Source organism: Micromonospora sp. TSRI0369 (assembly GCF_001905625.1).
Classification (GTDB): domain Bacteria; phylum Actinomycetota; class Actinomycetes; order Mycobacteriales; family Micromonosporaceae; genus Micromonospora; species Micromonospora echinospora_A.
In genome coordinates this window covers 859,163-908,496 of sequence record NZ_LIVU01000004.1, presented here as the reverse complement: position 1 = coordinate 908,496, position 49,334 = coordinate 859,163, and the positions used below count along the sequence as shown (strand labels likewise).

The following is a 49,334-nucleotide window of genomic DNA, read 5'->3' as shown; positions in this document are numbered from 1 at the left end:
AAGCTGGTCTGCAACGAGGAGTCCTCGACACCGGTCCACTTCAGCGTGACCGTCTGCCCCGCGTACGCGGCCAGGTTGAAGGTGATTCGATTTCAGGGCCACCCCGCATGCGGGGTGGCCCTGAAACGCATTCCCCCACAGCCGACCCGGCCGGCAACACACCGGCGAGATCCGGCCGCTACCCCGTCCTAGCGGGGGTGGAGGCACTGCAGTCCTAGCCACTTCCCCGAACTGGCGGCAACAGACTGCTCCGGACCCCGCCACCTCCCCGAACTGGCGAGCCGGTCACCACTTCCCCGAAGTAGCGGCAACAGAGCGCCCCGGACCCACCCACCTCCCCGAGTTGGTGGGCCGGTCGCCAGGTCCCCGAAGTGGCGGGCCGAACTGGCGAACCGGGCGGCCACCACTACGACGATGTGGCGGCAATGGAGTGCCCGGGATCCAGCCATCTCCCCGAACTGGCGGACGGGCCACCACTTCCCCGAGGTGGCAGCATGAAGTGCCCCGGACTCAGCCACCTCCCCGGACCGGCGGACGGGTCACCAGATCCCCGACTCCCCGCAACGAGTGCTGCCGACCCAGCCCTTTCGGCGAGTGGCGGCCAAGTCCCCCAAGCGGCGGTAACGGAGCGCCCTCGCCCCCACCACCTCACCGAGCCGGCGAACCGGGCGACGACCACTCCGGCGAAGTGGCGGCAACGGAGTGCCCGGAATACACCCACCTCCCCGAACTGGCGAATCGGCCACCAGTTCCCCGAAGTGGCGGCAACAGACTGCCCCGGACCCAGCCACCTCCCCGAACTGGCGGACGGGTCACCAGGCCCCCGAAGTGGTGGCAACAGAGCGCCCCGGACCCACCCACCTCCCCGAGATGGTGGGCCGGTCGCCAGGTCCCCGAAGTGGCGGGCCGAACTGGTGGACCGGGCGGCCACCACTACGGCGAAGTGGCGGCAACGGAGTGCCCGGAATGCAGCCACCTCCCCGAACTGGCGGGCACGGGCCGCCGCCCAACCACCCGCACCGCCCCGGATATCGGGCTGGCCGACGGGAATCACCACGACGGCCGCGTCAGTCTCGTACCGTCGAGCCGGGACCGCCGACGCAGGCCGACTCAGCGGCTCGAAACGTGACATGGCGTACGCCCGGGCCGTGGTCGGGGCGGTGCGCACGGGGTACAGGAGTGGACATGGAGATCGGAATCATCGGGTCGGGGCACATCGGGGGCACCCTCACCCGTCGTCTGCGTTCACTCGGCCACGACGTCGCGGTGGCCAACTCCCGCGGGCCGCAGAGCCTCGCCGACCTGGCTGCCGAGACCGGCGCCCGGGCGGTGTCTGTGGAGGACGCCGTGCAGGGCGCCGAGCTGGTGGTCATCGCGATCCCGCTGAAGGCGGTGCCGGAGCTTCCGGCGAGCCTCTTCGACGGCAAGCTGGTGGTCGACGCCAACAACTACTACCCCCAGCGGGACGGCGACATCGCCGAGCTGCTGGATCGGAGCCTCAGCTCCAGCCGCTGGACCGCTGACCACCTCAAGGGTGCCCGGGTGGTGAAGGTCTTCAACAACATCCAGGCGGCGCACCTGATGGACGAGGGCAAGCCGGCGGGTACGGCGGGCCGGATCGCGCTGCCGGTGGCCGGCGACGACGCGGACGCCAAGCGGATCGTGATGGGCCTCGTGGACGACCTGGGCTTCGACCCGGTCGACGCGGGCACCCTGGACGAGAGCTGGCGTCAGCAGCCCGACACGCCCGTCTACGGCACCGACCGGGACGCCGACGGCGTACGCGAAGGGTTGGCCGCGGCGCGGCCGTGAGAAGCATGGGAAAGGCCCCGCCGGACGCATCCGGCGGGGCCTTTTCGCGTTTCGTGGGTCAGTTGCCGCCCGGTTTCGGGGCGCAGATGAAGCGCGGCTCGGCGTCGTAGCGCCAGCTGAACTTCTCCCGCTTGAGGACCTTGCCGTCCTTCTTGATGACCCGGTACGCGTCCTGGGCGAACCCGATGGCGCCGGCGGCGGGAATGCAGGACGGTCCCGGCGTCAGGTAGACGGTCTTCGGCTGGGTGATGTTGCGGCGGGGGCCGTACTCCGTCTTGACGCTGTCGTAGATCTTGGTGCTCCAGATCGAGACGGTGATCGAGCTGGACGTGTACGAGGTGTCGATGAGCACGCCGTGGGGCGTGTTGTTGCGGAACTTGAAGTCGAGCTGCGGCCAGTAGATGGTCGACTCGATCACGGCCGGGTAGCGGCTGAAGTAGAACGAGTGCGGCTTGTGCTCCACGTCCTCCAGCCCGGCGTAGTAGGTGGCGTTGAACAGCGTGGTGGTGAACTGTGAGACGCCGCCACCGACGCCCGGCACCAGCTTGCCGTTCACGATCGTCGGCGCGTCCTTGTATCCCTGGTCGTAGCCGCGTTCGCCGGTGTGCCCGTTGAGTGAGAACGTCTCGCCCGGCTTCACGAGCGCGCCGTCCACGTCCTTCGCCGCGCGGACGATGTTCTGGCTGCGCGGGGAGGAGAGGCCGCCGGTGAAGTGGGTGGTGAAGCTCGACACCCGCTCCTTGATGCCCAGCTTCGCCAGCTCGGCCTCGGTCAGCTCGGGCGCGGCCGGCTTGAGTTCGGCGGTCACCGTACGGCCCTCGGACTTGGGCAGCACCGCGAGCAGGGCCGGGCCGAGCGCGGCGGCGTCGACCTGGCGGCCGGCCTTGCTGGGCACCACCTTCGGCTTGCCGCCGCTGATGGTCAGCCCGGCGTCCTGCGGCGCGACCTCCAGCTTCGTCAGCCGGTCGCCGAGCGCGGCGCGGAGCCGTTTGACGTCGACCTTCGGGGTGAGCGTGCCGGCGTCGTCGGCGGAGAAGCGCAGCGACCGGGCGATGGCGGCGGGCGGGATGGTGACCGAACCGCCGTCGGTGGTGAGTGTCACCGGCGCGGCGACCGCGGGCCGGGCCAGCTCGGCGACGAGGCGGTCCACCTCCTCCCGGGTGGTGGCGGGCCACTTCTCGACGAGCGGCACGGTGACCGGCTCGGCGGCCAGCCAGCCGGCCTTCACCACAGCGGTGGCGCCGTCGGTGTCGACAGTCAGCGCCGGCTTCGGGTAGACCGGCTTCGGGGTTGTGCCGGTCCAGATGATCGCCGGCATGGTCATCTCGCGTCCCTGCGAGCCCATCACCTTGCGCAGGGCGGCCTCCAGCTTGGGCTGGTCGACGGTGACCACCGGCTCGACCGTACGGGAGCCGACGAGCCGGCTCACCGCGTGCGCGTCAGCCTCGGCGGCCGCCGCCACAGTGGCGTCCACGTCGATGGCGAGCCCCACGTCGGACGGCTTCAGCTCGGCCTTCTTCTCACCGACGGTGACCGCCAGCGGTGAGTTCAACGTGTCGGCGCGGCGCTCCAGCTCGGCGCGGAGCGCCTGGGCCGCCTCCGCGCGGCTCCGCCCGCCCAGCTCGGTGCCGAGCACAGTGGTGCCGCGGGGCACGTCACCGGCGTACGCGTAGGCGCCCAGGCCGACGCCGCCGGCGAGCACGGCCGCGACGATCCCCCCGGCCAGCAGCAGCCGGGCCCGTCGCGACCGCCCCGGCCTGCCCGACTCGCCTCCGGGCGGTGTGGCGACCGGCTCCATCTCGACGCCGGGCCAGCTCACCGCCGCCACCTTGATGGTGGGCCGGTCGTCGGCAGCCGGCACCTTCTCGCCGTACATCGTCACTGCAACCTCGATCGGAAGTACACGCGGGGACCGCTTCCCCCGCGGGAGACACCTACGGTAACCAACGCTCGGGCGCGCCGGGAGTCTCCGGCCCGGCGGTCGTGTCGGGCGTTCGGCGGTGTCGTGCCGATCACCCGATTCGGGGCCGCACCCGGGTGTGGATCGTGGCACGGTGAGCGGGTGCTGGCGTACGGCGGTGGATGGCTCGACCGGGCGGCGGCGCTGCGCGGTGACGCGGAGTGGCTGGCCGGGCGGCTGGCCGATCCGGTGAGCGTGGTGCTGCCGCTGTGGCGGGACCGCTGCCTGGTCGACGCGGCCGGTCCGGTCCGGCTCACCGGCGAGTACGCTTCCCGCGTCCGGTCGGCCGCCGAGGAGACCGTGTTCCTGGGGCTCGACGGCGACGTCGCGGTGTTCGCGGCCGACCTCTCCGCGCTCGGCGAGCGGGCCGCAGTCGAGCTGGCCGCCGCGACGCGGGCTGTCGATGTCAGGGCGCTCGTGGGCCGGCTCGACCCGGCCGGGGCGGCGGTGCAGGCGTACGCCCGGGGGTTGCTGCTCTGGCACCGGCAGCAGCGGTACTGCGGCGCGTGCGGCGCGCGGGCCGTGGCCGGCGGTGGTGGGCACATGCGGACCTGTAGCGGTGGCGAGTGCGGGCGGCTGTGGTTCCCCCGGATCGAGCCGGCCGTGATCGTGCTGGTCGAGGCGCCCGGTCGGTCGGGGCGCTGCCTGCTGGCCCGGCACGCGGGCGCGGCCGAGGGGGCCTTCTCGACGTTGGCCGGTTTCGTCGAGGTCGGCGAGAGCCTGGAGGACGCGGTCCGGCGGGAGTTGGCCGAGGAGGCGGGCGTCACCGTCACCGACGTGGTCTACCAGGGGTCGCAGGCGTGGCCGTTTCCCGCCGGGCTGATGGCGGGTTTCCGGGCCGTCGCCGTGTCCGAGGAGGTCCGGGTCGACGGGGTGGAGCTGCTGGAGGCGCGCTGGTTCAGCCGGGCGGAGCTGCGGGCGCGGGTCGCGGCAGGGCGGCCGCTGGCCCGGGCGGACTCGATCGATCACCGGCTGCTGGGCGACTGGCTCGCGGAGGCCTGAACACCATCACCAGCGCGGTTCCCGCGGCGGTGGCGAGCGCGCACCACATGATGCCCTGGAACGTCCGTGGCGCGACGGTGGTGGTCAGCACGGCCAGGACAGCCGCGGCGACCCATAGCGGCGCGGAGGGCCAGCGGGCGCCCGCCGCGATCTTCGCGTTGACGGCCGCGAAGATCAGCGCGTAGAGCGCGCCGGTGGCGGCGAAGAACGGGGCGTACCGCCCGAGGGACGTGTAGTCCTCGCCGCCCACCAGCCGGAACGCGAACCCGCCGGCCAGGGCCGAGGCGGCGACGAGCACGACGCCGCAGGCGGCGACGATGGCGAGCACGACGGTACGGACCCGGTTGTCTCCCACGGCGAGCCGGGGCAGCGCCAGCACCACGATCACCTGGGGGGCCCAGAGCGCGCCCTTGGTGAGCACGGTTCCGACCGCGTACGCCCCGGAGTCGGCGGGCGAGAGCAGCTGGCGGGCGAAGATCAGGTCGGCGTACGACACCGCGAGCATCGCCAGCGCGGCGGTGCCGGCGCTTGCCACCTGCCGGATCCGCATGGAGGCGACGGCGTCGTCCCCGGCGGGCCGGTCGGGCCGGGCGATCCAGGCCAGCACGGGCAGCACCAGCCAGGCGGTCAGCATGCCGGCGAGCAGGGTGACCACGACGTCGGCGCCGAGGACCAGCGCGACGATCATGCCGCCGTACCGCCCGAGCGCCACCACCCCCATCGCCCAGGCGAGGCGGACGAAGCGCTGCTCGCCCTGCAACTCGCCGAGCCACCGGGCGGCCAGGACGACAGCCACAGTGGTGCCGGCGACCAGCGCCACGACGGACAAGGACAGTCGCAGACCGGTGATCATCACCGGCGCGGTCACGACGACGGCGCCACCGGCGACCGCCGTGGTGACGAGGCTGACCCGGTGCGTCGGCGCGCCGGCGTGGCGGGCCCGGTGCACAGCGACCGCCATCTGCAGTCCCACGCCGGCGACCCCGGCGATCGCGACGAGGGCCAGCGTCGTGGCGAGGACGCTCAGCTCCTCGACCGGCAGGTAGCGGGCACCGAGCATGGGCAGCAGGTAGGCGAGCCCGTTCGTCACCATCGCGGCGCCCGCGACGGCCGCGCCGGCTGTCCCCATGCGGCTCGCGCCGGGCCCCGCCGTGGTCTCTGTCATCGCGCCTCATGTCGGTGTCGCCGGTGGGAACGGTTCGCCCCGGACCTCGCGTCGTCGCGACTCGTTCGTCGACGTCGTGAGGCAAGCTACCGTCCGTACTTCCCCTGTGCCTAGAGTGCTGTCCGGAGCCCCGGGTGCGACGTCGGGCCCGCTTCCGTCCAGGTTCATGGGGGTCCGTGTGCGTCGAGCGTCACCGAGCTTCGGTCCGGCGCTGTCGCGGGCCGCCGTCGCGCTGCGCCGCTGGTGGCCGGAGACGGCGCTCGGTGTCGGCGTGGTCGTCGCGATCCTCGGCCCGGTGCTGCGCCGTGGCTTCGTCCTCCGGTACGACCTGGTGTTCGTGCCGGACCCGCCGTTCGGCGCGGTGGTCTGGGGCAGCGGCTCCGAACTGCCGCGTGCGGTACCGAGCGAGCTGCTCGCGGTCGGGCTGTCGCAGATCGTCCCGGCCGACGTGGCCCAGAAGGCGCTCCTGGCCGGCTGTCTCGCCCTGGCCGCGGTGGGCGCGGCGCGGCTGGCGCCCGTCGGTCACCCGCTGGCGAGGGTCGCCGCCGGGCTCGCGTACGTCTGGAACCCCTGGGTGTACGGGCGGCTGCACCTCGGGCAGTGGGCGGTGCTGGCGGGGTTCGCCGCGTTGCCCTGGGCGTTCGCCTGGGTGCTGGGGGTGCTCCGGCCGCCGCCCGAGGGCACCGGTCCGGGGCGGCGTGCCGCAGTGGCCGGAGGGCTCGCGGTGGTGCTGGGTGGCCCGGCGATGGTGCTGGCGGCGGTGTCCGCCTGTGCCCCGGCGCTGGCTCTGGCGCGCCGGTGGCGCGCGCTGGTGGCGGGGGCGGCCACGTTGGCCGGCCTGACCGCGCCGTGGTGGCTCGCGCTGGTGAGCCGTGGCGGCGCTGTCGACCTCGACGAGCGGGGTGTTGCCGCCTTCGCGGTTCGCGCGGACACGCCGCTCGGCGTGCTCGGCAGCGTCGCCACTCTCGGCGGCGTCTGGAGCCGGCATGCCGTGCCGGTCGGCCGGGACCAGTGGGCGGTCGCCCTGCTGGCGCTGGCGCTGGCCGGCGCGGCGCTGTGGGGGTACGTGCTTACCCGTCGCCGCTGGCCGTCGGCGGCCTGGTGGGGTCTGCTCGCCGGCGCGGTGCTGGGCACGGTGGTCGCGGTGGCGCCGGCGTGGTCGCTGGGCGCGCAGGGGATGGTCGGGCTGGTCGAGCACGTTCCGCTGGCCGGCGCGGTCCGGGACGGCACCCGGCTGCTCGCCCCGCTGGCACTGGTGCAGGCGGTGGGTCTCGGGATGCTCGTGGAGTCGCTCGTGACGACCGGCGCCCGGGCGCTGGCCCCGCTGCTGGTGGTCGCTCCGGTGCTGCTCATGCCCGGTCTGGCGTGGGGTCTCGGTGGTCAGTTCGACACGGTGCGGTACCCGGCGGAGTGGGCGGCGGTGCGCGCCGAGGTGAACCGGGATCCGGCCGGGGGCAGCCTGGTGTCGCTGCCCTGGTCCTCGTTCCGGGCCTATCCGTGGGCGGGGAACGTGCCGGTGCTCGATCCGGCCTCGCGGGCGTTCCGCCGGCCGGTGGTCGGGGACCAGGACGTGCTTGTCGGCCGGGACCGGATCCGTGGGGAGAGCCGGGAGGCGGACCGGGTGGCGGCGGCGTTGGCGGCGCCGGGTGATCCGGGGCCGGCCCTGCGCCGGCTCGGGGTGCGGTACGTGCTCGTGCAGACGGACCAGCCGGACGCCGCGCAGGTGGAGGGCCGGTTCGTGAGCGCCGAGCTGGTCCGGCGGGACGGGGCATTGACGCTGTTGCGTCTACCGGATTCCGATTTCTCCGGCTCGTCCGGTCGCATCGGCATAATTCCCCTGATGGGTTATTCGGTACTGGGGGCCACCCTGATGATCGCCCTTTCGCACCGGGTCAAGCGGCAGTGACGCATGTTACTCTTCGGTACCTTTTTCCGAAGGGATCATCGATGAAGGCATCCTTCAATCCCCTCCTCACCGCGGTAGTCGCCGCGGCGGTGGGTGCCGTGCTGGGAATTCTGGCCGTCTCCATCGGGGCGTCCACCCTCGGCAACAGCAACAGCAAGCCAGCGAGCGTGGAGCAGCCCATCATCGTGTACGGCGAGCGCTGACGGTGCGGCATGGAGGTCCCCCCTCCTGACGTCTCGTCAGATCTGGTCGTACTCGACGTCGTGGTGCCCGCGTACAACGAGGCACTCCGGCTGCCCGACACACTGGTCCTGCTCCGGGCTGCGTTGGCCGAACTCGATGTGCCCTGCCGGGTCACCGTGGTGGACAACGCCAGCGACGACGGGACCAGTGCCGTGGTGGTGAACGCGCCGCCCGGCCCGGTTCCGGTCCGCCTGCTGTGGTGCGGCGAACCGGGCAAGGGTTTCGCGGTGCGTCGGGGTGTGCTGGCCAGCGACGCCCGTTACGTCGGGTTCTGCGACGCCGACCTGGCCACCGCGCCGGCCGCCCTCGCCCAGGTGCTCAATCTCCTGTACGACGGCGCGGACGCGGTGGTCGGGTCGCGGGCCCACCCCGAGTCGGTCGTCGAGGAGCGGCACAGCGTGCTGCGACGCTGGGGCGCGGTGGCGTTCCGAGGCGCCGTCCGGCAGGTGGTGCGGGGCGTCAGCGAGACGCAGTGCGGGTTCAAGTTCTTCCGCAACGACGTCGCCCGACGGGTCTTCGCGCCGCTGCGGTGCGGTGGGTTCGCGTTCGACGTCGAGGTGCTGGGCCGCGCCGAGCGGGCCGGCGCCCGCCTGGTGGAGATTCCGGTCAGCTGGGTGGACGTGCCCGGCTCGCGTTTCTCACCGGTGCGGCACGGCTGGCAGAGCTTCGTGGACGTCGCGAAGATCAACTGGCGGCTCCGCAGTGCGGACGCCACCCCGGTGATACCGCTCGTCACCCTTCCGGTCACGCCGGACGTCACCGGCGGCACGGCCGCCGTTGGAATGCGGCCGTGAGTGTCGGAACACCCTCCACCGACGCGGCACCCACCGACACCACGGTGGTGGGCCGCCGGGTCGTGGTGCTCAACTGGAAGGACCCCTGGCATCCCGATGCCGGGGGCGCCGAGGTCTACGCCTGGCAGGTCGCCCGCGACCTGGTGACCGCCGGCGCGGAGGTCACCTTCGTCACCGCGCGCCCGAAGGGGCAGCCCGGTGACGAGGTCCGCGAGGGCATCCGGATCGTCCGGGTCGGCGGCCGGTGGACCATCTACCCCCGGGTGCTGGGCTGGCTGGCGCGCCACCGCCGGCAGTTCGACGCGGTGGTGGACTGCCAGAACGGCATCCCGTTCTTCAGTCCCGCGGTCCTGCCGGCGGCCGTGCCGGTGATCTGCGTGATCCACCACGTGCACGACCGGCAGTTCCGGCTGTACTTCGGCCCGGTCGTCGGTCGCTTCGGCGCGTGGCTGGAGGGACCGGTCGCGCGGCGGGTCTACCGCCGGGCGGTGACGCTCGCGGTCTCCCCCTCGACGGCCGTGGCGATCCGGGAGCGGCTGCGCTGGACCGGCCCCGTGGTGGTGGTGCCCAACGGCGCGGACGCGTCCCCGCCGGCCGTCGCGGGCGTGGCCCGTGCCGACCGGCCACGTGTCGTCTGCGTCGGCCGGGTCACCCGGCACAAGCGGGTGGACCTGGTGATCGACGCCGTGGCCCGGCTCCGGGCGGAACGGCCCGACCTGCGTCTGGACATCGTCGGTGGTGGGCCGGACGTGGAGAGCGTCCGCCGGCTGGTCGACGAGCGTGGACTGAACGACATGGTCACCGTCCACGGGCACCTGCCCGCCGCCGAGCGGGACGCGCTGCTGGCCGCGGCCTGGCTGCACGTCTCCGCCTCGTGGGGTGAGGGCTGGGGTCTCGTGGTGGTGGAGGCGGCCGCCGCCGGGCTGCCCACTGTCGCCTTCGACGTGGACGGGCTGCGCGACGCGGTCCGGCCGGGCCGCACCGGATGGCTGGTCGACGAGGGCGAGGATCCGGCACAGAACCTGGCCGCCGGCCTCGACCGCGCGCTGGACTGTCTGGCGACGCCCGGCGAGCGGGACCGGACGGCCGCGGAGTGCCGGCGGTGGAGCGGCTCGTTCCGCTGGACCGACACCGGCCGGCGGGTGCGCGCGGTCCTCGGGGATCTGCTGACGCCGCGTCCGGTGCCCTGGGCCGCCGGCAACACGTCGGTGGTGGTCCGGTCCGACCAGCCGGAGTGCCTCCTGGCCCGGGTGGCGCCGCTTCTGCCGCGTACCCGGCACGTCGCTATCGACGGACAGGATCTGCTGATCGTGGTGCCGGCCGCGGAGCCGGCCGCCGTACGGCAGGCGCTGCTCCGAGCGGGGGCCGGAGCCGACGACATCGACGAGCGGAACGCGGGAGCGGACGAACTGCTCACCGGCGTTCCGGTACGGCAGTGCTGACCGCCTGGTCGACCGCTCGCCGTACCCCCGGAATTCCGAGCGCCACGGTGTCCCTGGCGGTGTGGCGCCTGCGCGAGCTGCTGGTCTGTCTCGCGCTGATCGGTCTCTGCGTCACCCAGGAGCCCGGGCTCATCGTGCCCGAGACGAAGCTGGACATGGCCCTGGACCCGGGCGGCTTCCTCGCCCGCGCGGCCCACCTGTGGACCGGGGACTGGCAGTTCGGCACGCTCCAGAACCAGGCGGTCGGCTACTTCTTCCCGATGGGCCCGTTCTTCCTGCTCGGTGACGCGGTGGGCCTGCCGGCCTGGCTGGTGCAGCGGCTCTGGATGGCGACGCTGCTCTGCGTCGCGCTCACCGGCATGGTGCGGCTGGCCCGCGCCCTCGACCTGGGTGGTCCGGGCTCGCGTCTGGTGGCCGGCGCGATCTTCGCGCTCTCCCCCCGGGCGCTGTCCCTGGTCGGCACGGTCTCGCTGGAACTGCTGCCGTACTGCGTCGCCCCGTGGGTCCTGCTGCCCCTGGTCAAGGGGGCCGCCGGCGGCTCGTTGCGGCGGGCCGCGGCGCTCAGCGGGCTCGCGGTGGTCTGCATGGGCGGCGCGAACGGCGCCGCGGTCGCGTGCGCCGTGCTGCCGGCGTTCCTCTACGTGGTGACCCGGGCGGCCGGCCGGCGGCGGATCCGCCTGCTGGCCTGGTGGACGGCGGCGATGGTGGCGGCCACCTTCTGGTGGCTGGTGCCGCTGCTGTTGCTGCAACGCTACGGTTTCCCGTTCCTCCCGTACACCGAGAGCGCGGCGGTCACGACCAGCGTGACGTCGCTCCCGTCGGCGGTACGCGGCAGCACCCACTGGGTGGGTTACCTGGCCGTCGACGGCGTGCCGTGGTGGCGCTCGGGATGGGCGCTGGTCACGACGCCGTGGATGGTCGTGCTCACCGGCCTGATCGCCTGCGTCGGCCTGGCCGGGCTGGCCCGCCGGGACCTGCCGGAACGGCGGTTCCTGCTCGTCGGCTCCCTGGTCGGCCTGCTGGCGCTGACCGCGGGAAACCTGTCGACAGGGGGCGCCGCGTTCGCGTCGCCGGTGCGTGAGCTCCTCGACGGTCCGCTCGCCGCCCTCCGCAACCTGCACAAGTTCGACGTCGTGCTCCGCCTGCCGCTGGCGCTGGCCGCCGCGCACATGCTGGACACCGTCGGCCGGATCGCCCTCATCCGGCGCTTCACGCGCCCCACGAACATGGCGCCCCGACGGGTGGCGCTGGGCGCGACCGCCGCCGCCCTCGTGGCGGTGACCAGCGGCGCGGGAATGGCGGGACTCGCGCCGGGCGGCGGCTTCCACGCGCTGCCCGAGCACTGGCGGCAGGCGACCGGGTGGCTCGACCGGCACGCCGGCACGGGCACGACCCTGCTGGTCCCCGGCTCCAACTTCGCCGAGTACAACTGGGGGCGTCCGCTGGACGAGCCGGTGCAGCCCCTGCTGGACTCGCCGTGGGCGGTGCGGGCGCTGGTGCCGGGCGGATCCGCGGGCAACTCCCGGTTGCTCTCCGCGATCGACGAGCGGCTCGCCTCGGGCACCGCCTCACCCGGGCTGGCCGACGTGCTCAGCCGGCTCGGCGTGCGCTACCTGCTCGTCCGCAACGATCTCCGCCAGCCGGTCGGCGGCATCGCCCGGCCGGTCCTCGTGCACCGCACGCTGGACAGCGCTCCGGGCCTGTTCCGGGTCGCCGCGTTCGGTCCAGATGTCGGGGTGAAGCCCGACCTGGCCGGGGCGTGGGACTACGGACTGCACGAGCCGTACCCGGCGGTGGAGATCTACGAGGTGGATCGGCCGACGCCCCGGGCCACGCTGACCGACGCCGCGCTGCCGCTCAACCTGGTCGGCGCGCCGGAGACGTTGCTGGACCTCAGCGACGCCGGGGTGCTGGGCAACCGGCCGGTGATCCTCGACGGCGATCCCCCGCTGGTCAGTGACGGGGGCACGGTGCTCGCCGACAGCCTCCGGGACCGGGAGGTCGACTTCGGTCTCGTCCGGGGCAACACCTCGCGGACCCTGACCGAGCAGGACCCGACCCAGTTGGAGCGCCTGGAGCACGACATCCTCGACCCGGCGTGGCGGTCGTCGATCACCTCGTCGGCGTACGCCGGGGTGGCCGACGTCCGGGCGTCCTCCAGCGCGGCGGACGTCACCGGCCCGGCCGGGCTGCGCGACCCGTCGGCCACGCCCTTCGCCGCGGTGGACGGTGACACCGGCACCTCATGGTTGTCCGACGGCGCGCGCAAACCGGTGGGCCAGTGGGTCGAGCTCCGGTTCGCCGACGCGATCGAGGCCGGCTCGGTGGAGGTGCAGGTGATGGGCGACGAGGTGATCGGCGCGCCGGTCACCTCCGTACGGGTCAGCACCGAGGGCGGTTCCCAGGTGCACCCGGTGTCCGACGCGAGCCGGTCGACGACGCGGCTGCCGCTGCCCGCCGGCCGGAGCAGCTGGCTGCGCGTGACCGTCGAGGGTGTCGCGGACGCCGACGTTCCGGGCCGCCGGGCGGGTATCCGGGAACTGCGTGTCGCCGGGGTGAAGCCCGAGCGTTACCTGCGCCTGCCGAAGGTGCCCGCCGACGCCGTCGCGCCCGAGGTCGTCGCGCTGGCCCGCAAGGCCACCGATCGGTCCGCCTGCGTGGTCTCCGGTGACCACTACCTGTGCGCTCCCGACCTGATCCGGCAGGGCGAGGAGACCGGGCTGGTGCCCCGGCGCTTCGACCTGCCGGCCGCGATCACCACCCAGCTCACCGGCCTGGCCCGGGCCACGCCCGCCACCGCGCTCGCGACGTACGACGAGATGACGGGCGGCGAGACGTTCACGACGTCGAGTTCGTGGTTCACCGACCCGGTCGCCTCGTCGCGGTCGCTGGGGGACGGGGACGACGGCACGGCGTGGTGGGCGGACCCGAGCGATCCGCAGCCCACTGTGAAGATGCGCTGGGCCACCGCGCGCAAGGTGAGCTGGGTGCGGCTGCGGTTCCCCGAGAGCCTCGTCGCGGCGCCGCCCAGGACGGTCCGGATCACCGGTGACGACGGCATCCGGGAGGTGGCTGTCGACCTGGACGGTGTCGCCCGCTTCCCGGCTCTGCGTACCCGTGGGCTCACCGTTGCCGTGACCTCGACGGTGCCGAGGGTCAGCCGGTCGACGGCGCTGTTCGAGCCGCAGTCGCTGCCGGTCGGTCTCAGCGGTGTGGACGTGCAGGGCGTGCCGGAACTGAACCAGCCGCGCGGCCTCGACCGTGAGGTGACGCTACCGTGCGGTGCGGGGCCCACCATCGTGGTCAACGGGGTGAAGGTGCCGACGACGGCCACCGGGACGCTGCGCGACCTGCGCGACCTGCGGCCCCTGCGCTACCGCGCCTGCGCTCCCGCCACGTCGTCCGGCCGGGCCGCGAAGGCGGGCGCGGAGCAGGTCACGCTGCGGGCGGGCGGCAACGAGGTCTCCGCCCCGGCGGACCGGTTCGTCGTGGACAGCGTGATCCTCAGTGGTGAGCCGGCGGAACGTCCTGCCGTCGCCGCGTCACCGCGCCGGGCGGTGAGCGTGGTCGACTGGGACGACCAGCGCCGGTCGCTCGATCTCGGCGCGGGTGGCGGCAGCTACCTGATGGTTCCGGAGAACGCCAACTCCGGTTGGCGGGCGACACTCGACGGGCAGGAGTTGATCGCGGCCCGTCTGGACGGGTGGAAACAGGGATGGTTCGTGCCGGCCGGTCCGGCCGCCCGCGTCGAACTCGTCTTCACGCCCGGCGAGCACTACAGGATCGTCCTGTTCGTCGCCGGGGGCCTGTTGGTGCTGCTGATGGTCGGGGCGCTGATTCCCGCGCGTCGCCATCGGCCCGCGTACCCCGTGGTGCCGACGTCGATGCCGACCGCGCCGCTGCTCGCGGTGGCGGTGCCGGCACTGCTCGGGGGTCCGCTCGGGCTCGGCTGCGCCGCCGTGGTCGTGGCGTTGCACCGGCGCCGCACGCCCGGCCCGGCATGGATCTGGGTGCCGGCCGCGCTGGGTCTCATGGTCTACGGCACCGAGCGTCTGTGGCTGCCCCGGGTCGGGGCGGAACGGGTGGCGGAGCTACTGGTCCTGCTGCCGAGCGGACTGCTCCTCGTCGCGGTCGCCGCTCTCGTGCTTCGTTTCCGCCGGGTCCGCGGCCGGTACGAGGCCCCCTCCGAGGCCGACCGGGCCGGCGCCCTGCAGCGCTGGCGCCGGCGTCGCGACCAGGACCGGGAGGTCGGGCTCGACGGCCACGGGCCGGCGGCGGCCACCGAGCCGCCGCAGCCGTCGAGCGGGCCGTTCGATGAGGTAGTAGCTGGCCGTCGCGACCGGGACGGTGAGGGCCAGGGTGACCGCGAGGAGCACCCAGAACGAGCTGTTCATCCGGGTGAATCCGAGCAGGCGGAAGCAGGCCTCGAGCGCGAGGAGGTGCCAGAGGAAGATGCCGTAGGAGATCCGGCCGAGGAACATGACCGCCCGGTGGCCGAGGAGAGCGCGGGGCACCCCGCCCGACCCCGGCCCGACGAGGGGGGCGATCAGGCACCAGGCGACGAGCAGGAACAGCACGTGCTCGGTGATCGACTCGACCGGCTTGGCGGGCTCGACCCCGCGCGGGCCGGCGATGGGCGTGCTCGCGATCCAGAGCAGCGCGCCGGCGATGAGCCAGGACGTTCCCGGGGCGAAGGTGAACACGCGCAGGCCGCGCGGCGTGGCGGACCACAGGTCCTCGTCGCCCCGCCCAGATCCGTCACCGGTCAGTCCGGTGAGGAACGGGGTCGAGGTCGTGCCGGCGGGCCACGAGGCGAGCACGGCCAGCATGATGCCGATGCCGAACCAGTCGAGAAAGGCGGGCAGCCAGAGCACCGCGAGTCCCGGTAGAGGCGAGTCGGGACCGTGTGCGTACGCATTCCAGATGAGGCCGGCAAGGACGAGTACGGCTCCGAGCGCAAGTTGGCGCCGGGCTCGCCCGAGCGGGGTACGACCGCCCATTCGGCGGCCGAGCACCGCTATCAGTGGCAGCGCAAGGTAGAAAGTCGCCTCCGTAGCCAGGCTCCAGGTCTGCTCCATGCCGACCGGAAGTCGCAATGGCTCATAAATCTGTGCCAGAAGAAGGGGGATGGCCCAGTCCCAGACGGACTTCAGGTATTCGATGTTGAGCCATGCCAGTGCGACGATCGCCATTACCCAGTACCCGGGCAGAATGCGCAGCGCGCGGTGCCAGAGGTATCGCCGAACGGACGGACCTGATCGTCCGTTAATGGCAGCGACTGCGAATGGCCGATAGAGGAGGAAACCGGACAGCGCAAAGAAGATCGCCACCCCCACATCCAGCCTGGCCAGCACACTTGCTAGGTGAGCGAAGGAGTTGGTCAGTCCGCTGAGAAAGGCGACATGGTGGACGACCACGCCGATCACCGCCACGGCCCGCAGTCCTTCCAAAGCGGGCAGCCAGCCATCCGAACGGCCGGTATTAGGTGCGGACAGGCCAACCTGCCCGTTGCTCGAGTCCGGTCTGTCGGGTCGGCTCACAGTTCCCTCAACATCCATTTGATCTCGCAGCCCGGTGGGCTGCGTACCCCCGGAGTCAGTACGTCTCGGGAGGCCGCATCGGACCATATCCGAAATCGGCCTCGTCATGTACTGTCAGCCGACTAGTCGAGTCTTTACAAGGGGAGGAGTTTCATGCGACCCACGTCGGGTGCCATCTTGGTGGCGGCAGGCGCGTTCCTGATCGTCGGGGCCGTGGCGACGCCGCTGGCCGTCGCGCCCGCTCTCGTCAAGGTGCCCCTTGACCAGAGTTCGGTAACGGTTTCAGAGGCGAAGAACGCGACCGTTCTTGACTTCAGCACGCTGGCCGAGCGCAGCGGCGTCAACCTGACCGCCCACCGCGCTGTGCGGGGCGACGTCGACGCCGGCAACGCCGACCGGACGGTCTTCAACGTCGGTGTCCGGGTGATCGACGAAGCCGGCAAGGAGATCACGGTCAGTACGGACCGGGTCGCCCTGGACCGGCGTACCGCGGAGTCGGTCGCCTGCTGTGCCGAGGCGGTCAACGGCGCGCCCTTCAAGCACGAGGGGCTCACCTACACCTTCCCGTTCGGTACGGAGAAGAAGACGTACCAGTACTTCGACAACACCGCTCGGAAGACGTACCCCGCCGAGTACGTGGGCACCGAGAAGCTGCAGGGGCTGACCGTCTACAAGTTCGAGATGACGGCCGAACCGATCAAGATCAGCGAGATCGACGTGCCGGGCAACCTGGTCGGATCGGCCCAGCCCACCGTGACCGCCGGCCGCTTCTACGCCAACACCCGCACCCTCTGGGTGGAGCCGGACAGCGGCGTCATCGTCAAGGGGCAGGAGAAGCAGCTCCAGACCCTGCGTGACGAGACCGGCGCGGACAAGATCAAGATCATCGACGCCACGCTCGTCTTCACCGAGGACACCCAGAAGCAGCAGGCCAAGGCGGCCAAGGACGCGCGTGGGCAGATCAACCTGCTGACCACCGTGCTGCCGATCGTCCTCGGCGTCGTGGGTCTGCTCCTGCTCCTGCTCGGCCTGTTCATCATCGTCCGCGCTGCTCGCCGCCGGCCCGACGCGACGCCGGTGGACGCCGGCGACGGACCGGTGGACGACGTGCCGTCGCAGCGGTCGGGGGAGCCGGTCGACGACCCGACCGTGCCCGCCGGCGGACGTCACGCCGCGGACCGCGCGGAGTCCTGACCACCGACCCTCGCACCACCACACGAGCAGGCCGGCCGACCCACCAGGGTCGGCCGGCCTGCTCGTGTCCGCGGCAGGTGGTGGGTCAGAGGCGCCGCACCGCGTACCGGGTGCAGACCCAGTCCTCGGTGTACGGCAGGTCGGGCCGCTGCCCGACGATCTCCCCGCCGTTCGCGGCCACCAGCCGCGCCATGTCGGCGTCCGGCACCGCTGTCATCTTCATCGGCGCCGGGTAGTTGAGCAGCCGACGCTGCGCCCAGCTGATCAGGCGGAACGGCGCGAGCTTCCAGATGACGCCCTTGGCCGTACGGGCCGGCTCGGTCGGCAGGCCCACGACGGCGACCCCGCCGGGCCGCAGGACGCGCAGGAACTCGGCGAGGTAGCTGTCGATCGCCGGGCGCGGCAGGTGCTGCAACACGAGCGCGCTGTAGACCAGGTCGAAGTGGCCGTCGGGGAACTGGCTCAGATCCGGCGCGTCGTTGAGGACGAAGCGGATGTTCCCGGCGCTGCGGTCCAGGCGCCGGGCGGTCTCCAGCATCGACGGGGCGATGTCGACGGCGACGACCTCGTCGGCGTGCGGCGCGAGCGCCTGCGACAGCCGACCGGCCCCGCATCCGAAGTCCAGCGCGCGTTCCCATCGGGTGGGCAGGCCGAGCCGGCTCAGCCATCCGGTCGTCTCCTCGACGTCGGCGCGGCCGGTGGCCAGGAACTCCTCGACGTCCCACTGTCCGCCGCGCTTACCGGGCTGGACGAGGACGGCCCACAGCGGATCTTCGGCGCCCAGCTTGGTCCAGTCGCGCCGTACGTCGTCGAGATTCACGCCGAAACCCTAGGACATCCGGGGGTCCGGCTGGATCGACCCGGTCAGTCTCGGGCTCGGATGTTCGGCCGACGACACTGCCCCGAACGGCCCACCGCGCTCGACGCACTGTACATTTGTTACTCGATTGTAATCCCTCGATATTTCATCACTGTGGGTTGATCGGGTGCTCGACGGCGGTGCTTTTGCCCATTTTCACGGCCTTTCCTTACTCCGGACGGGCGACTCCTGGTGATGGTGAGCCGCCTTCGTGGCCCACTCGTGTTACCGCCGGGTACACGAGGGGGTTGTGAGCTGCGCCGCATCGGGTGCACGATCAGGCTCGATCGTTACCCGTCGGTAACAGAGGGCGGGGCCCGGCGCGGGCCGCCGGTCCGACAAACCGGCCGCCGCGCACATTCGCTCGAGGAGGAACCCGTGCAGAATCGGCTCGACAACCAGGGTCGGACCCGGTGGCGGCGGTTCGCCGCCATGATCGTGCCCACCACGGCCGCCGCCGGTGCCATCCTGTTCGGCATGTCGACCGGCGCCATCGCCTCCGACATCACCGTGTCCGGGCAGACCTTCAAGATCGGCGCGGACCGCCTGGAGGGCGAGGGCTTCAAGCAGTACGGCGGCATCGTCCGCGAGAAGGGCGAGAACGGCAAGGCCGGCGCGACCCGCCCGGTCGCGATGGCCGAGATCAGCAGCGCCGATCTGTACAACCTCTGCCAGTCCGTCCGCGCCGACCTGCCCGGCCTGCCGGTGGTGCTCACCATCAACGCCGGCGAGGGCAAGGACCCGGCCCGCGCCAAGGACCTGGTGATCGCGATGGACTCGCTCGAAGGCAACGCGACGTTCACAAACATCCAGATCGGCCGCGACGCCAGCGACCTGAACCCGACGGCCCAGCAGGGCTCGTTCGGCCAGAACTCCGACCGGGTCACCATCCGCGACCTGAAGCAGGTGTCCCGCTACACCACGTCCTCGACGTTCAACCTGGTCGGGCTGCGGCTCAAGGTCAACGTGGGCGACGACGCCAAGGGCAAGGAGTGCTTCTGAGCTGAGCACGGCCCGCGGTGGTCGACCACCGCGGGCCCGCCCCACCGTCCCCGCCCCCGCTCCGCCAGGAGGAGTACGTGACAACCGTCGAACCGTCCCACGCCCGGCTCGGCACCGCGGCCCGGACGTGGCGGACCTTCCGCCGCTGGCAGCGGCGCCGGCCGTTCTGGGGTGGCCTGTTCATCATCCTGGCCGGGGTGGAGATGCTCGCCTCCACCCGGCTGACCCTCAACGGCCTGAGCTTCAGCAGCGGTGCCACCGGCCTGCTCTCGCTGCTGATCCCGGCCATCCTCGTGACCTGCGGCGTGCTGCTCTGGCTCAGTCCGGCGCAGCGGTTGTTCTACTCGATCGTCGCGGCGGTCACGACCGTCTACTCGCTGATCGGGCTCAACCTCGGCGGCTTCTTCCTCGGCCTGCTGCTGGGCATCGTCGGCAGCGCGCTCGCCTTCGCCTGGGTGCCGACCGGTCCGGCCGGTCCCGCCGCCGACGAGCGCGACACCGAGGCGGACGACGAGCGCGACACCACGGTGGACACGCGGGACGCCGACCAGCGCGACGGCGACGGCCCGGTCGGCGGCGAGCAGGTCGGCGTCGACCAGTTGCTCACCGAGCGGCCGGACGGCACGGAGCCCGCCGACGAGCAGCCGGCCGGGGAACGGCCGACAGTCGAGGTACCGGCCGCCGTACGGCCGGCCGTCGAGCAGCCGACTGCCGAGCGGCCGGGCGGGGAGCGGCCGGTCCCTCGGCAGTCGGTGAACGGGCAGCCGGCCGGATCCGACGGCGGCCCGCCGGAGTGGGCGGGCCGTTCGGCGGATCCGCGCGCCTTCGGCATCGTCCTGGTGGTGCTCGGCCTGGCGACCGCCGGCCTCGCCGTAGCGCCGCGGGCGGTGCAGGCCGCCCCGAGTAAGCCCGCCGCGAGCGCGTGCCCGTCGAAGCCCGCCACGCCGTCGAGCGCACCCTCCGCGAAGCCCACCCCGTCGCCGAGCGCGAGCCCGACGCGGGAGGGGAACATCATCACCGACTTCTTCGACGGGATCGGCGACCTGTTCCGAGGCGGCAGCGGCAAGAGCGCGACGCCCTCGCCCACACCGACCGCAGACGGGTCGGCCGCCCCGACGAGCAAGCCGACCACCCGTCCCGGATCGACCGACTGCCCGGCGCCGGGCAAGCCGGGCAAGGAGGAACCGGCGAAGCCCGGAAAGGTGGAACCGGGCAAGCCGCTGCCGCGTATCGCCGCCGACCCGAGCCTGCCGAAGGTGGCCCAGCAGCCGTCGAAGCTCACCGGCTCCAAGGTGACGATGACCGGGCTGCGGTTCGAGGGGATCACCGACCTGCGGACCGAGCAGGGCGTGCTCAAGGTGCTGAAGTTCAGCATGAAGGAAGCCGTGACCGACGACTTCCTGCTGGTCGCCGACGGCCCGCGCGGCCGCACCCAGCGGTACGCGACCGACCGTCTCACCGTCCGCGACGACGTCGCGTTCTACTGCACCCGGTTCGTCGGCAAGCTCGCCGGCATCAAGCTGACGCTGACCCCGGACCTTCCCTTCCCGGACGGCCTGCCGGTCACGCTGCCCATCCCGGTGACGTTCACCGACCCGGTCATCGACCTGGCATACGTCACCAGCAACACGCTCACCGGCCGGCCGACGCTGCGGCTGACGCTCGGCGCCTGACGCGACGGGTGCCGGCGGAGCCACCGCCGGCACCCGGAAATCGGCTCAGAGCCGGGCCAGCGCCTTGCGCAGCGGGTCCAGCCCCAGCGAGCCCAGGTCGAGCGCCTGGCGGTGGAACTCCTTGAGGTCGAAGTCGGCGCCCTTGCGGGCCTTCGCCTCCTCCCGGGCCTGCAACCAGATCCGCTCGCCCACCTTGTACGACGGGGCCTGCCCGGGCCAGCCCAGGTAGCGGTTCAGCTCGAAGCGCAGGTTCTCGTCCGGCACCCGGCAGTGCGCCCGCATGAACTCCCAGCCCAGCTCCGGCGTCCACCGCTCGCCCGGGTGGAAGCCGAACGGGTTGTCCTTCGGGATCTCCAGCTCCAGGTGCATGCCGATGTCCACGACGACCCGCGCCGCGCGCAGCGCCTGCCCGTCGAGCATGCCGAGCCGGTCACCGGGGTCGGCGAGGTAGCCCAGCTCGTCCATCAGCCGCTCGGAGTAGAGCGCCCAGCCCTCGCCGTGCCCGGAGACCCAGCACAGCAGCCGCTGCCAGCGGTTGAGCAGGTCGGCCCGGACGGCCGTCTGGGCGACCTGGAGGTGGTGACCCGGCACGCCCTCGTGGTAGACGGTGGTCACCTCCCGCCAGGTGGAGAAGTCGGTGATGCCCTGCGGCACCGCCCACCACATCCGCCCCGGCCGGGAGAAGTCCTCGCTCGGGCCGGTGTAGTAGATGGCGCCGTCGCTCGTCGGCGCGAGGCAGCACTCGATCCGGCGTGCCTGCTCCGGAATGTCGAAGTGGGTGCCGTCCAGGTCGCTGACCGCCTGGTCGGCGAGCGCCTGCATCCAGTCCCGGAACGCCTCCTTGCCGCGTACCGTCCGCGCCGGGTCGGCGTCGAGCGCGCGTACCGCGTCGTCGATCGAGGCGCCGGGACCGGCGATGCGCGCGGACACCGTCCGCATCTCGGCCTCCAGCCGGGCCAGCTCCGCGAAACCCCAGGCGTACGTCTCGTCCAGATCGACAGTCGCGCCGAGGAAGTACTGCGAGGCCAGTTCGTAGCGCTCCCGCCCGGCGGCCTGCTTCTCCCGCCCGGCGGGCGCCAGTTCGGTGCGCAGGAACTGCCCGAACTCGGCGGTGGCGGCGGTCGCGGCGGCCGCGCCCTTGCGCAGCTCCGCGCCGAGCGTGCCGTCGGCGTCGAGCCGCTCGACCATGCCGTGGAAGAAGTTGTCGCCCTCCGGGTCGACCCAGACGTCGCACTGCTTGGCGACCTCGACGAGCTGCACCTGCGAGCTGACCCGTCCCGCGGCGGCGGCCTCGCGCAGCGTGCGCTTGTAGCCGTCGAGCGCCGACGCGAAGCGGTTGAGCCGGGCGGCCACGTTGGCCTTCGCCTCCTCGCCGTCGGTCGGCATGAGGTCGAAGACCATCCGGATCTCGTGCAGACCGCTGGAGATGACGTTGACCTCGCTGCCGGTCTCGCCGGCCTCGTACCGGGCCAGCTCCAGGCCGAGGCGCTCCTGCATGGCCTCCTTGGCGGTCCGCTCCGCCTCGGTCGCCGGCTCGGTCACGTCGAGTTCGCCGAGCGTGCGCCGGGCCAGTTCGGCGCGGGCCGCGTAGCCGTCGGGCGACAGGTCGTCGAGCTGGTCGTCGTAGCCGGCGATGCCGACGTAGGTGGCCCCGGTCGGGCTCAGCGGAGCCCACTCGGCCACGTACCGGTTGGCGAGGTCATCGATTCGTCCCACGAGGGGACCCTACGTGACCGCGCAGCCGAATTCCGCACGACATCGTCGTACCCCTGGGGCAGAGTGTCAGGGGTGACAGTCGATTTCACTCCTGACCGTGCGCCGCTGCGGAGCTGGCTGCCGGGGTTTGTCGCGCTTGCCGCCATCTGGGGTTCGAGCTTCCTGTTCATCAAGGTCGGCGTGGCCGAGCTGCACCCCGTGCACCTCACTCTCTACCGGGTGGCCACCGGCGCGGTCACGCTGCTCGTGGTGCTCGCCGTGCTGCGCGACCGGCTGCCCCGCGACCCCCGGGTCTGGGGGCACATGCTCGTGGTGGCCGCGTTCGGCGTCGCGGTGCCGTTCACGCTGTTCGGCTACGGCGAGCAGCGGGTCGAGTCGATGCTCGCCGGCATCTGGAACGCCACCACGCCGCTGATCGTGCTGCCGCTGGCGGTGCTGGTGTTCCGCACCGAGCGGCTGACCGCGCGGCGGGCGGTCGGGCTGGGGCTGGGCTTCGCCGGTGTGCTCGTGGTGCTCGGCGTCTGGGAGGGCGTCGGCGGCGCCCACTTCGTCGGCCAGCTCATGTGCTTCGGCGCGGCGGCCTGCTACGGGCTCGCCATCCCGTACCAGAAGAAGTTCGTCGCGGGCAGCGCGTACTCCGGGCTGTCGCTGTCGGCGGCCCAGCTGCTGGTGGCGACCGCGCAGCTCGCGCTGGTCGCGCCGTTCGTCGGGACGCCGCCGTCCCCGGCCGGCCTCTCCCCGCGCGTGATCGCGAGCGTGCTGGCGCTCGGCGCGCTCGGCACCGGGCTCGCCTTCGTCATCAACATGCGCAACATCCGGCTGGCCGGGGCGAGCACGGCGTCCACAGTGACGTACCTGGTCCCGGTGTTCGCGGTGATCGTCGGCGCGGTGGTGCTCGGCGAGCGGATGAACTGGCACCAGCCGGTGGGCGCGCTCGTGGTGCTGGCCGGCGTGGCGGTCGCGCAGGGCCTGTTCGGCCGGCGCCGCAGCCGTCCGGAGGCGGTCGCACCGGCCGCCCGCACCGCCGAACCGGCCACCCAGGGTTGACCCTCAGCTCCGGCCGGCCGTCCACTTCACCAGGCGGTCGGCCGTCCAGGTGTTCACCACCCGGTTCGCCGGCACCCCGCACAGCGCGGCGCGCTCGCAGCCGAAGCGTTGCCAGTCGAGCTGGCCGGGGGCGTGCGCGTCGGTGTCGATGGCGAACCGGCACCCGGCCTCCAGCGCGAGCCGGATCAGCCGCTTCGGCGGGTCCTGCCGTTCCGGCCGGGAGTTGATCTCGACGGCCACGTCGTGCTCGGCGCACGCGGCGAACACGGCGTCCGCGTCGAACTCGCTCTCCTTGCGGGTACGCGCGCGGTGCCCCTTGTCACCTGGCCCGGTCACGCCGGCGGGCCGGGAGGACACCATCCGGCCGGTGCAGTGACCGAGGATGTCCAGGTGCGGGTTGGCGATCGCGGCCAGCATCCGGCGGGTCATCTTCGCGCGGTCGTCGTTCAGGCCGCTGTGCACCGACCCGACGACCACGTCGAGGCGGGCCAGCAGGTCCTCGTCCTGGTCCAGCGAGCCGTCGGCGAGGATGTCCACCTCGATGCCGGTGAGGATGCGGAAGCCCTTCGGCAGCGCCTCGTTCACGGCGGCGACGTGGTCGAGTTGCTTGCGCAGCCGCTCCGCGGTCAGGCCCCGGGCCACAGTCAGCCGGGGCGAGTGGTCGGTGAGCACGAGGTACTCGTGGCCCAGCTCGACCGCCGCCAGCGCCATCTCCTCGATCGGTGAGCCGCCGTCGGACCAGTCCGAGTGGGTGTGGCAGTCGCCGCGCAGCGCGTCCCGCAGCTTCGCCGCCGCCTCGTCCAGGTCGGTGCCCTCGGTGGCCAGGAGCCGGCGCAGGTAGACCGGCTCCTCGCCGGCCAGCGACTCGGCCACGCAGCGGGCGGTGACGTCACCGACGCCGGACAGCTCGGTCAGCTTGCCGGTGCGGGCCCGTTCGGCCACCTCGGCGGCGGGCAGCGCGCCGAGCGTCTTGGCGGCCGACCGGAACGCCCGGACCCGGTAGGTGGCCTCGTTCGCCCGTTCCAGCAGGAACGCGATCCGGCGCAGGTCGGCGATGGGATCCCGGGCACTCATGTCCTGGAACCTACGCGCATCCGCCGCTTGCCGGGTGGCCCCGCCACCGCGAGTCGGCTCAGCCGCTGCGGGTGGACCGGCCGGGCGAGGCCGGGCAGCCGTGCTTGCGCTGCCAGGCGGTGACCTCGGCGACCGGCGAGCGGTTGCCGCCCTTGCGCCACGAGTTCAGGTAGGGCGCCGGCCAGACCACGCCCCGGCGGATCCACCAGTCGTCGGCGCCGGTGCACTTCGGGGAGAGTCCGAAGTGCAGGTGACAGACGTTGTTGGCGTTGCCGGTACGGCCGACCTTGCCGAGCTGCTGCCCGGCCCGGACCCGTACCCCCGGGTCGATGCCGGCCGCGATCGCGCTCAGGTGCGAGCCGTAGTAGCGGACCCCGTCGTCGCCGAGCAGCGAGACGGACAGCCCGCCGTTGTTCGGGCCCAGCGGCCCGCGCTTGTCGAACCGGTCGACCCGGCTCACCTCCAGCACCACCCCGTCGGTGACCGCCACCACCGGTTCGCCGCAGTCGGCGAACACGTCGGTGCCCGGGTAGCCGCCGTGCGTCGGGTGGTAGTCGACGTTGCCGGCCCGCACCGGGAAGACGCGCTTCACGTCCGTGCGGGCCGGCGACGGCGCGGCGGACGAGGAGGCGGCCGGCGGAGCCGTGTCGGCGGGCTGCGCGCCGGTCGCCACCGGACTGGGCTCCTGCCACCTGTCGGCGCGCCCGGTGGAGGCGCCACACCCCCCGGCGGCGAGCGCCGCGACGAGCAGCAGGACCGGGTACGCCTGCCGCGTCCGGCGTCCGATCGATGGCGAGCGCATCCGGTCATCCTGACAGACCACTACCGTAGGGACGAACGCCGCGACCGCGTCACACCCGCCGGTCACGGTGCGTGACGCCGACGTGGATGGTTCGGGGGAAGGGGGCGGCGGTGACGTACGGCTGGCACGGCGGACCCGAGGGGACCGGTCCGGGGGCGTTCCCGCCTCCGCCGCGTACCCCCTCGGGGCTCTTCCCGTCCCACGCGCCGATCCGGCCCAGCTACCGCGAGCCGTACCCGGTCACCGGCGCCGGGGTCGCTGTCGGCGCGCTCGTCGCGTTCGCCTGGTTGCTGCTGTTCGGGCTGCTCGGCCGCAACGTCGCGGGTTACGCCTGGTGGACGCTGCTGGCCGGCGGCCTGGCCTGGGTGGCCGCGGCGGTGCTGGTCCGCCACGGTGACCGGGGGATCGCCACCGGCGTCGCGATCGTCACCGCCGGTGGCTGGAGCATCGCCGCCGCGATCGTCGCGACGCGGTGGGCGCAGACCGGCGACTGGCCGCTCTGGTGACCATGGGTGCCGGTTTCGCTGCGTAGCGAAGGCCACCTTGACGTACGCGCGGTGACGGTCCACGCTCGGCGGTATGGCCTGGACCACACCGCCGCGGCTCGACCCGGAACGGAGCCGCCGTCGCCTGCAACTCCTCGCCGAGTTGGCCGGTGCACGCGCGGTGCAGCAGCGCCAGCGACCACAGCGCGCGCGTACCGAACGGCTGCGCCAACTGATCGCCACCCGTCGGCGCGTCGTCGGCTGACCGGCTTTCTCTTCCAGAACGGCCGGCCCTTACGGGGCGTTGACCGGTCGCCCGCCGACCCGACCGGTTAACGTGCATCGCGTGACCTGTCGGCGTGCTGCCGAGGCCAAATTGGGGGGACCGTGTCGTACTTCGCTGCTGCCGTGGCGCGCGTCGACGGCGACTGGACCGCGGGCGAGGTGAGCCTGCGGGGCGTCACCGACATCGAGGAGGTGGCGGACCGGCTGCGCGACGTCGAGCCGGACGCCGACCTGTCGCTGCTGTTCGTCGAGGCGGACGACACGTATCTGGTCGTCCTCCGCCTGGACGAGGGGGAGGACCTGCGGGTCTTCGGCTCCGACTCGGCGTACGCGGAGGAGTCCCGCCTGGGCGCGCTGCTGGTCGGCGACCTGAAGACGTCGGTGACCGGGCTGGAGGAGGTCGACGAGCCGCGCGAGTCCGGCGGGGACGAGGAGACCGAGCAGCCCGCAGTGGACCCGGAGGCCGATCCGGTGGGTGACGCGGACCTGCTGGCCGACCTGGGCATCCCGGCGCAGAAGCTGCTCGCGCTCTGCGCGCACGAGGGTTCCATGCCGGCCGACGTCACCGCCGAGGTCTGCCAGGTGCTCGGCTGCGTGGACGAGGTCGAGGAGCTGCGTGAGGTCTGAGCCCGGGGAGTCCCGGACGCCCGGCGCCGCCGAACCCGCCGACGCGACCGATCCGGCGCTGGAGACCGTACGTCCGGGGCAGCCCACTCCCGGCCGGGCCGCGCGTGTCGGCCCCGGCGCGGACGAGGCGCTCGCCGACCCGGGCGCGGTGGGCCGCCGGCAGCGGCACGAACTCTGGATGCGCCGTGCCCTGGAGGTCGCGGCGACCGGCCCGGACGGCCCGACCCCGGATCGGGACGCCGACGACGTGCCGGTCGGCGCGGTGCTCTACGGCCCCGACGGCGCCGAACTGGCGATCGGGCGCAACGAGCGGGAGCTGACCGGCGACCCGACCGCGCACGCCGAGGTGCTGGCGCTGCGCCGCGCCGCGCACCGGCTGGGCCGGTGGCGGCTGGACGACTGCACGCTCGTGGTCACGCTGGAGCCGTGCACCATGTGCGCCGGGGCGATCGCGCTGGCTCGCGTCTCGACAGTGGTGTTCGGCGCCTGGGAACCGAAGACCGGCGCGGTCGGGTCGCTCTGGGACGTGCTGCGCGACCGCCGCGTCACGCACCGCCCCGAGGTGTACGGCGGCGTGCTGGAACGCGAGAGCGCGGCGCTGCTGCGCGCGTTCTTCCGCTGACGAGTTCCTGGCTCAGGCGCTCGCCGGCGTGGGGCGCAGCAGCGTCGTAGCGATCGCGCGGCCGACCTCGGTCCAGGCGGTGGGGCGCAGCGTGGCCGGGTCCAGCCGGACGATCGACCGGGTGCCCCGGGCGTGCACGGTGGCGCCGTCCACCGAACGGAACTCGAAGGCGTACTGGGCGCTGCTGGTGCCGAAGCGCTCCAGCCAGAAGTGCACGGCCACAGTGCCGACGCCGGTGACCGGCGCCTGGTAGGTGATGGTGAACTCGCGGACCGCGTGGAACACGTCGGGGGCGGCGTGCACGTCGCCGCGGAAGACGACGCCGCGCTCGGCCCAGTAGGGCGTCAGGGCGCGCTCCAGCAGCACCGCGTAGCGGGCGTTGTGCAGCAGGCCCATGGCGTCGAGGTCGTCGAAGTGCACCGGCACGTGCGCGACGTGCCCGAACTCGGCGGCCTGCCGCTCGACTGTGGTGTGGCTCATCACTGGCCTTCCGGTAGCAGGGTCGGATCCGGGCAGAGCGCCCGCAGCCGGTTCAGCAGGCCCTGGCGGGCATGCCGGTAGGTGGCGTCCGGGTCGAGCAGCCGGGACCGCATCACCGCGCTGATCCCCAGCGCGTCGATCTCGTACGCCAGCAGTGGCACGTCCAGGTCGGCGGGGAGTTCGCCGAGGTCGACGGCCTCCTGGACGAGGCGTTCGAGGAGCGCCGTCCATCTGCCGAACGCCTCGGCGAGCCGGTCCCGGACCGGGCCGGGGCGGGCGTTGTACTCGAACTCGGTGTTGGCGAAGAAACAGCCGCCGGGCAGTACCCGCGCGGCGTAGAAGTCGATCCGGGCCTCGTGCAGCGCGCGCAGCCGGCGTACGCCCCGGGGCGCCTCCAGGGCGGGCGCGAGGATGTGCTCCTGCCACTGCGCCACGGCCCGGTCCACGGTGGCGAGTTGCAGCGCCTCCTTGGAGCGCCAGTGCGCGAAGAGGCCGGACTTGCTCACCTCCAGCCGGTCGGCGAGCTGCGCCAAGGAGAGGCCGTGCAGGCCGACCTCGGTGGCCAGCGCCACGGCGGTGTCCAGCACCGCGGTGCGGGTGCGGTCGCCGCGGGCGACGCGGCCGTCGGAGGTCATGCGGGCAGCGTAGCGGGAAAAAAGCACGACCGGTCGTATTTATTTTTGTGACCCGGGTAACGCCGACCGCCCCGCCACCTTGCGGTGACGGGGCGGTCGAGGATCGATCAGGGTCAGGCGATGATGGTGTCCAGCGCGATCTCGACCATCTGGCCGAACGTCTGCTCACGCTCCTGCGACGTGGTCTTCTCACCGGTCTTGATGTGGTCGCTGACGGTCAGGATGGTCAGCGCGCGAGCCTTGAAGCGCGCCGCGATCGTGTAGAGCGCCGCCGACTCCATCTCCACCGCCAGCACGCCGTAGTCGGCGAGCCTGTCGTACAGGTCCGGCCGGTCCGTGTAGAAGGCGTCCGCCGCCAGGATCGGCCCCACCCGCATGCTGATGCCGCGCCGCTCGGCCACCTCCACCGAGGTACGCAGCAACCCGAAGTCGGCCACCGGGGCGTAGTCGATCAGCCCGTCGAAGCGCATCCGGTTCATGTTCGAGTCGGTGGACGAGCCGATCGCCGCCACCACGTCGCGCAGCTGCAGATCCTCGGTCAGCGCGCCGCAGGAGCCGACCCGGATCAGCGACTTCACGCCGTACTCGTTTACCAGCTCGTGGGCGTAGATGGAGGCGGACGGCATGCCCATGCCGGAGCCCTGGACGGACACGTCGACACCGTTCCACCGGCCGGTGAAGCCCAGCATGCCGCGCACCGTCGTGTAGCAGCGGGCCCCCTCCAGGTAGGTCTCCGCGATCCACTTGGCCCGCAGCGGGTCGCCCGGCATCAGGACCCGCTCGGCGATCTCTCCCGGCTCAGCGCCGATGTGCGTACTCATGGCAAAGATCCTGCCAGGCCGGGCCGAGGGATACCGGTTCGGCGTCCAAGCCGGCGGTCCTGTACCCTCGTCGGCGGTGGCGTGTCCGAGCGGCCTAAGGAGCACGCCTCGAAAGCGTGTGAGGGTTTACGCCCTCCGAGGGTTCAAATCCCTCCGCCACCGCTCGTGAACAGCGAGAACGCCCGGTCGATCCTCAGGGATCGGTCGGGCGTTTCGCTTCTGGTCTCAGTTCCGGTCGCAGATGCTGCTCAACCCGGTCGTTGAACGCACCGTCTCGATCAAGGGTGAGCCCATGGCAATTTACGACCTCATGGGCAAGGACGTGCCGCTGTTCCACTACGCGGTGACCGACGACGACACCTCCCACGGCACCCAGTTCGTGGAGGCATCCCGCCAGTGGTTCGACTCGGTGTGGTCGACCATCGCCTACCGGTACGACGGATGACCGCCGACCTCGGCCGGCTGCTCAGTGAGGTCGGCGCGGTGCTGCTCGACTTCGACGGACCGGTGTGCAGCATCTTCGCCGGATACCCGGCGCCGCAGGTTGCGGCCGAACTGGTTGACGTGCTGCTGCAACGAGGCGTCGACGTGTCGCCGGATCTCGCCAGCGAGCCGGAGCCGCTTGAGGTGCTTCGTCGCGCCGGGGGGCGTGGCCTTGTATTCCTAGTATTCGCTGGACGTCAGCGGTAACTTACTGTAACTTCTAGTTGGCATGGAAACTACTGGAACTACCTGGGGGCACCGTGGTGCGTGTGAAAGTCGGAGGCAGACCGTTGGAGCTGGACAAGGAGTCGGTGCTTCGCAAGATGCGCGGCGAGGAGCCGGAGCCGATCCGTGAGCACCTGGTCGAGATGTTGGAAACCGTCTACCCGCCTAAGCAGGTACTTGCGACAGTAACCGGCTGGGATCGGACTAGTTTCACGACTATGGAGGCTCAACGAGTGCTCTCCAAGGTGGGCTTCGTGTGCCGGCGCGCAAGCAGGCCGTTTGGCGGCCAGGCGGCCTGGGTCCAGGCAGGCGTGGAACCCTCCGGGCGGGTCGAGGATCGCGTTGCCGCTCTAGAGGCGCAGCTGACCGTTGCGCAGCAGGCTATTGTGGGCCTGACATCAAGGGTCAACGCCCTTGAGGCTCGCGACTGAGAAGCTGACCGACGCCAAGGGGGCGCGAGCCCGAGATGTGCAGATGCGCGAAGAGTGCCGCGGCCCCGCTTTTCGAACGACCTCTTCGGCGACCATAGCGCCTAAAGCGCAGGGCGTTTGCTCAGCGGGCCGGATGGTCTGAACTGCGGTATCATTCGCAGCGTACCTGGTCGTTCATGACAGTAAGTCAGATCCGGATCGGTCGTTCATGACAGTAGTCAGGCCCGGATTGCAGAATTCAGGGTGTCCAGTATCCGTCCCATCTCTTCTCCGTTGAGAGCAGGACGAACGTAACGCTCCGCTTGGAATTCCTGGGGACCCGCCAGTACCATCCGGGTTTCTTTCGGCCTTCCCATGATCACCAATGTGCAGACCGATTCGTCTTCCGTGATTACAGTGCGGTGTAGAACGCCAGCGGGTATGGAGTGGAATTCACCTGACCGGATTGAGCGACGGCCCAATTCTCGCAGCCTTGCGGTTCCTGTCGGGCTGACAGAGTCGCCATCGGGCGAGTAGGAGTATTCGTGGAGGAAGTAGAGGTGTCCCTCAAGTTGGTCGTCCTCGTATAGGATGTCTGTATAAGTCCCGGTAAGAACCATAGAGTGCAGATCCCAATGATGGGTGTGGATTGGAGGATGCCCGGAGATGATCGACCGGTTACCGTAGGGCCACACATGCAGGCGAAGTTTCTGACCCGCCCCTAGGTCGCACAAGTGAAAGACTGCGAATCCTGTAGGATGCCAGCGTCCTTCCGTTTTGCCGGAGAGGACGCGATCGACAGCCTTGTCCCTATTTCGCCGGAGTGTTTGCGATGCGCTCCTGTCTTCCATTGCCGCAGCATAAGCCGGCCCCGGCAAATCTAGCCACTGTGGAGGCGAACTGGGTCCGTCCCTCGACGGAACTCGGACTGTGCTTGGTATCAAATGCTGGCTAGAGTATATTCATGAGCGGAAGATTAAAAGGCAGAGCGCGGTCAGTTGCGCGAGCAGTCCTTGGTGACTTGGACCTATATGCTCTGCTTGTTGCGGGTTGCCTATTCACGATTTTGGGTGCGACCGGCATCGCTGATGTGAAAACCCTGTCTTCCGTTGTTCTTGCCCTCCTGTCGGTGATGGCCTTCTCTCAGATCCGAACCAGGCGCTCCCAGGGGAGCCGCTCCCTTGGTCGTTTGGAAAAAATATTCTTGGCGGACTTCCCAGGCAGCCTCTACCAAAACCGGGACTCCGCCTCGCAGGATTGGCTCTATATTGGTGTCTCGGGATACCGGACCATCGGTGCCGGCCGCCTCCAAATCAGCCGCATTCTACAACGAAATGCGACAGTCCGGATTCTCTTGATCGATTATGAGGATGAAGAATTGCTGCGGGTGGCGGTGGCTCGCGGGGGCGCCTGGTCCCCGCCCGAACGACTTCGTGAACGCATAAAGGCCAGCATCGCGGAGTTGGCCGATCTCCGTGCCAAGTTCCCCACTAATCTACAGGTCAGGCTCTTGCCTTTTCTGACAACCGTTGGGGTAAATGCTTTCGACACCAGGAGTCCCAGTGGCGCAATATACGTGCAGCACTATGAGCACGCCGCCCCTGGTGAACCCTCGCCAATTTACGCGCTCCATGTTTCTGACGGATACTGGTACCAACATCAGTTGGCCGAGTTTGAACGGATGTGGACTAAAGGCCGGCCCATATGAGCTTGGTATTAGCGCTTGGGTGCCGGTGTCAGCTTGGTGCTTATCGAACCTGTCTCTGGACACTTGGTCGGTGGTTCCACGACAGCAGCGGGTTGAACAGCGCGCCTGCCCGCCGCAGCGACAAGCTGGGCGCTGGCGACGAGCGCATGGGGGCTGTTCGACACGTTGCGGCCGCACGACAAGGGGGACCTTTCGGCTCCGAGGCGCGTATGGCGGTCTCAGCCTTGGTCTCGTTTGCCGCTGTCCGCTGCAGTCCATGGCTGGGTGCCTACTGAGTGCAGCCTGCAGCGTTGAACCTCGTCAGGCGGTGCTGGACGGAGCGTCGCAGACCTCGAAAGCGTGTGAGGGTTTACGCCCTCCGAGGGTTCAAATCCCTCCGCCACCGCTCGTGAACAGCGAGAACGCCCGGTCGATCCGCGAGGATCGCACCGGGATTCCGCGTTCCGGGTCAACTCCCGGCGAAGTCCTCGCCGAGCAACGCGCGGATTCGGCTCAACGCCCGGGCATCCCGCATCTTCACCGCCGACACGGAGATGCGCAGGATCTTGGCGACGGTGGCGACGCTCTGGTCCTCCCAGTGCCGCAGCACCACGATCGCCTGGTCCCGGATCGGCAGCGTCGCCAGCGCGGTCATCAACGCGACGTGCAGGTCCGTCGTCGCCGCCGGTTCCGGCCGCTCGGGGAGGTCGGCGCAGACCACCTCGGTGTCGCTGCGCCGGCTCCGCTGGTCGAAGACGGCGTTCATGAGCACCCGGCGGCTGTACGCGTCGAGGTTCGCGGCGTGCCGGATCCGGGTCCACGAGGCATACATCCGGGTGAACGTGATCTGGGTCAGGTCCTGGGCGAGGTGCCAGTCCCGGCACATGAGGTAGGCGGTGCGTCTCAGCCGGGGCGCGGTCGCCGCGACGAACGCGCTGAAGTCCTCGTCCCGGGTGCTGCGCTCACGGCTACGGGCGGCGCTCCACCGGGCCAGCGGTCCGGCCGGGCGTTCGGCGGACGGCGGACGGCGTACGTCGATCTGCCCGCTGGTCACTCACCCTCCCCGGAGTCCGAGCGCGCCGGGCACGGACCGCCCAGGATCTGATCGACGCCGTCACGGTCGTGGAAGTTCGCCACGAGTTCTGAGTAGTCCTTCGCCCTCGTCAGTGCGACCTGGAAGGACTCAGGCATCTGCTCCGGTTTGACCGCGTGGACCAGATCCGGGCTGTTCCGGTACATCTCCTTGAATCTGGCGTACGCCTCGTCCCGGCTCTGGAACGTTACGCTCCGCACGAGCGGAGTCGACCGGAGCGCGTCGTGTAGGTCGAGCCGCTGCTGATCAGTGATGTCATGCCGCAGGAAGACGCGGACGTCGACCGGCTCGTCACCCCACTGTCGCTTACAGGTGGCGTCGGCGGAGGGCATCAGCGCGCCGGCCGCCACCACCGGCGGCACCGGTTCCCTCGATACCGGCGTCAGGTTCAGGGCGACCAGGACGGCGGCGATCGTGACGAGACAGGCCCCCGCGCCTCCGGTGACCAGCCGGCGTCTGCGTCGCAGCGCGGCGCCCCCGGCCATGGCCTCCTGGGCCAGGTCTCCGGCCGGGGGTGTGGGTTCCACCCCGAGTGCCCGCTCGAAGAGCACATGCAGTTTCTGGTCCACAACTCGCTCCTGGTGTCCGACGGCGTCTTCTCTTAGGGACCGGTCGAGTCGCCGTATCGGTCACACCGGAGCTCCGGCGGCCGGGTCAGCAGGGGCCGTAGCCCTCGTCGAAGTGGCGGTGGGCCCAGTCCGCGTACCCGGCGATCGTGGCCGGCGGGTTGGTGAGCGCCTGGCTGCTGCGGCGGGCGTCCGGGCGGAGCTGAGTACTCGGCCCCTAGGTATCCGGGCTCGTGTATCTGCGGTGTCCTGCGGGTTAGTGTCAGCGTCCGCACAGGGGAGGAATCGCTGTGGTTTTCACGCCTGAACAACCGTTGGCACCCGCCGGACCGGTCACGTCCCGTTCCGGTGGCTCCTTTCGGCCGCACCTGATCTGGGAGGCGGTGCTGCTGGCGCTGACCGTCGTCGCCGCGGTGGTGTGGTCCTTCCAGGACGGGTCGCGGCTGTCGCCGCTGGTGTTCAACATCGCCTCCGCCAGCCTGTTGGCGACCGCCTTCGCGCTGTCGCTGCGCACCGCCACGCCCAACCTCGCGGTCGTCGCCGTCGCGGCACTCGCCGGCCTGACGTACGCGGAGGTGCTCGACGCCGGCGCCCCGGTCCTCGTCGCGGCGGTCGCCGCGATCGCCGCCGCGGCGTTCTTCGGTCTCGGGATGGGCCTGATCGCCGGGCTGCTGCAGGCGCCCGGGTGGGTGGTGTCGCTGGGCGGGCTGGCCCTGACGCAGGGCATTCTGCTCGCCACCACCGGCAGCAGCGGTCCGCGGCGGCTCGCGAGCGAAGGTTGGATCCGGTCCGACGGTGCCGGGGCCGGTTGGCTGGTGCTGTTTCTCCTGCTGTCGATCGGCGGCGCGGTGGTGTGGTCGATCCCGGCGGTGCGGCGGGCGCTGAGCGGCAACCGGGTCGTCGCCGGGGAGCCGCCGTCGCCGTTCGGTGCACGGCTGCTGGGCGCGGTCATCGGCCTGGGCGGTTCCAGCCTGATCGCGGGCGCGGCCGGAGTCCTGCTGGCCGGCCGGATCGGCGCCGCAATCCCATCGGCCGACATCGGCCAGCTGACGTTGGTGGCCGGCGCCGTCCTGCTCGGCGGCGTGAGCGTGGCCGGCGGGCGGGGCGGCTTCGCGGGCACCGTGCTGGGGGTCACCCTGCTGTGCCTGGTGCAGATGACCATCCTCGTCGCGGACGGCCCCCGGTGGCTGTCGACGGTCGTCTTCGCGCTGGCGATCCTCGTCGGCCTGGGCGTCAGCCGGGCGCTGGAGGCCCTGCAACCGGCACTGCCCGCGAGCGTGCCGGGCGCCGGGCCGGCCGAGCCGTCGCAGAAGTACTGACCGCTGTCAGCTCGGCCGGGTGTTCTCGCTGCCGGGGCGTGGTCAGCGCGGTACCGGCGACGAGCACTGTCGGAACATGATTCTCCCGTTGGTGACCTCGGGGCCGGTGCACCTCTTCAGCAGGAGACCCTGACCGCCGCCGAACCTGTCCTGGCGGAAGTCGGTGGTCACCTCCACCGTGCCGTCCCCGCCGACGACGTAGAGGGTCGGGATCGGGTCGCCTTCCGTCGTCGGCGAGGTCACGGCAAGGCGGGCGGGGCGACGCGCCTCGACCGCGTCGAGGAAGCAGGTGATCGCGGCTTCCGGTATGCGGTCCATGAGCCCGAGCATGTGATTGCCGCAGTCCGCTGTGGCTCCCGCGCCAACGGGGGACGGGGCGTCCCTACCGCCGTTGTTCGTCGCGGCTACGCCGGCTGACACTCCCGCGACGGTCAGGACCGCGACGAGCGCCACGCCACCTGCCGTCCGTCGTCGGCGCAGGCGCTCGCCGCGCGCGCGGACCCGCTCGGGCGGCGCCAGGTTCAGGGCGGCGGTGTCCTCCTCCAGCGCCTCGATGGCCTCACGGATGCGTGCTGACATCGGAGTCCTTCCGCTCGTCGTCGTCGGCGAGCAGCGGGGCGAGCGCCGTTCGCGCGCGGGACAGGTAGACCTTGACGGTGCCGGCGGGCATTCCGGTGGTCTCGGCGATTTCGCTGATCGGCAGGTCGGAGAGGTAGTGCAGGACCACCACCCGCCGCTGCGACTCCGGCAGCCGCCGCAGCGCCGCCAGCACCGCGACCCGGTCCGGCGACGGCTCCGGAGCTTCGGGCGGCGGGCCGAGTCTCGCCCGCGCGGTGAGCCAGCGCCGGACGCTGCGCCACCGGTTGGCGGCCAGCCGCCACGCGACCGTCCGTACCCAGGCTTCGGGCGAGTCGTAACTCGACAGCGACGACCAGCGGGTCCAGGCGCGTGCGTACGCCTCCTGCACGACGTCCTGGGCCTCGCCGAGATCGCCGCAGACCGCGTAGACCTGGTGCAGGACCCGGGCCGAGGTCGCCGCGTAGAAGGCGTCGAAGTCGTCGCTCGTGCCCATCCGCATCGTCCCTCTCCCTGGCCGTCACACATGTACACACCGCCAGAGGGCCACCGGTTACAAGGTGGTCGAGCCGAATGTCAGCAGGGGCCGTAGCCCTCGTCGAAGAGGCGGCGGGCCCAGTCCGCGTACCCGGCAATGATCTCGCGGACGGTGACGCCGTCGTGCAGGAAGAGGTACGCGCGGTCGCCGTCGCGGGCGAGCAGGCCGGCGAAGCGGTGACTGCCGGGCGGCGCCGGCAGGTCGGTGGCGCCGGGGTACGCGGCGCGGACCTCGCCGATCGGTGTGCCGGCGCTGATGCCCTCGGGTGTGCTCATCGGGTCGTCCAGCCAGAGCAGGACGAGCCGGTCGTCGACGAAGATCGGGCTGACCGCCCCGTGCCCGACGAGCGCGTGGCCGCATGCCTCCTCGTCGGCGCGCAGCACGCCGCGGCGGGTCAGGTCCGCCTCGGTGGCGCCGAACTCCGCGTCGCGCAGGCCCTCCAGGCTGACCACCTGGGCGGCGCCGACGGGCCGGGCCGGCCACTGTGGATGAACGCCGCTGCCCGCCACGGACGCGGCAGCAAGCAGTGCGGCGATAAAGCCGAATTGTCGTAATTTCATGCAATCCCCCAGTCACCAACGGGACCGGGGCGATGAGGTTGCTGGTGCTGACCGGATTGGCGAAGTTCCCACTCCTCGGCCAGCTCGTCCCAGTAGTCGGCGGACAGCCCGCGCCGGCCGTGCGTCAGCCAGCCGTCGGTGTCGCGCTCCAGGTGCAGGCCCAGCTCGGCGAACGGGTCGATCCACGCGCCCGGCTCCGCGCCCAGCCTGGCCAGCGCCGTGTTGATCGGCCACTCGGTACGCGGCCGGTCCAGCGCGGCGTCGTACCGCGGGCCCCAGCTCACCTCGCCGCCCAGCCAGACCACCGCCGACTGGTGTCCCAGGCCGCCCGCGAACTCCGCCTCCAGGTACGCGACCGGCCCGCTGGTCGACCAGCGGGCCAGCACCTCCGCCAGCGGCGGCGAGAGCACCAGCCGGAACGGGCGCTCGGCGCGCGGCTCGTCGGTGGCGAAGTCCGGCAGCCCGCCGGTCAGTTCCTGCACCAGTTGCGGGGTCACCGGCAGTAGCGCGAAGTCCTGACGGAGCGCCGCGAGCACCGCGTGGTCCAGGTCGGCGGTCTGCTCGCGAAGCAGCTCGACGTCGGCGACCACGGCGCTGAGCTGGTAACTCATCCGGTCCTCTCGGCGTCCACAGGCTGTGGATGGAACATGTGTACGACGGTCTCAGGTGGTTCCGTTGGTCAGATACCTCGGGCGTCCGTCGCTCAGCGCGGCCACCGCGTGACGCAGCCGATGCCAAACGTACGGGCGAAGCAGCGCCTGCGCATCATCGAGCGCAACGAATCGTGCGTCGGCCAGTTCGCCGTCAGCCGGTTTCAACGGCTCGGCGGGAGGCGGTGCACCGCCGTCGAAGATGAACATCAGGCTGTCGTCCCACGGGCCGTGCGGTGCGACCCAGTCCACCACCAGCAACGGTCCGACGCGCAGTTCGAGACCCAACTCCTCGCGCACCTCCCGCTCGGCGGCCAGGTGCGGCGGCTCGTTCGCCTCCGCCATGCCGCCCGGCAGGTCCCAGTCCGGCTTGTAGCGCGGATCTACCAACAGGACGTCGCCGTCACCGTTGCGCAGCAGTACGTCGGCTCCCACCCGCTTCCGGGGCTGCCGCGCGTTGCCCTCGGCGAGGTGGACCTGCCAGGCTGCTGGATCTCGCTCGTACAGGGGACGCTCGTCGGCCATACCGACGATTGTCGGCCGTCCTCACGCCGTCGGCAGCGGCAGCACCACCCATCGCCGCTCCCGGACAGTGTCGCGAAGCCGGTCCAGAAGCTGTGGCACGTCCGGGCACCCGACGGCATGCGACCGCAGCAGCAGTGCGAGATGTCTGAGCTGGTCGAGGACGACAGCCGATCCCAGACCATGGGTGAGTTCGACGGTCTGGTTCGTCAGGTCGCACGCCTCCTCGATACGCGCCTGCCCGACGAGCGCAGTGGCCAGGAGCATCCGGGCGAGCGCCTGACTCCGCACGCGGCGGGCCGGCCGGTCGGCGACGCTGGCGTTGAGGATTCCGAGAGCGGCCGTGACGTCACCGAGGCGAAGCAGACACCGCGCCGACTCGATCTCGAATGAGTTGCGGTCGAACGGGCTCAGCCATTCGGTGGGTGGAGGTGCTGCCTCCGCGAAGGCGGCCTCAGCCCGGTGAAGGGAAGCGTGGCAGTCGGAGGTGAGACCTGCTGCGGCGAGGCCGCGCGCCTGCAAGGCAAGAAGGCGGGCGCGTATCAGAGCACCGGCGTCTTCTTGAGCGACGGCCCCGAGCCCGTCCCTGGCATGTGAGATCGCGGCCTCCGCGTTTCCGCTGTGGCAGGCGAGGTGGCTCAGGCTCCCGTGCACCTGCGCCACCAGCAGCGCGTCTCTGCTGTCGACGGCGAGCGCCAAGGCGTCAAGGAAGTGCCGTCGACTCGTCGTGCTGTCCCCGGAATCGTGAGCCATCCAACCGGCCATCTCGTGCAGGGCAGTGGTCGCCATGAGCACCTGCGGGGACGCAGCAGGAGGACGAACCGCCGGCACGGAGAAGGTGGCGAGGTGCGCCAGCACGGTGCTGTAGAGGTTCTTGCCGCCAACCTGACGATCTGCGGACCGGAGTGCGCGGATCAGTTGAGGACCCACCTCCACGACATCGGCCGGCACCGAGGCGTCGCCTGGCGTGGCCGGTAATCGGAACCACAAAGTGTGCGCGGGTATCCGCAGCACGCGGGCCCAATGTGCCAGTCGGTCGAGGTGCACCACCGCTGGTCCGTTCTCGATGCGGCTCAGTTGCGCCTGCGTCATCCCGAACCAGCCGGCGACCGTGGCCTGCGGCAGCGGCTGTCGCCCGTGGTAAGGGTGGTGACGGTAGGCGCGGACAACGCGACCGAGGTGACGATCCGCAAGCGCCTGTAGAAGTGGCCCGTGGGACCAGAAGCTGGGTGGAACGTCAGGGGCGGCGACGATGCGGTCCCGCTCCGCTCGTTGACAGGGAGCGCACCGTCCCGAGTCGTTGTCGGCGGCCAGGCTGGCCCCGCAGCGAGTACAACTGGTTCGCTTCGATTCGGCAGTCACTCGCTTATTCAACCCGTTCTGTGACTGCCGGTTATACGTGCAACGCATACCGTTCATGACTACGACGAGGGTCTGACGTCCCGCGTACGAGAATTGCGTGATCGACCTCGGCGGAGGTGGTCGGATCGGGGTGGCGGCGTTCGTAGCCGGGGTGACGGCGGCCGACGAGAGTAAAAGAGGAACCGATGGCGCAGTACCTGATCTCCGTACTCGACGACACCACCGGCTCGGCCACCGAGGCGGAGATGGCCGCGATCGGTGAGTTCAACGAGCGGTTGCGAGCCGACGGCCACTGGGTCTTCGCCGGTGGCCTCGCGGCACCCGAGACGGCCACAGTCGTGGACGCGCGGGACGGGAACCCGGTGTTCACCGACGGGCCCTACGTGGAGACGAAGGAGTACGTCGGCGGGTTCTGGATCATCGAGGCGCCGGACTTCGACGTGGCGCTCCCGCTCGCCGCGCTGGCGTCGCAGCGGTGCAACAGGCGGGTCGAGCTGCGGCCGTTCCTGAGCGCGTGACAGACGTCGGCGAGGTGCTCACCCGGGTCCACCGCGAGGAGTGGGCCCGGGTGGTGGCCACGCTCGCCCGGCGCATCGGCGACCTCGACGTCGCCGAGGAGATGACCGCCGAGGCGTTCGCCGCGGCCGTCGAACGCTGGACGGCCGACGGCGTACCGCCGAACCCCGGCGCGTGGCTCACCACCACCGCGTACCGCCGGGCCGTCGACCGGGTCCGCCGCGAGAGCCGGCGGGAGGACAAGCACCGGGAGGCGCTGATGCTGGCCGACACCCCGGAACCGCTCGGTGTCATCGACGACGACCGACTCCGCCTGATCTTCACCTGCTGCCACCCGGCGCTGGCCGTGGAAGCGCGAGTGGCGCTGACGCTGCGCCTGGTCGGCGGACTCACCGTGCCGGAGATCGCCCGGGCGTACCTGGTCCAGGAAGCCGCCATGAGCCGGCGGATCACCCGGGCCAAGACGAAGATCAAGGCGGCCGGGATCCCGTACCGGGTGCCGTCCCGCGAGGACCTGCCGGCCCGCGTCACCGGCGTGCTCGCCGTCCTCTACCTGATCTTCAACGAGGGCTACCTAGCCTCCGACCCCGGCAAGGAGGCGGTCCGCGCCGACCTGACCGGCGAGGCGATCCGGCTCACCCGGCTGGTCCGTACGCTGCTGCCCGACGACCACGAGGTCATCGGTCTGCTGGCGCTGATGCTGCTGACCGAAGCCCGCCGGCCCGCCCGGGTCTCCGCGACCGGCGAACTCGTCGTCCTCGCCGAGCAGGACCGCAGCGCCTGGGACCGCGACCTCATCGCCGAGGGCCACGCCCTGGTCCGCGCGTGCATCGCCGCCGGCCGGCCCCCGGGCCGCTACCAGATCCTCGCCGCGATAAACGCCGTCCACACCGACGCCCGCGACGCGCGGGACACCGACTGGGCGCAGGTCGCCGCGCTCTACGACCATTTGGTACGCGTCGACCCGTCGCCGATCGTGCGACTCAACCGGGCGGTGGCGGTCGCCGAACTGGACGGGCCACAGGTCGCGCTCGCCGAGGTGGAGGGGTTGCCGCTGGACGGCTATCACGCGTACCACGCCACGCGGGCCGAGCTGCTGCGCCGGATGGGGCGGGGTGGGGAGGCGCGGGCGGCGTACGACCGGGCGATCGAGCTGGCGGGGAACAGCGCGGAGACGGCGTATCTGAGGCGCCGACGGGACCAGTTGGGCGCCGGGTGAGTAGTGCCATTTGAACGCTGAAGGGGCGCCGAAAAGCGATGCCCCTTCGCATCTATCTCTTGCCCACTCAGCTGAGGGTAACCCGCTCGCCCTCGAAGTCAGCGACGATCTCCACGTTGCCGCCGAGGGCCTTGATGTAACGCACAACAGTGCCAACCTCGGCCTTCGGCAACTCGCCGTTCTCGATCGCCGCGACGCGAGGCTGCGACACCTTCATGCGGTCAGCAACCTGCTGCTGGGTCAGTCCCCGGCGCTCGCGCATCTCGCGCAGGCGCGCGGCGCGGACCTCGCCGCGCATCCGCTCCTTGTGCTGCTCGACGGTGGTCTCGTTCAGGTCGGCGCGGGAGCGAACGTCCCGCCAGCTACGTGCCATCAGCGTTGTCCCTTCAGCTCTCGCAGGTGCTCGGTGAACTTCTGGTCCGCTTCGAGGATGCTGGTCTCGTACCAGCCCTTCCAGTTGCCGGCCTTGTCACCCGCGACCAGGAGGATGGCCTCCCGCTGGGGGTCGAAGGCGAACAGGATCCTGATCTCCGTATCCCCCGCCGAGCCCGGCCGGAGCTCCTTCATGTTCTTGTAGTCGGAGCCCTTCACATGGTCAACGAGGGGCCGTCCGAGGGACGGGCCTTCTTCGGCGAGCAGGTCAATGGCGGCGGCCACCTGTCCTGCGGAATCCGGGTCATCCTTACTGAGACGAAGGAACCACTCCTCGACCTCCTCAGTGAGGCTGACTTCCCATCCGCTCGCTTCCCCACTGTAGACCACGTAATACTCCTGCGTTATAACGATTGTGGTTCTGAGGTCCCAAAAATCGGACTCTTGGCATCACACTGCTAGCACATGCATAGATCCGGCACTACGTAGCGTCAGGAGTACGACAGGACCATCCTGTGTCTGCCCGCAAGTGACGGGGCACTCGACGGACTTGCTTTGGGGTGACCCGCGTAGGCCGAGTAGGTCGGCCACGAGCAACCAGACGGGCCGGACCATGGCAAGTGAGACGAGGGTGACCGTAGAGACGACTCAGGGCCGGTCCCCGTGGGGGCCGGCCCTGTCGTTTTTCCCTGCTCAAGAGAGCGGAGGATACGAGATTCGAACTCGTGAGGGTGTAAACCCAACACGCTTTCCAAGCGTGCGCCCTAGGCCTCTAGGCGAATCCTCCGCGAGCCAGGATACAGGTCTCGCGGAGGCGGGCCACCCCACCCTCCCGGAAGATCCACAACCCTTCGGGTAGGCTTGGCGTCACCTCCCGTGCGGCGGTACCTCGTGAACCTCCCCAGGGCCGGAAGGCAGCAAGGATAAGCGAGCTCTGCCGGGTGCACGGGAGGCCTTTCTGTCTCCCGGGCCGGGTAACGTCGCTGCGGGTCGGGTCACGGGGTGGTGGGTGGTCACCCGGGGCCGACCGGCGCAGAATGGCTCGGTCGAGAGGAGGCGGGACGGGTGGCACTGGCCCTTTACCGCAAGTACCGGCCGCGGACGTTCGCCGAGATCATCGGCCAGGATCACGTCACCGAGCCGTTGTCGCAGGCGCTGCGCAGCGGCCGGCTGAATCACGCGTACCTCTTCTCCGGCCCTCGGGGCTGCGGCAAGACCTCCAGCGCGCGGATCCTGGCCCGTTCGCTCAACTGTGAGCAGGGCCCCACCCCCGAGCCGTGCGGGCAGTGCGACTCGTGCCGCGAACTGGCCCCCGACGGCGGCGGTTCGATCGACGTCATCGAGATCGACGCGGCCAGCCACGGTGGGGTCGACGATGCCCGTGATCTTCGCGAGAAGGCGTTCTTCGCGCCGGCCCGCAGCCGCTTCAAGATCTACATCATCGACGAGGCGCACATGGTCTCGTCGGCCGGCTTCAACGCGCTGCTCAAGCTGGTCGAGGAGCCCCCGGAGTACGTCAAGTTCATCTTCGCCACCACCGAGCCGGAGAAGGTCCTCGGCACGATCAAGTCGAGGACCCACCACTACCCGTTCCGGCTGTTCCCGCCGAAGGTGGTCCGCCCCTACCTCGAGCAGCTCTGCGAGGCCGAGGGCGTCACTGTCGAGCCGGCGGTCTTCCCGCTGGTGGTGCGCGCCGGCGGGGGCAGCATGCGCGACAGCCTCTCCGTGCTCGACCAGCTCATCGCGGGTGCCGGCCCGGAGGGCGTCGACTACGCCCGGGCCGCCGCGCTGCTCGGTGTCACCGACGCCGCGCTGATCGACGAGATGTGCGACGCGCTCGCCGCCGGTGACGGCGCCGCCGCGTACGCCACCGTCGACCGTGTCGCCGAGGCCGGGCACGACTCGCGTCGCTTCGCGTCCGACCTGCTGGAACGCCTCCGCGACCTGATCGTGCTCCAGCAGGTTCCTGATGCCGCCGCCAAGGGCCTCATCGACGGCCCGGCCGACCAGATCGAGCGGATGGCCGCGCAGGCGCAGCGCCTCGGCCCGGCCACGCTGTCCCGCTGCGCGGACATCGTGCACAACGGCCTGGTCGAGATGCGCGGCACCACAGCGCCCCGGCTGCTGCTGGAGCTGATCTGCGCGCGCATGCTCCTGCCCGGCGCGGACGACTCGTCCGGCGGCCTGCTCCAGCGCCTGGAGCGGATGGAACGCCGGCTGACCCTCGGCGGCGCCGAGCTGCCGCCGACCGCCGCCGACTCCGCACACCCAACCCAGACCCCTGAGGTACGCCCGGCCGCTCCCGCCCCGGGCGCGGCTGCCGCCGCGGTCCACGCGGACACCGCCGGCACGCCGGCGGCTCCCGGTGCCCCGGCCGGTGCCGCCGCCGCCCGCGCCGCTGCCGCTGCTGCGGCCGGTTCCCGCAGCACAGCACCCGGTTCCCGTCCGGCCCCCGCAGTGGCGGAACCAGCAGGCTCCCCGGCACCGGCCGCTCCCGAGCGGGCCACCGTCGACGACCCGGCCGCCGCCTCGGACGCCCCCGTCCCCGCCCGCCGCCCGGTGCCGCCGTCCGCGGTGATGCCGGATCCGGCCACGCCCGAGCCGCCCCGCCCCGGCGCGGCGAATCCGGGGGCGCTCGACGCGGTGGCGGTGCGTCGCGTCTGGCCCGAGGTGGTCGGCAAGGTCAACCGGAGCAACAAGCGGATCGCCGCGCTGATGCGTGACGCGGTGGTGCGTGACCTGGACGGCGACACGCTCGTGCTGACCGTGAAGTCGACGGTGCTGGCGAAGATGATGGCCGACCACGCCGCCGTGCTGACCGACGCGCTCTACGAGGAGTTCGGCGGTCGCTGGCAGATCCGCTGCGAGGTGGCGGGCGAGCGGGGCGCCGCCTCGCTCGGTGGCCCGTCCCGCCCGTCCGGCGCGGCGCGGCCAAGCGATGCCGCGCCCGACCGCGCTCCGGCCCGCCCGGCGTCCGATCCGACGGGTTCGACGTCAGGCCGACCGGACTCCGGCGCGGTCGGCACCGCTCAGGCGCGCTCCGATTCCGGCAGTTCGGCGGACTTCTCTCACTCGACGACACCCGACGCGAGTCGTCCCGGCTCGGCGGACGCCGGACCGGGCCGTCCCAACTCCGGTGCTGCCGGGCGTCCGGCATCCGCCGGTCTCGGCGAAGCCCCGGGGCAGCCGGTGTCCGGCTCGGCGGATGCCACAGCCGATCGGACCACCGGGAGTCAGGGCGCGGGAAGCCAGGCCACCGGGAGCCAGGGCGGGGGACCGCCGGGCAGGGCCGGGACCGGCTCGGCCGGTGCCACGGGCAACCGAACCACCGGGAGCCAGGTCGCGAGCGGGCAGGCCGACGAGGACGACTGGCCGGAGCCGGTCCGGCCCGGTGGCGCGGCCACCAGTACCGCTTCGGCGGCGACGGCCGTGGACGGGGAGGACTGGCCGGCGGCGGCGCGTCCGGGCGGGGGCACGGCCACCGCAACTGCCCCTGTCGTCGTACCCAAGCCTGCTGCACCCGCGACGGCGCCGGCCGGTGGGGCGAGGCCGGCGGGCGGCGGACCGAAGAACAGCGCGATCGCGGCGGCGCGTGCTGCTGCTGCGGCGGCTGCTGCGGGCGGTGGCCCCGGCAAGGGGTCGCGCGCGGCGCAGCCGGCGCGGAAGACGGCCGATGCCGAGTGGGCGGGCGAGCCGCCCTACGACCCGGACTTCGACGGCCCGGTGCGGGGCGGGCGGGCGCCCGCCGCAGCTCCGGCCTACGAGGGGTTCGACCCGGGCGACGAGCCGCTTGACGACGTGATCGACGAGCGGACGGCCCGGCAGTCGAGCGAGGAGCAGGCGGTTCAGCTGCTGCGTGAGACGTTCGGGGCCGAGAAGATCGACGAGGTGGACGCGCGCTGAGCGCGCGCCGACCGTGAGGAAGCGGCGCCGTGGCCCGACTAGGCTGGGCGCGGCCGAGCAGACGAGTGGAAGAAGGAGCGGTCCGTGCGCCCAGGTGGACAGCCGAACATGCAGCAGATGCTGAAGCAGGCGCAGAAGATGCAGCAGCAGATCGCCAAGGCCCAGGCCGAGCTGGCCGAGGCGGAGCTGACCGGCACCGCCGGCGGTGGCCTGGTCACCGCGACAGTCGCCGGCACCGGTGAGCTGAAGGCGATCAAGATCGACCCGAAGGCGGTCGACCCGGAGGACGTCGAGACGCTTGAGGACCTGGTTGTCGCGGCCGTGCACAACGCCGCCGAGGCGGCCCGCGAGCTGACCGAGAAGAAGATGGGCCCGCTCGCGGGCGGCATGGGCGGCCTCGGCCTGCCCGGGTTCTGAGCCGGCAGATGTACGAGGGTGCCATCCAGGACCTGATCGACGAACTGGGCCGGCTGCCGGGCGTGGGCCCGAAGAGCGCCCAGCGGATCGCGTTCCACGTCCTGTCGGCGGATCCGGCCGACGTGAACCGGCTGGCCGGTGCGCTGCGCAAGGTCAAGGACCTGGTCCGGTTCTGCACGACCTGCTACAACGTGGCCGAGTCGGAGCAGTGCCGGATCTGCCGCGACGCGCGGCGCACCGACGAGGTGCTCTGCGTGGTCGAGGAGCCCAAGGACGTGGTGGCGATCGAGCGGACCGGCGAGTTCCGCGGGCGCTACCACGTGCTCGGTGGCGCGATCAATCCGCTGGAGGGCATCGGCCCGGACAACCTGCGGATCCGTGAGCTGATGACCCGCCTGGGCAGTGGTTCGGTGCGTGAGCTGATCCTCGCCACCGACCCGAACACCGAGGGCGAGGCGACCGCCACCTATCTGGCGCTGATGGTCAAGCCGATGGGGATCGCGGTGACCCGGCTGGCGAGTGGGTTGCCGGTCGGCGGCGATCTGGAGTACGCCGACGAGATCACGCTGGGCCGGGCCTTCGAGGGGCGCCGAGCCGTCTGAGTTGTGCCGTGTCGCTTCCGGCGGGTGCCCTGCGGGGTGCCCGCCGGACGCGTTTCCACGCCGGAACCGGGTGCCCGCCGATCTGACACGAACGTGCGTCCGGGACCGGATCGACGTAACAAATTCGGCCTTCAAACCGACGAAAGTTCGGCTCGGGACAGTGTTCTCCTTCGAATCGATTGCCTCGTTCCAGAACAGACACGATTCGATACCAACCCGCCCCCCGCCCGTTTCCGCGCCGTCCAACCGAGGGCTAAGGTCTGCGCACATCGGTGACCCTGTCACCACGTTGTCCGTACCCCCAAGGACGAGGTGAAGCACCATGCGTGCACCCAGGCCGAAGGTCGCAATCGCGGCCATCGCGGTCGCGGCCCTCGCGGTTGCAGGCTGCGCCGAGAGCGACCGTGAGAGTGGCTCCGGAGGAGATAGCAAGAAGGACACCCTCGTCTTCGGCGTCGCCGGAGACCCGAAGGTGCTCGACCCCAGCTTCGCCAGCGACGGTGAGTCGCTGCGCGTGGCGCGCCAGGTCTTCGAGACGCTGGTCCGTCCGGAGGAGGGCGGCACCAAGGTGACGCCGGGTCTCGCGGAGTCCTGGACCCCGGACGCGGCGGGCACCACCTGGACCTTCAAGCTCCGCTCGGGCGTGAAGTTCCACGACGGCACCGACTTCAACGCCGAGGCCGTCTGCGCCAACTTCGACCGCTGGTACAACGCCAAGGGCCTCATGCAGAGCCCGGACGTGACCGCGTACTGGCAGGACGTCATGGGCGGGTTCGCCAAGAACGAGGACCCGGAGCTGGGGCCGAGCCTCTTCAAGTCCTGCACCGCCAAGGACGCCACCACTGTGGACCTCGCGTTCACCCGGGTCTCCAGCAAGATCCCGGCCGCGCTGATGCTGCCGTCGTTCTCGATCCAGAGCCCCAAGGCGATGGAGCAGTACGACGCCAGCAACGTGACCGGCACCGCCGAGGACATCAAGTACCCGGCGTACGCGATGGAGCACCCGACCGGCACCGGTCCGTTCAAGTTCAAGGCGTGGGACATCGCGAACAAGACGCTCACCATCGAGCGCAACGACGACTACCACGGCGACAAGGCCAAGCTGAAGACCATCATCTTCAAGACGATCTCGGACGAGAACGCCCGCAAGCAGGCGCTCCGCTCGGGTGACATCCAGGGCTACGACCTCGTCGGCCCGGCGGACGTGGAGCCGCTGAAGAAGGAGGGCTTCAACGTCCTCACCCGGCCCGCCTTCAACATCCTCTACCTGGCGATCAACCAGAAGGGGAACCCGAAGCTGGCCGACCTGAAGGTCCGGCAGGCCATCGCGCACGCGCTGAACCGGCAGGCGCTCGTCGACTCGAAGCTGCCCCCGGGCGCCAAGGTCGCGATGAACTTCTTCCCGGACACCGTCGAGGGCTGGAACGGCGACGTCACCAAGTACGACTACGACCCGGCCAAGGCCAAGGCTCTGCTGGCCGAGGCGGGCGCGTCGAACCTGACGCTGCGGTTCCACTACCCGACCGAGGTCACCCGGCCGTACATGCCGAACCCGAAGGACATCTTCGAGCTGCTCTCGGCGGACCTCAAGGCGGTCGGCATCAACGTCCAGGCCATCCCGCTGAAGTGGAGCCCGGACTACCTGAACGCCACCACCTCCGGCAACAAGCACGATCTGCACTTCCTCGGCTGGACCGGTGACTACGGCGACGCGTACAACTTCATCGGCACCTTCTTCGACCGCCAGAAGGACGAGTGGGGCTTCAACAACCCTGCGCTCTTCACGCAGTTCAAGGACGCCGACACCACCGCCGACCTGGCGGCCCGGACGGAGAAGTACAAGGCGCTGAACAAGACGATCATGGACTTCCTGCCGGGTGTGCCGATCTCGCACTCCCCGCCGGCGATCGTGTTCGGCAAGGACGTGACCGGGGTCAAGGCGAGCCCGCTCACCGACGAGCGGTACTCGAGCGCAGAGTTCAAGTGATCTGAAGGCACCGTACGCGGGCGGGCGCTGTGACCACAGCGCCCGCCCGCACCCCTCCGCACACCCTCCGAGGCGCCCGTGTTCCGGTTCATCGTCAGACGCCTGCTACAGCTGATACCAACGCTGTTGGGGCTCTCCGTCCTGCTGTTCATCTGGCTCCGCCGGCTTCCCGGCGGGCCCGAGACCGCGATCCTCGGTGAACGGGGCACGCCCGAGACGCGCGCCGCGATCCGGCGCAACCTCGGCCTCGACGAGCCGATCCTGGTCCAGTACGCCCGCTTCCTGCGGCGGATGATCCGGCTCGACCTGGGCACCTCGACCGGCACGAAGCGGGCTGTCACCACGGAGTTCGTGGAGCGGTTCCCCGGCACCGTCGAGCTGACGATCATGGCCCTGGTGCTGGCGGTCGGCATCGGGATCCCGCTCGGCTACCTCGCCGCACGCCGCCGCGGCCGGTTCCTCGACCACGCCTCGGTCGGCGGATCGCTCATCGGCATCTGCATCCCGGTCTTCTTCCTGGCGTACGTGCTCAAGGCGATCTTCGCCGAGAACCTGGGCTGGTTCCCCTCCAGCGGCCGGCAGGACCCGACCATCGGGGCGACCCGGGTCACCAACTTCTTCGTCCTCGACGGGATCATGACCCGCGAGTGGGACGCCGCCGCCGACGCGCTCTGGCACCTCGTGCTGCCGGGCATCGCGCTGGCGAGCATCCCGCTCGCGATCATCGTCCGGATCACCCGGGCCAGCGTCCTGGAGGTGCTCAACGAGGACTTCGTCCGGACCGCCGAGGCCAAGGGCCTGACCGAGCGGACCGTCCGTCGCCGGCACGTGCTGCGTAACGCCATGCTGCCGGTGGCCACCTCGATCGGTCTGCAGGCCGGTCTCCTGCTCTCCGGCGCGGTGCTCACCGAGACCGTGTTCGCCTTCAGCGGCATCGGCGCGTTCGTCGCCGAGTCGATCAGTCAGCGCGACTACCCGGTGCTGATGGGCTTCATCATGATCATTGCGGTGGTGTACGTGCTGGTGAATCTCCTGGTCGACCTCTCCTACAGCGTGATCGACCCGAGGGTGAGGGTGCGATGACCATCACCGGTGGCAAGAAGCGCGAGAAGATCGACCGGCTCGCCGAGCTGTCCGCCCG

General features: G+C 71.2%; 45 protein-coding genes, 2 tRNA genes, 1 other RNA gene and 3 pseudogenes (1 of these 51 cut by a window edge). 30 read left to right on the top strand and 21 right to left on the bottom strand.

Features of this window, described 5'->3' with window-relative positions; all coding sequences use genetic code 11:
• Window positions 1-1,185: 1,185 nt before the first annotated feature.
• Window positions 1,186-1,812, top strand: coding sequence for an NADPH-dependent F420 reductase (locus tag AMK25_RS17155; protein WP_073829316.1), 627 nt, complete (start codon window positions 1,186-1,188; stop codon window positions 1,810-1,812).
• Window positions 1,813-1,870: 58 nt separating this feature from the next.
• Here AMK25_RS17155 and AMK25_RS17150 read toward each other — a convergent pair whose 3' ends face one another.
• Window positions 1,871-3,688 (bottom strand): VanW family protein, encoded by a 1,818-nt coding sequence (locus tag AMK25_RS17150; protein WP_073829380.1) that lies wholly within the window; start codon window positions 3,686-3,688, stop codon window positions 1,871-1,873.
• 186 nt (window positions 3,689-3,874) lie between these two features.
• Between AMK25_RS17150 and nudC the strand changes: the two genes are divergently transcribed.
• Window positions 3,875-4,774 carry an NAD(+) diphosphatase gene (gene nudC, locus AMK25_RS17145; RefSeq protein WP_083664738.1) on the top strand — a complete coding sequence of 300 codons (900 nt, stop codon included), beginning with the start codon at window positions 3,875-3,877 and terminating at the stop codon, window positions 4,772-4,774.
• Here the strand turns inward: nudC and AMK25_RS17140 are convergent.
• On the bottom strand, window positions 4,671-5,939 hold the full coding sequence (locus AMK25_RS17140) for a polysaccharide biosynthesis protein (protein WP_073829315.1): 1,269 nt from the start codon (window positions 5,937-5,939) through the stop codon (window positions 4,671-4,673). The genes nudC and AMK25_RS17140 overlap by 104 nt on opposite strands.
• Before the next feature lie 166 nt (window positions 5,940-6,105).
• Here AMK25_RS17140 and AMK25_RS17135 point away from each other — a divergent pair, with 166 nt between their 5' ends.
• The 5 genes and pseudogenes from AMK25_RS17135 to AMK25_RS17120 form a co-directional block, all read left to right on the top strand.
• The gene (locus AMK25_RS17135) at window positions 6,106-7,845 is read left to right on the top strand and encodes a hypothetical protein (protein WP_083664737.1); all 1,740 of its coding nucleotides are present in this window, start codon (window positions 6,106-6,108) and stop codon (window positions 7,843-7,845) included.
• 41 nt (window positions 7,846-7,886) lie between these two features.
• A complete protein-coding gene (locus tag AMK25_RS32210) occupies window positions 7,887-8,048 on the top strand; it encodes a hypothetical protein (protein WP_157539048.1) in 162 nt (53 codons plus the stop codon).
• A 9-nt stretch (window positions 8,049-8,057) separates the two neighbouring features.
• Window positions 8,058-8,882: a glycosyltransferase gene (locus AMK25_RS17130; RefSeq protein ID WP_073829314.1), complete on the top strand. Its 825-nt coding sequence runs from the start codon at window positions 8,058-8,060 to the stop codon at window positions 8,880-8,882.
• Window positions 8,879-10,324 carry a glycosyltransferase family 4 protein gene (locus tag AMK25_RS17125; RefSeq protein WP_073829313.1) on the top strand — a complete coding sequence of 482 codons (1,446 nt, stop codon included), beginning with the start codon at window positions 8,879-8,881 and terminating at the stop codon, window positions 10,322-10,324. Before AMK25_RS17130 ends, AMK25_RS17125 begins: the two co-directional genes overlap by 4 nt.
• Window positions 10,318-13,539, top strand: a pseudogene (locus tag AMK25_RS17120) (DUF3367 domain-containing protein); the annotation flags it as partial. The gene AMK25_RS17125 and the pseudogene AMK25_RS17120, both read left to right, overlap by 7 nt.
• Before the next feature lie 876 nt (window positions 13,540-14,415).
• Here the strand turns inward: AMK25_RS17120 and AMK25_RS33250 are convergent.
• The gene (locus tag AMK25_RS33250; RefSeq protein ID WP_443189916.1) at window positions 14,416-15,882 is read right to left on the bottom strand and encodes an acyltransferase family protein; all 1,467 of its coding nucleotides are present in this window, start codon (window positions 15,880-15,882) and stop codon (window positions 14,416-14,418) included.
• A 135-nt stretch (window positions 15,883-16,017) separates the two neighbouring features.
• On the opposite strand from AMK25_RS33250, the gene AMK25_RS17110 reads away from it, so the two are divergent.
• Complete coding sequence (locus AMK25_RS17110; protein ID WP_073829311.1) at window positions 16,018-17,058, top strand: DUF3068 domain-containing protein; 1,041 nt, start codon at window positions 16,018-16,020, stop codon at window positions 17,056-17,058.
• An 85-nt stretch (window positions 17,059-17,143) separates the two neighbouring features.
• Here the strand turns inward: AMK25_RS17110 and AMK25_RS17105 are convergent, their stop codons facing one another.
• Window positions 17,144-17,878, bottom strand: coding sequence for a class I SAM-dependent methyltransferase (locus AMK25_RS17105; protein ID WP_073829310.1), 735 nt, complete (start codon window positions 17,876-17,878; stop codon window positions 17,144-17,146).
• A 417-nt stretch (window positions 17,879-18,295) separates the two neighbouring features.
• Here AMK25_RS17105 and AMK25_RS17100 point away from each other — a divergent pair, with 417 nt between their 5' ends.
• Both AMK25_RS17100 and AMK25_RS17095 read left to right on the top strand, forming a co-directional pair.
• Window positions 18,296-18,919 carry a DUF6230 family protein gene (locus AMK25_RS17100; RefSeq protein ID WP_073829309.1) on the top strand — a complete coding sequence of 208 codons (624 nt, stop codon included), beginning with the start codon at window positions 18,296-18,298 and terminating at the stop codon, window positions 18,917-18,919.
• Between the two features lie 77 nt (window positions 18,920-18,996).
• Window positions 18,997-20,592, top strand: coding sequence for a DUF6114 domain-containing protein (locus AMK25_RS17095; RefSeq protein ID WP_073829377.1), 1,596 nt, complete (start codon window positions 18,997-18,999; stop codon window positions 20,590-20,592).
• A 45-nt stretch (window positions 20,593-20,637) separates the two neighbouring features.
• Here the strand turns inward: AMK25_RS17095 and AMK25_RS17090 are convergent, their stop codons facing one another.
• Complete coding sequence (locus AMK25_RS17090; protein WP_073829308.1) at window positions 20,638-22,308, bottom strand: DUF885 domain-containing protein; 1,671 nt, start codon at window positions 22,306-22,308, stop codon at window positions 20,638-20,640.
• Window positions 22,309-22,380: 72 nt separating this feature from the next.
• Here AMK25_RS17090 and AMK25_RS17085 point away from each other — a divergent pair, with 72 nt between their 5' ends.
• Window positions 22,381-23,355 carry a DMT family transporter gene (locus tag AMK25_RS17085; RefSeq protein WP_073829307.1) on the top strand — a complete coding sequence of 325 codons (975 nt, stop codon included), beginning with the start codon at window positions 22,381-22,383 and terminating at the stop codon, window positions 23,353-23,355.
• A gap of 3 nt (window positions 23,356-23,358) precedes the next feature.
• Here the strand turns inward: AMK25_RS17085 and AMK25_RS17080 are convergent, their stop codons facing one another.
• Window positions 23,359-24,429: a PHP domain-containing protein gene (locus AMK25_RS17080; protein WP_073829306.1), complete on the bottom strand. Its 1,071-nt coding sequence runs from the start codon at window positions 24,427-24,429 to the stop codon at window positions 23,359-23,361.
• 58 nt (window positions 24,430-24,487) lie between these two features.
• Entirely contained in the window at window positions 24,488-25,231 is a 744-nt protein-coding gene (locus AMK25_RS17075; protein WP_073829305.1) for a M23 family metallopeptidase, read from the bottom strand.
• A gap of 110 nt (window positions 25,232-25,341) precedes the next feature.
• On the opposite strand from AMK25_RS17075, the gene AMK25_RS17070 reads away from it, so the two are divergent.
• From AMK25_RS17070 to AMK25_RS17060, 4 genes are all read left to right on the top strand, one after another.
• The gene (locus AMK25_RS17070; RefSeq protein ID WP_198937536.1) at window positions 25,342-25,737 is read left to right on the top strand and encodes a hypothetical protein; all 396 of its coding nucleotides are present in this window, start codon (window positions 25,342-25,344) and stop codon (window positions 25,735-25,737) included.
• Window positions 25,738-25,810: 73 nt separating this feature from the next.
• Window positions 25,811-25,981: a hypothetical protein gene (locus AMK25_RS32430; RefSeq protein ID WP_166457820.1), complete on the top strand. Its 171-nt coding sequence runs from the start codon at window positions 25,811-25,813 to the stop codon at window positions 25,979-25,981.
• Window positions 25,982-26,103: 122 nt separating this feature from the next.
• Window positions 26,104-26,628 carry a tRNA adenosine deaminase-associated protein gene (locus tag AMK25_RS17065; RefSeq protein ID WP_073829304.1) on the top strand — a complete coding sequence of 175 codons (525 nt, stop codon included), beginning with the start codon at window positions 26,104-26,106 and terminating at the stop codon, window positions 26,626-26,628.
• A 148-nt stretch (window positions 26,629-26,776) separates the two neighbouring features.
• Complete coding sequence (locus AMK25_RS17060; protein ID WP_338013374.1) at window positions 26,777-27,250, top strand: nucleoside deaminase; 474 nt, start codon at window positions 26,777-26,779, stop codon at window positions 27,248-27,250.
• Between the two features lie 12 nt (window positions 27,251-27,262).
• On the opposite strand, the gene AMK25_RS17055 is transcribed toward AMK25_RS17060, so the two are convergent.
• The 3 genes from AMK25_RS17055 to deoD all read right to left on the bottom strand — a co-directional run bounded on the left by AMK25_RS17055 (window position 27,263) and on the right by deoD (window position 29,186).
• On the bottom strand, window positions 27,263-27,730 hold the full coding sequence (locus tag AMK25_RS17055) for an acyl-CoA thioesterase (RefSeq protein ID WP_073829302.1): 468 nt from the start codon (window positions 27,728-27,730) through the stop codon (window positions 27,263-27,265).
• Entirely contained in the window at window positions 27,730-28,365 is a 636-nt protein-coding gene (locus tag AMK25_RS17050; protein WP_073829301.1) for a TetR/AcrR family transcriptional regulator, read from the bottom strand. The genes AMK25_RS17055 and AMK25_RS17050 overlap by 1 nt, the downstream gene beginning before the upstream one ends.
• A 113-nt stretch (window positions 28,366-28,478) precedes the next feature.
• Entirely contained in the window at window positions 28,479-29,186 is a 708-nt protein-coding gene (deoD, locus tag AMK25_RS17045) for a purine-nucleoside phosphorylase (RefSeq protein WP_013289061.1), read from the bottom strand.
• Between the two features lie 75 nt (window positions 29,187-29,261).
• Between deoD and AMK25_RS17040 the strand changes: the two genes are divergently transcribed.
• The 5 genes and pseudogenes from AMK25_RS17040 (at window position 29,262) to AMK25_RS31955 (ending at window position 32,012) form a co-directional block, all read left to right on the top strand.
• Window positions 29,262-29,348: transfer RNA gene (locus tag AMK25_RS17040), tRNA-Ser, on the top strand.
• A gap of 91 nt (window positions 29,349-29,439) precedes the next feature.
• A pseudogene (locus tag AMK25_RS17035) lies at window positions 29,440-29,631 on the top strand (GntR family transcriptional regulator); the annotation flags it as partial.
• A pseudogene (locus AMK25_RS17030) lies at window positions 29,628-29,840 on the top strand (haloacid dehalogenase); the annotation flags it as partial. The pseudogenes AMK25_RS17035 and AMK25_RS17030, both read left to right, overlap by 4 nt.
• A 119-nt stretch (window positions 29,841-29,959) precedes the next feature.
• On the top strand, window positions 29,960-30,325 hold the full coding sequence (locus tag AMK25_RS17025) for a hypothetical protein (RefSeq protein WP_073829300.1): 366 nt from the start codon (window positions 29,960-29,962) through the stop codon (window positions 30,323-30,325).
• A 943-nt stretch (window positions 30,326-31,268) separates the two neighbouring features.
• Window positions 31,269-32,012: a hypothetical protein gene (locus AMK25_RS31955; protein ID WP_073829299.1), complete on the top strand. Its 744-nt coding sequence runs from the start codon at window positions 31,269-31,271 to the stop codon at window positions 32,010-32,012.
• A 448-nt stretch (window positions 32,013-32,460) separates the two neighbouring features.
• Here AMK25_RS31955 and AMK25_RS17015 read toward each other — a convergent pair whose 3' ends face one another.
• Both AMK25_RS17015 and AMK25_RS17010 read right to left on the bottom strand, forming a co-directional pair.
• Window positions 32,461-33,045, bottom strand: coding sequence for a SigE family RNA polymerase sigma factor (locus AMK25_RS17015; RefSeq protein WP_241826377.1), 585 nt, complete (start codon window positions 33,043-33,045; stop codon window positions 32,461-32,463).
• The gene (locus AMK25_RS17010) at window positions 33,042-33,569 is read right to left on the bottom strand and encodes a permease-like cell division protein FtsX (RefSeq protein WP_143194747.1); all 528 of its coding nucleotides are present in this window, start codon (window positions 33,567-33,569) and stop codon (window positions 33,042-33,044) included. Before AMK25_RS17010 ends, AMK25_RS17015 begins: the two co-directional genes overlap by 4 nt.
• 371 nt (window positions 33,570-33,940) lie before the next feature.
• On the opposite strand from AMK25_RS17010, the gene AMK25_RS17005 reads away from it, so the two are divergent.
• Window positions 33,941-34,969, top strand: coding sequence for a hypothetical protein (locus AMK25_RS17005; RefSeq protein WP_143194746.1), 1,029 nt, complete (start codon window positions 33,941-33,943; stop codon window positions 34,967-34,969).
• 42 nt (window positions 34,970-35,011) lie between these two features.
• Here AMK25_RS17005 and AMK25_RS17000 read toward each other — a convergent pair whose 3' ends face one another.
• The 6 genes from AMK25_RS17000 to AMK25_RS16975 form a co-directional block, all read right to left on the bottom strand.
• Window positions 35,012-35,548 carry a hypothetical protein gene (locus AMK25_RS17000; protein WP_073829296.1) on the bottom strand — a complete coding sequence of 179 codons (537 nt, stop codon included), beginning with the start codon at window positions 35,546-35,548 and terminating at the stop codon, window positions 35,012-35,014.
• Window positions 35,529-36,041, bottom strand: a complete 513-nt coding sequence (locus AMK25_RS16995) for a SigE family RNA polymerase sigma factor (RefSeq protein WP_143194754.1) — start codon at window positions 36,039-36,041, stop codon at window positions 35,529-35,531. Before AMK25_RS16995 ends, AMK25_RS17000 begins: the two co-directional genes overlap by 20 nt.
• An 80-nt stretch (window positions 36,042-36,121) precedes the next feature.
• On the bottom strand, window positions 36,122-36,643 hold the full coding sequence (locus AMK25_RS16990) for a hypothetical protein (protein ID WP_073829294.1): 522 nt from the start codon (window positions 36,641-36,643) through the stop codon (window positions 36,122-36,124).
• Window positions 36,640-37,254 (bottom strand): hypothetical protein, encoded by a 615-nt coding sequence (locus AMK25_RS16985; protein ID WP_043327831.1) that lies wholly within the window; start codon window positions 37,252-37,254, stop codon window positions 36,640-36,642. Before AMK25_RS16985 ends, AMK25_RS16990 begins: the two co-directional genes overlap by 4 nt.
• Before the next feature lie 51 nt (window positions 37,255-37,305).
• Window positions 37,306-37,818, bottom strand: a complete 513-nt coding sequence (locus AMK25_RS16980) for an NUDIX domain-containing protein (protein ID WP_073829293.1) — start codon at window positions 37,816-37,818, stop codon at window positions 37,306-37,308.
• 21 nt (window positions 37,819-37,839) lie between these two features.
• A complete protein-coding gene (locus tag AMK25_RS16975) occupies window positions 37,840-38,907 on the bottom strand; it encodes a DNA-binding protein (protein ID WP_241826376.1) in 1,068 nt (355 codons plus the stop codon).
• 455 nt (window positions 38,908-39,362) lie between these two features.
• Between AMK25_RS16975 and AMK25_RS16970 the strand changes: the two genes are divergently transcribed.
• Window positions 39,363-39,695, top strand: coding sequence for a YciI family protein (locus tag AMK25_RS16970; RefSeq protein ID WP_073829291.1), 333 nt, complete (start codon window positions 39,363-39,365; stop codon window positions 39,693-39,695).
• Entirely contained in the window at window positions 39,692-40,912 is a 1,221-nt protein-coding gene (locus AMK25_RS16965) for an RNA polymerase sigma factor (RefSeq protein ID WP_073829290.1), read from the top strand. Before AMK25_RS16970 ends, AMK25_RS16965 begins: the two co-directional genes overlap by 4 nt.
• A gap of 67 nt (window positions 40,913-40,979) precedes the next feature.
• Here the strand turns inward: AMK25_RS16965 and AMK25_RS16960 are convergent, their stop codons facing one another.
• From AMK25_RS16960 to AMK25_RS16950, 3 genes are all read right to left on the bottom strand, one after another.
• On the bottom strand, window positions 40,980-41,285 hold the full coding sequence (locus tag AMK25_RS16960) for a helix-turn-helix domain-containing protein (protein WP_064446819.1): 306 nt from the start codon (window positions 41,283-41,285) through the stop codon (window positions 40,980-40,982).
• Window positions 41,285-41,674 (bottom strand): type II toxin-antitoxin system RelE/ParE family toxin, encoded by a 390-nt coding sequence (locus tag AMK25_RS16955; protein WP_073829289.1) that lies wholly within the window; start codon window positions 41,672-41,674, stop codon window positions 41,285-41,287. The genes AMK25_RS16960 and AMK25_RS16955 overlap by 1 nt, the downstream gene beginning before the upstream one ends.
• Before the next feature lie 312 nt (window positions 41,675-41,986).
• Window positions 41,987-42,071 (bottom strand) — tRNA-Ser (locus AMK25_RS16950).
• Between the two features lie 81 nt (window positions 42,072-42,152).
• Here AMK25_RS16950 and ffs point away from each other — a divergent pair.
• From ffs to AMK25_RS16915, 7 genes are all read left to right on the top strand, one after another.
• Window positions 42,153-42,242, top strand: an RNA gene (ffs, locus tag AMK25_RS16945) — signal recognition particle sRNA small type.
• A gap of 107 nt (window positions 42,243-42,349) precedes the next feature.
• Window positions 42,350-45,187, top strand: coding sequence for a DNA polymerase III subunit gamma and tau (locus tag AMK25_RS16940; RefSeq protein WP_073829288.1), 2,838 nt, complete (start codon window positions 42,350-42,352; stop codon window positions 45,185-45,187).
• 108 nt (window positions 45,188-45,295) lie between these two features.
• Entirely contained in the window at window positions 45,296-45,604 is a 309-nt protein-coding gene (locus AMK25_RS16935) for a YbaB/EbfC family nucleoid-associated protein (protein ID WP_064446817.1), read from the top strand.
• A gap of 8 nt (window positions 45,605-45,612) precedes the next feature.
• Window positions 45,613-46,206: a recombination mediator RecR gene (recR, locus tag AMK25_RS16930; protein ID WP_073829286.1), complete on the top strand. Its 594-nt coding sequence runs from the start codon at window positions 45,613-45,615 to the stop codon at window positions 46,204-46,206.
• Between the two features lie 322 nt (window positions 46,207-46,528).
• The gene (locus tag AMK25_RS16925; protein ID WP_073829285.1) at window positions 46,529-48,193 is read left to right on the top strand and encodes an ABC transporter substrate-binding protein; all 1,665 of its coding nucleotides are present in this window, start codon (window positions 46,529-46,531) and stop codon (window positions 48,191-48,193) included.
• Window positions 48,194-48,271: 78 nt separating this feature from the next.
• On the top strand, window positions 48,272-49,276 hold the full coding sequence (locus AMK25_RS16920) for an ABC transporter permease (protein ID WP_073829284.1): 1,005 nt from the start codon (window positions 48,272-48,274) through the stop codon (window positions 49,274-49,276).
• A protein-coding gene (locus AMK25_RS16915) for an ABC transporter permease (RefSeq protein WP_073829283.1) crosses the window boundary here: on the top strand, window positions 49,273-49,334 show its 5' end (the start). 907 nt of this gene lie beyond the right edge of the window; the window shows 62 of its 969 coding nt (coding positions 1-62); the start codon lies at window positions 49,273-49,275; the stop codon falls past the right edge of the window. Before AMK25_RS16920 ends, AMK25_RS16915 begins: the two co-directional genes overlap by 4 nt.

Bases quoted from the DNA above. Each gene is read 5' to 3' on its own strand.
- AMK25_RS16990 (WP_073829294.1), bottom strand. From the start codon at position 36,643: ATGAAATTACGACAATTCGGCTTTATCGCCGCACTGCTTGCTGCCGCG.
- AMK25_RS17055 (WP_073829302.1), bottom strand. From the start codon at position 27,730: ATGAGCCACACCACAGTCGAGCGGCAGGCCGCCGAGTTCGGGCACGTC.
- AMK25_RS32210 (WP_157539048.1), top strand. From the start codon at position 7,887: ATGAAGGCATCCTTCAATCCCCTCCTCACCGCGGTAGTCGCCGCGGCG.
- AMK25_RS17110 (WP_073829311.1), top strand. From the start codon at position 16,018: ATGCGACCCACGTCGGGTGCCATCTTGGTGGCGGCAGGCGCGTTCCTG.
- AMK25_RS16985 (WP_043327831.1), bottom strand. From the start codon at position 37,254: ATGAGTTACCAGCTCAGCGCCGTGGTCGCCGACGTCGAGCTGCTTCGC.
- AMK25_RS16975 (WP_241826376.1), bottom strand. From the start codon at position 38,907: ATGACGCAGGCGCAACTGAGCCGCATCGAGAACGGACCAGCGGTGGTG.
- AMK25_RS17130 (WP_073829314.1), top strand. From the start codon at position 8,058: ATGGAGGTCCCCCCTCCTGACGTCTCGTCAGATCTGGTCGTACTCGAC.
- deoD (WP_013289061.1), bottom strand. From the start codon at position 29,186: ATGAGTACGCACATCGGCGCTGAGCCGGGAGAGATCGCCGAGCGGGTC.
- AMK25_RS17000 (WP_073829296.1), bottom strand. From the start codon at position 35,548: ATGTCAGCACGCATCCGTGAGGCCATCGAGGCGCTGGAGGAGGACACC.
- AMK25_RS17135 (WP_083664737.1), top strand. From the start codon at position 6,106: ATGGGGGTCCGTGTGCGTCGAGCGTCACCGAGCTTCGGTCCGGCGCTG.
- AMK25_RS17140 (WP_073829315.1), bottom strand. From the start codon at position 5,939: ATGACAGAGACCACGGCGGGGCCCGGCGCGAGCCGCATGGGGACAGCC.
- AMK25_RS33250 (WP_443189916.1), bottom strand. From the start codon at position 15,882: ATGGATGTTGAGGGAACTGTGAGCCGACCCGACAGACCGGACTCGAGC.
- AMK25_RS31955 (WP_073829299.1), top strand. From the start codon at position 31,269: ATGAGCGGAAGATTAAAAGGCAGAGCGCGGTCAGTTGCGCGAGCAGTC.
- AMK25_RS32430 (WP_166457820.1), top strand. From the start codon at position 25,811: ATGGCCTGGACCACACCGCCGCGGCTCGACCCGGAACGGAGCCGCCGT.
- AMK25_RS17150 (WP_073829380.1), bottom strand. From the start codon at position 3,688: ATGTACGGCGAGAAGGTGCCGGCTGCCGACGACCGGCCCACCATCAAG.
- AMK25_RS16970 (WP_073829291.1), top strand. From the start codon at position 39,363: ATGGCGCAGTACCTGATCTCCGTACTCGACGACACCACCGGCTCGGCC.
- AMK25_RS16925 (WP_073829285.1), top strand. From the start codon at position 46,529: ATGCGTGCACCCAGGCCGAAGGTCGCAATCGCGGCCATCGCGGTCGCG.
- AMK25_RS17080 (WP_073829306.1), bottom strand. From the start codon at position 24,429: ATGAGTGCCCGGGATCCCATCGCCGACCTGCGCCGGATCGCGTTCCTG.
- AMK25_RS17075 (WP_073829305.1), bottom strand. From the start codon at position 25,231: ATGCGCTCGCCATCGATCGGACGCCGGACGCGGCAGGCGTACCCGGTC.
- AMK25_RS16980 (WP_073829293.1), bottom strand. From the start codon at position 37,818: ATGGCCGACGAGCGTCCCCTGTACGAGCGAGATCCAGCAGCCTGGCAG.
- AMK25_RS16960 (WP_064446819.1), bottom strand. From the start codon at position 41,285: ATGGCACGTAGCTGGCGGGACGTTCGCTCCCGCGCCGACCTGAACGAG.
- AMK25_RS16995 (WP_143194754.1), bottom strand. From the start codon at position 36,041: ATGGGCACGAGCGACGACTTCGACGCCTTCTACGCGGCGACCTCGGCC.
- AMK25_RS17010 (WP_143194747.1), bottom strand. From the start codon at position 33,569: ATGGCCGGGGGCGCCGCGCTGCGACGCAGACGCCGGCTGGTCACCGGA.
- AMK25_RS16935 (WP_064446817.1), top strand. From the start codon at position 45,296: ATGCAGCAGATGCTGAAGCAGGCGCAGAAGATGCAGCAGCAGATCGCC.
- AMK25_RS17050 (WP_073829301.1), bottom strand. From the start codon at position 28,365: ATGACCTCCGACGGCCGCGTCGCCCGCGGCGACCGCACCCGCACCGCG.
- AMK25_RS17155 (WP_073829316.1), top strand. From the start codon at position 1,186: ATGGAGATCGGAATCATCGGGTCGGGGCACATCGGGGGCACCCTCACC.
- recR (WP_073829286.1), top strand. From the start codon at position 45,613: ATGTACGAGGGTGCCATCCAGGACCTGATCGACGAACTGGGCCGGCTG.